65 protein-coding genes, 2 tRNA genes, 1 other RNA gene and 1 CRISPR repeat array (2 of these 69 cut by a window edge) are annotated in these 57,671 nt (G+C 33.1%); of the genes, 33 read left to right on the forward strand and 35 right to left on the reverse strand.

Annotation, left to right across the window (positions count from 1 at the left end; translation table 11 throughout):
• The 5 genes from cas1 to WDZ98_RS00580 form a co-directional block, all read left to right on the forward strand.
• Positions 1-485, forward strand: the 3' portion of a protein-coding gene (gene cas1 / locus WDZ98_RS00560) for a CRISPR-associated endonuclease Cas1 (RefSeq protein ID WP_368060880.1). The gene continues 469 nt to the left of window position 1, outside the view; the window shows 485 of its 954 coding nt (coding positions 470-954); its start codon lies off the left edge, out of view; its stop codon occupies positions 483-485.
• Positions 482-778 (forward strand): CRISPR-associated endonuclease Cas2, encoded by a 297-nt coding sequence (gene cas2, locus WDZ98_RS00565; protein WP_368060882.1) that lies wholly within the window; start codon positions 482-484, stop codon positions 776-778. The genes cas1 and cas2 overlap by 4 nt, the downstream gene beginning before the upstream one ends.
• A 2-nt stretch (positions 779-780) precedes the next feature.
• The gene (cas4, locus tag WDZ98_RS00570) at positions 781-1,365 is read left to right on the forward strand and encodes a CRISPR-associated protein Cas4 (protein WP_368060884.1); all 585 of its coding nucleotides are present in this window, start codon (positions 781-783) and stop codon (positions 1,363-1,365) included.
• Between the two features lie 83 nt (positions 1,366-1,448).
• A CRISPR array of direct repeats spans positions 1,449-4,756; the repeat unit is 37 nt; unit sequence GTCAAAAAGACAAATCCATCATAACAAGGATTGAAAC.
• Positions 4,757-5,218: 462 nt separating this feature from the next.
• Positions 5,219-5,410 (forward strand): hypothetical protein, encoded by a 192-nt coding sequence (locus tag WDZ98_RS00575; RefSeq protein WP_368060886.1) that lies wholly within the window; start codon positions 5,219-5,221, stop codon positions 5,408-5,410.
• 111 nt (positions 5,411-5,521) lie between these two features.
• Positions 5,522-6,463: a trans-sialidase gene (locus tag WDZ98_RS00580; protein ID WP_368060888.1), complete on the forward strand. Its 942-nt coding sequence runs from the start codon at positions 5,522-5,524 to the stop codon at positions 6,461-6,463.
• A 27-nt stretch (positions 6,464-6,490) separates the two neighbouring features.
• Here WDZ98_RS00580 and bcp read toward each other — a convergent pair whose 3' ends face one another.
• Positions 6,491-6,955 (reverse strand): thioredoxin-dependent thiol peroxidase, encoded by a 465-nt coding sequence (gene bcp, locus WDZ98_RS00585; RefSeq protein ID WP_368058656.1) that lies wholly within the window; start codon positions 6,953-6,955, stop codon positions 6,491-6,493.
• Positions 6,956-7,057: 102 nt separating this feature from the next.
• Here bcp and WDZ98_RS00590 point away from each other — a divergent pair, with 102 nt between their 5' ends.
• The 8 genes from WDZ98_RS00590 (at position 7,058) to WDZ98_RS00625 (ending at position 11,228) form a co-directional block, all read left to right on the forward strand.
• On the forward strand, positions 7,058-7,762 hold the full coding sequence (locus tag WDZ98_RS00590) for an MIP/aquaporin family protein (RefSeq protein WP_368058654.1): 705 nt from the start codon (positions 7,058-7,060) through the stop codon (positions 7,760-7,762).
• A 39-nt stretch (positions 7,763-7,801) separates the two neighbouring features.
• Positions 7,802-8,239, forward strand: coding sequence for a hypothetical protein (locus WDZ98_RS00595; protein WP_368058652.1), 438 nt, complete (start codon positions 7,802-7,804; stop codon positions 8,237-8,239).
• Entirely contained in the window at positions 8,232-9,053 is an 822-nt protein-coding gene (locus WDZ98_RS00600; protein ID WP_368058650.1) for a hypothetical protein, read from the forward strand. Before WDZ98_RS00595 ends, WDZ98_RS00600 begins: the two co-directional genes overlap by 8 nt.
• 38 nt (positions 9,054-9,091) lie before the next feature.
• Positions 9,092-9,169 (forward strand) — tRNA-Arg (locus tag WDZ98_RS00605).
• 38 nt (positions 9,170-9,207) lie between these two features.
• Entirely contained in the window at positions 9,208-9,570 is a 363-nt protein-coding gene (locus WDZ98_RS00610; RefSeq protein WP_368058648.1) for a hypothetical protein, read from the forward strand.
• Positions 9,571-9,615: 45 nt separating this feature from the next.
• Positions 9,616-10,143, forward strand: a complete 528-nt coding sequence (locus tag WDZ98_RS00615) for a hypothetical protein (RefSeq protein WP_368058646.1) — start codon at positions 9,616-9,618, stop codon at positions 10,141-10,143.
• Positions 10,144-10,216: 73 nt separating this feature from the next.
• Positions 10,217-10,582 (forward strand): DUF5654 family protein, encoded by a 366-nt coding sequence (locus WDZ98_RS00620; protein WP_368058644.1) that lies wholly within the window; start codon positions 10,217-10,219, stop codon positions 10,580-10,582.
• A 253-nt stretch (positions 10,583-10,835) separates the two neighbouring features.
• Positions 10,836-11,228 (forward strand): cyclic nucleotide-binding/CBS domain-containing protein, encoded by a 393-nt coding sequence (locus WDZ98_RS00625; RefSeq protein WP_368058642.1) that lies wholly within the window; start codon positions 10,836-10,838, stop codon positions 11,226-11,228.
• Here WDZ98_RS00625 and WDZ98_RS00630 read toward each other — a convergent pair whose 3' ends face one another.
• Positions 11,229-11,654: a hypothetical protein gene (locus WDZ98_RS00630; RefSeq protein ID WP_368058640.1), complete on the reverse strand. Its 426-nt coding sequence runs from the start codon at positions 11,652-11,654 to the stop codon at positions 11,229-11,231.
• Positions 11,655-11,704: 50 nt separating this feature from the next.
• On the opposite strand from WDZ98_RS00630, the gene WDZ98_RS00635 reads away from it, so the two are divergent.
• The gene (locus WDZ98_RS00635; protein WP_368058638.1) at positions 11,705-12,259 is read left to right on the forward strand and encodes a DNA-3-methyladenine glycosylase I; all 555 of its coding nucleotides are present in this window, start codon (positions 11,705-11,707) and stop codon (positions 12,257-12,259) included.
• A gap of 8 nt (positions 12,260-12,267) precedes the next feature.
• Here the strand turns inward: WDZ98_RS00635 and WDZ98_RS00640 are convergent, their stop codons facing one another.
• Complete coding sequence (locus WDZ98_RS00640; RefSeq protein WP_368058636.1) at positions 12,268-12,576, reverse strand: hypothetical protein; 309 nt, start codon at positions 12,574-12,576, stop codon at positions 12,268-12,270.
• Positions 12,577-12,681: 105 nt separating this feature from the next.
• On the opposite strand from WDZ98_RS00640, the gene WDZ98_RS00645 reads away from it, so the two are divergent.
• The 3 genes from WDZ98_RS00645 to WDZ98_RS00655 all read left to right on the forward strand — a co-directional run bounded on the left by WDZ98_RS00645 (position 12,682) and on the right by WDZ98_RS00655 (position 13,876).
• Entirely contained in the window at positions 12,682-12,807 is a 126-nt protein-coding gene (locus WDZ98_RS00645) for a hypothetical protein (protein ID WP_368058634.1), read from the forward strand.
• Between the two features lie 181 nt (positions 12,808-12,988).
• Positions 12,989-13,501, forward strand: coding sequence for a ferritin (locus WDZ98_RS00650; RefSeq protein ID WP_368058632.1), 513 nt, complete (start codon positions 12,989-12,991; stop codon positions 13,499-13,501).
• A gap of 42 nt (positions 13,502-13,543) precedes the next feature.
• The gene (locus tag WDZ98_RS00655) at positions 13,544-13,876 is read left to right on the forward strand and encodes a hypothetical protein (protein WP_368058630.1); all 333 of its coding nucleotides are present in this window, start codon (positions 13,544-13,546) and stop codon (positions 13,874-13,876) included.
• A gap of 31 nt (positions 13,877-13,907) precedes the next feature.
• Here WDZ98_RS00655 and WDZ98_RS00660 read toward each other — a convergent pair whose 3' ends face one another.
• The 11 genes from WDZ98_RS00660 to WDZ98_RS00710 all read right to left on the reverse strand — a co-directional run bounded on the left by WDZ98_RS00660 (position 13,908) and on the right by WDZ98_RS00710 (position 22,606).
• Complete coding sequence (locus WDZ98_RS00660) at positions 13,908-14,081, reverse strand: hypothetical protein (protein ID WP_368058628.1); 174 nt, start codon at positions 14,079-14,081, stop codon at positions 13,908-13,910.
• Positions 14,082-14,117: 36 nt separating this feature from the next.
• Positions 14,118-14,417, reverse strand: coding sequence for a hypothetical protein (locus WDZ98_RS00665; protein WP_368058626.1), 300 nt, complete (start codon positions 14,415-14,417; stop codon positions 14,118-14,120).
• Between the two features lie 28 nt (positions 14,418-14,445).
• Positions 14,446-14,595, reverse strand: a complete 150-nt coding sequence (locus WDZ98_RS00670; RefSeq protein ID WP_368058624.1) for a hypothetical protein — start codon at positions 14,593-14,595, stop codon at positions 14,446-14,448.
• 252 nt (positions 14,596-14,847) lie between these two features.
• A complete protein-coding gene (locus tag WDZ98_RS00675; RefSeq protein WP_368060890.1) occupies positions 14,848-15,630 on the reverse strand; it encodes a DNA repair protein in 783 nt (260 codons plus the stop codon).
• Positions 15,631-15,666: 36 nt separating this feature from the next.
• On the reverse strand, positions 15,667-15,867 hold the full coding sequence (locus WDZ98_RS00680; RefSeq protein ID WP_368058620.1) for a hypothetical protein: 201 nt from the start codon (positions 15,865-15,867) through the stop codon (positions 15,667-15,669).
• Between the two features lies 1 nt (position 15,868).
• Positions 15,869-17,458 carry a lysine--tRNA ligase gene (lysS, locus tag WDZ98_RS00685; protein WP_368058618.1) on the reverse strand — a complete coding sequence of 530 codons (1,590 nt, stop codon included), beginning with the start codon at positions 17,456-17,458 and terminating at the stop codon, positions 15,869-15,871.
• Positions 17,459-17,466: 8 nt separating this feature from the next.
• A complete protein-coding gene (locus WDZ98_RS00690) occupies positions 17,467-19,053 on the reverse strand; it encodes an elongator complex protein 3 (RefSeq protein WP_368058616.1) in 1,587 nt (528 codons plus the stop codon).
• A 70-nt stretch (positions 19,054-19,123) separates the two neighbouring features.
• Entirely contained in the window at positions 19,124-20,368 is a 1,245-nt protein-coding gene (locus WDZ98_RS00695) for a cation:proton antiporter (protein ID WP_368058614.1), read from the reverse strand.
• Between the two features lie 70 nt (positions 20,369-20,438).
• Positions 20,439-21,461 (reverse strand): phosphoribosylformylglycinamidine cyclo-ligase, encoded by a 1,023-nt coding sequence (gene purM, locus WDZ98_RS00700; RefSeq protein WP_368058612.1) that lies wholly within the window; start codon positions 21,459-21,461, stop codon positions 20,439-20,441.
• Positions 21,462-21,510: 49 nt separating this feature from the next.
• Positions 21,511-22,236 carry a proteasome assembly chaperone family protein gene (locus tag WDZ98_RS00705; protein WP_368058610.1) on the reverse strand — a complete coding sequence of 242 codons (726 nt, stop codon included), beginning with the start codon at positions 22,234-22,236 and terminating at the stop codon, positions 21,511-21,513.
• A gap of 22 nt (positions 22,237-22,258) precedes the next feature.
• The gene (locus WDZ98_RS00710) at positions 22,259-22,606 is read right to left on the reverse strand and encodes a hypothetical protein (RefSeq protein ID WP_368058608.1); all 348 of its coding nucleotides are present in this window, start codon (positions 22,604-22,606) and stop codon (positions 22,259-22,261) included.
• A 180-nt stretch (positions 22,607-22,786) separates the two neighbouring features.
• On the opposite strand from WDZ98_RS00710, the gene WDZ98_RS00715 reads away from it, so the two are divergent.
• The gene (locus WDZ98_RS00715; RefSeq protein ID WP_368058606.1) at positions 22,787-23,725 is read left to right on the forward strand and encodes a calcium/sodium antiporter; all 939 of its coding nucleotides are present in this window, start codon (positions 22,787-22,789) and stop codon (positions 23,723-23,725) included.
• 19 nt (positions 23,726-23,744) lie between these two features.
• Here WDZ98_RS00715 and WDZ98_RS00720 read toward each other — a convergent pair whose 3' ends face one another.
• From WDZ98_RS00720 to WDZ98_RS00745, 6 genes are read right to left on the reverse strand one after another with little or no spacing between them, the layout of a single operon-like run.
• The gene (locus WDZ98_RS00720; RefSeq protein WP_368058604.1) at positions 23,745-25,103 is read right to left on the reverse strand and encodes a TldD/PmbA family protein; all 1,359 of its coding nucleotides are present in this window, start codon (positions 25,101-25,103) and stop codon (positions 23,745-23,747) included.
• Between the two features lies 1 nt (position 25,104).
• On the reverse strand, positions 25,105-26,361 hold the full coding sequence (gene cofH, locus WDZ98_RS00725) for a 5-amino-6-(D-ribitylamino)uracil--L-tyrosine 4-hydroxyphenyl transferase CofH (protein WP_368058602.1): 1,257 nt from the start codon (positions 26,359-26,361) through the stop codon (positions 25,105-25,107).
• Positions 26,358-27,527 carry a 7,8-didemethyl-8-hydroxy-5-deazariboflavin synthase subunit CofG gene (cofG, locus tag WDZ98_RS00730; RefSeq protein ID WP_368058599.1) on the reverse strand — a complete coding sequence of 390 codons (1,170 nt, stop codon included), beginning with the start codon at positions 27,525-27,527 and terminating at the stop codon, positions 26,358-26,360. The genes cofH and cofG overlap by 4 nt, the downstream gene beginning before the upstream one ends.
• Before the next feature lie 42 nt (positions 27,528-27,569).
• A complete protein-coding gene (locus tag WDZ98_RS00735) occupies positions 27,570-28,709 on the reverse strand; it encodes a S1C family serine protease (RefSeq protein WP_368058597.1) in 1,140 nt (379 codons plus the stop codon).
• Between the two features lie 37 nt (positions 28,710-28,746).
• Positions 28,747-29,955: a glycosyltransferase gene (locus WDZ98_RS00740; protein WP_368058595.1), complete on the reverse strand. Its 1,209-nt coding sequence runs from the start codon at positions 29,953-29,955 to the stop codon at positions 28,747-28,749.
• Positions 29,956-29,958: 3 nt separating this feature from the next.
• Positions 29,959-30,375, reverse strand: a complete 417-nt coding sequence (locus tag WDZ98_RS00745; protein ID WP_368058593.1) for a type II toxin-antitoxin system RatA family toxin — start codon at positions 30,373-30,375, stop codon at positions 29,959-29,961.
• Positions 30,376-30,548: 173 nt separating this feature from the next.
• Between WDZ98_RS00745 and WDZ98_RS00750 the strand changes: the two genes are divergently transcribed.
• Positions 30,549-30,746 (forward strand): hypothetical protein, encoded by a 198-nt coding sequence (locus WDZ98_RS00750; RefSeq protein ID WP_368058591.1) that lies wholly within the window; start codon positions 30,549-30,551, stop codon positions 30,744-30,746.
• Between the two features lie 38 nt (positions 30,747-30,784).
• Complete coding sequence (locus tag WDZ98_RS00755) at positions 30,785-31,114, forward strand: tRNA-binding protein (RefSeq protein ID WP_368058589.1); 330 nt, start codon at positions 30,785-30,787, stop codon at positions 31,112-31,114.
• A gap of 70 nt (positions 31,115-31,184) precedes the next feature.
• Here the strand turns inward: WDZ98_RS00755 and WDZ98_RS00760 are convergent, their stop codons facing one another.
• The gene (locus WDZ98_RS00760; RefSeq protein WP_368058587.1) at positions 31,185-31,745 is read right to left on the reverse strand and encodes a TATA-box-binding protein; all 561 of its coding nucleotides are present in this window, start codon (positions 31,743-31,745) and stop codon (positions 31,185-31,187) included.
• A gap of 142 nt (positions 31,746-31,887) precedes the next feature.
• On the opposite strand from WDZ98_RS00760, the gene WDZ98_RS00765 reads away from it, so the two are divergent.
• Positions 31,888-33,003: a DUF1512 domain-containing protein gene (locus tag WDZ98_RS00765; protein WP_368058585.1), complete on the forward strand. Its 1,116-nt coding sequence runs from the start codon at positions 31,888-31,890 to the stop codon at positions 33,001-33,003.
• Positions 33,003-33,182: a hypothetical protein gene (locus WDZ98_RS00770; protein WP_368058583.1), complete on the forward strand. Its 180-nt coding sequence runs from the start codon at positions 33,003-33,005 to the stop codon at positions 33,180-33,182. Before WDZ98_RS00765 ends, WDZ98_RS00770 begins: the two co-directional genes overlap by 1 nt.
• 145 nt (positions 33,183-33,327) lie before the next feature.
• Here the strand turns inward: WDZ98_RS00770 and map are convergent, their stop codons facing one another.
• On the reverse strand, positions 33,328-34,224 hold the full coding sequence (gene map, locus WDZ98_RS00775; protein ID WP_368058581.1) for a type II methionyl aminopeptidase: 897 nt from the start codon (positions 34,222-34,224) through the stop codon (positions 33,328-33,330).
• A 72-nt stretch (positions 34,225-34,296) separates the two neighbouring features.
• Between map and WDZ98_RS00780 the strand changes: the two genes are divergently transcribed.
• The 4 genes from WDZ98_RS00780 to WDZ98_RS00795 all read left to right on the forward strand — a co-directional run bounded on the left by WDZ98_RS00780 (position 34,297) and on the right by WDZ98_RS00795 (position 38,711).
• Positions 34,297-34,373: transfer RNA gene (locus tag WDZ98_RS00780), tRNA-Pro, on the forward strand.
• 148 nt (positions 34,374-34,521) lie between these two features.
• Positions 34,522-34,767 (forward strand): hypothetical protein, encoded by a 246-nt coding sequence (locus WDZ98_RS00785; protein WP_368058579.1) that lies wholly within the window; start codon positions 34,522-34,524, stop codon positions 34,765-34,767.
• A gap of 154 nt (positions 34,768-34,921) precedes the next feature.
• Positions 34,922-38,185: a lamin tail domain-containing protein gene (locus WDZ98_RS00790; protein WP_368058577.1), complete on the forward strand. Its 3,264-nt coding sequence runs from the start codon at positions 34,922-34,924 to the stop codon at positions 38,183-38,185.
• A gap of 34 nt (positions 38,186-38,219) precedes the next feature.
• Positions 38,220-38,711, forward strand: coding sequence for a DUF367 family protein (locus tag WDZ98_RS00795; RefSeq protein ID WP_368058575.1), 492 nt, complete (start codon positions 38,220-38,222; stop codon positions 38,709-38,711).
• Here WDZ98_RS00795 and WDZ98_RS00800 read toward each other — a convergent pair.
• Positions 38,696-41,161: an ABC transporter substrate-binding protein gene (locus WDZ98_RS00800; RefSeq protein ID WP_368058573.1), complete on the reverse strand. Its 2,466-nt coding sequence runs from the start codon at positions 41,159-41,161 to the stop codon at positions 38,696-38,698. The two genes, WDZ98_RS00795 and WDZ98_RS00800, sit on opposite strands and share 16 nt — an antisense overlap.
• Before the next feature lie 81 nt (positions 41,162-41,242).
• Between WDZ98_RS00800 and WDZ98_RS00805 the strand changes: the two genes are divergently transcribed.
• Positions 41,243-41,896 carry a hypothetical protein gene (locus WDZ98_RS00805; protein WP_368058664.1) on the forward strand — a complete coding sequence of 218 codons (654 nt, stop codon included), beginning with the start codon at positions 41,243-41,245 and terminating at the stop codon, positions 41,894-41,896.
• Here the strand turns inward: WDZ98_RS00805 and WDZ98_RS00810 are convergent.
• From WDZ98_RS00810 to WDZ98_RS00825, 4 genes are all read right to left on the reverse strand, one after another.
• On the reverse strand, positions 41,880-43,622 hold the full coding sequence (locus WDZ98_RS00810) for a DUF2070 family protein (protein ID WP_368058571.1): 1,743 nt from the start codon (positions 43,620-43,622) through the stop codon (positions 41,880-41,882). The genes WDZ98_RS00805 and WDZ98_RS00810 overlap by 17 nt on opposite strands.
• Before the next feature lie 7 nt (positions 43,623-43,629).
• Positions 43,630-43,797 (reverse strand): preprotein translocase subunit Sec61beta, encoded by a 168-nt coding sequence (locus WDZ98_RS00815; RefSeq protein ID WP_368058568.1) that lies wholly within the window; start codon positions 43,795-43,797, stop codon positions 43,630-43,632.
• A gap of 293 nt (positions 43,798-44,090) precedes the next feature.
• Positions 44,091-44,216: a hypothetical protein gene (locus WDZ98_RS00820; protein ID WP_368058566.1), complete on the reverse strand. Its 126-nt coding sequence runs from the start codon at positions 44,214-44,216 to the stop codon at positions 44,091-44,093.
• A gap of 107 nt (positions 44,217-44,323) precedes the next feature.
• Complete coding sequence (locus WDZ98_RS00825; protein WP_368058564.1) at positions 44,324-44,656, reverse strand: Sjogren's syndrome/scleroderma autoantigen 1 family protein; 333 nt, start codon at positions 44,654-44,656, stop codon at positions 44,324-44,326.
• Positions 44,657-44,760: 104 nt separating this feature from the next.
• Here WDZ98_RS00825 and yciH point away from each other — a divergent pair, with 104 nt between their 5' ends.
• The 3 genes from yciH to WDZ98_RS00840 are packed head-to-tail and all read left to right on the forward strand — an operon-like array spanning position 44,761 to position 47,167.
• Entirely contained in the window at positions 44,761-45,069 is a 309-nt protein-coding gene (gene yciH / locus WDZ98_RS00830; RefSeq protein WP_368058562.1) for a stress response translation initiation inhibitor YciH, read from the forward strand.
• 6 nt (positions 45,070-45,075) lie between these two features.
• Positions 45,076-46,068, forward strand: coding sequence for a CPBP family glutamic-type intramembrane protease (locus tag WDZ98_RS00835; RefSeq protein ID WP_368058560.1), 993 nt, complete (start codon positions 45,076-45,078; stop codon positions 46,066-46,068).
• 1 nt (position 46,069) lies between these two features.
• Positions 46,070-47,167 carry a hypothetical protein gene (locus WDZ98_RS00840; protein WP_368058558.1) on the forward strand — a complete coding sequence of 366 codons (1,098 nt, stop codon included), beginning with the start codon at positions 46,070-46,072 and terminating at the stop codon, positions 47,165-47,167.
• Positions 47,168-47,169: 2 nt separating this feature from the next.
• Here the strand turns inward: WDZ98_RS00840 and WDZ98_RS00845 are convergent, their stop codons facing one another.
• The 3 genes from WDZ98_RS00845 to cofD form a co-directional block, all read right to left on the reverse strand.
• Positions 47,170-48,078, reverse strand: coding sequence for a transcription initiation factor IIB family protein (locus WDZ98_RS00845; protein ID WP_368058556.1), 909 nt, complete (start codon positions 48,076-48,078; stop codon positions 47,170-47,172).
• 115 nt (positions 48,079-48,193) lie between these two features.
• The gene (cofC, locus tag WDZ98_RS00850) at positions 48,194-48,832 is read right to left on the reverse strand and encodes a 2-phospho-L-lactate guanylyltransferase (RefSeq protein ID WP_368058554.1); all 639 of its coding nucleotides are present in this window, start codon (positions 48,830-48,832) and stop codon (positions 48,194-48,196) included.
• Between the two features lies 1 nt (position 48,833).
• Positions 48,834-49,754: a 2-phospho-L-lactate transferase gene (cofD, locus tag WDZ98_RS00855; RefSeq protein ID WP_368058552.1), complete on the reverse strand. Its 921-nt coding sequence runs from the start codon at positions 49,752-49,754 to the stop codon at positions 48,834-48,836.
• A gap of 116 nt (positions 49,755-49,870) precedes the next feature.
• On the opposite strand from cofD, the gene WDZ98_RS00860 reads away from it, so the two are divergent.
• Both WDZ98_RS00860 and WDZ98_RS00865 read left to right on the forward strand, forming a co-directional pair.
• On the forward strand, positions 49,871-51,229 hold the full coding sequence (locus tag WDZ98_RS00860) for a hypothetical protein (protein ID WP_368058550.1): 1,359 nt from the start codon (positions 49,871-49,873) through the stop codon (positions 51,227-51,229).
• 112 nt (positions 51,230-51,341) lie between these two features.
• Complete coding sequence (locus WDZ98_RS00865) at positions 51,342-51,485, forward strand: hypothetical protein (RefSeq protein WP_368058548.1); 144 nt, start codon at positions 51,342-51,344, stop codon at positions 51,483-51,485.
• A gap of 175 nt (positions 51,486-51,660) precedes the next feature.
• Here WDZ98_RS00865 and rnpB read toward each other — a convergent pair.
• Positions 51,661-51,939: RNase P RNA component (rnpB, locus tag WDZ98_RS00870), an RNA gene on the reverse strand.
• A gap of 33 nt (positions 51,940-51,972) precedes the next feature.
• Complete coding sequence (locus WDZ98_RS00875) at positions 51,973-52,602, reverse strand: class I SAM-dependent methyltransferase (RefSeq protein ID WP_368058546.1); 630 nt, start codon at positions 52,600-52,602, stop codon at positions 51,973-51,975.
• A gap of 396 nt (positions 52,603-52,998) precedes the next feature.
• Between WDZ98_RS00875 and WDZ98_RS00880 the strand changes: the two genes are divergently transcribed.
• A complete protein-coding gene (locus WDZ98_RS00880; protein WP_368058544.1) occupies positions 52,999-55,956 on the forward strand; it encodes a hypothetical protein in 2,958 nt (985 codons plus the stop codon).
• On the opposite strand, the gene WDZ98_RS00885 is transcribed toward WDZ98_RS00880, so the two are convergent.
• The 3 genes from WDZ98_RS00885 to WDZ98_RS00895 all read right to left on the reverse strand — a co-directional run.
• Positions 55,957-57,171: an NAD(P)/FAD-dependent oxidoreductase gene (locus WDZ98_RS00885; RefSeq protein ID WP_368058542.1), complete on the reverse strand. Its 1,215-nt coding sequence runs from the start codon at positions 57,169-57,171 to the stop codon at positions 55,957-55,959.
• Between the two features lie 51 nt (positions 57,172-57,222).
• Positions 57,223-57,432: a hypothetical protein gene (locus WDZ98_RS00890; protein WP_368058540.1), complete on the reverse strand. Its 210-nt coding sequence runs from the start codon at positions 57,430-57,432 to the stop codon at positions 57,223-57,225.
• A gap of 238 nt (positions 57,433-57,670) precedes the next feature.
• A protein-coding gene (locus WDZ98_RS00895; protein WP_368058538.1) for an SDR family NAD(P)-dependent oxidoreductase crosses the window boundary here: on the reverse strand, position 57,671 shows a 1-nt sliver of it. 761 nt of this gene lie beyond the right edge of the window; only 1 of the gene's 762 nt is visible here; its start codon lies off the right edge, out of view; its stop codon straddles the right edge of the window (only 1 of its three bases is visible, at position 57,671).

The raw sequence follows: 57,671 nt of genomic DNA on the forward strand, positions 1-57,671 counted from the left end.
CATTTTTGGGTCTGGAGGGTGCATGCGCTGCAAATTATTTTCAGGCAATCTTTTCAATATTGCCTAAAAAATGGTCTACTGCCAAAAGAAGTCAACATCCAGCACATGATGCGTTTAATGCGACATTAAACTATCTGTATGGAATGGCATATTCTGATGTTGAGAAAATAATAATCCTCTCGGGGCTTGATCCAAATGCTGGTTTTTATCACTCTGACTCTTATGGAAAACCCACACTTTCATTTGATATAATAGAAATCATTCGACCAGTTGTTGACAGAATTATTGTTACAGCATTTACAAAGAAGATGGTCAATGACAACTGGTTTGAAAAACAAGACGATGTCACAAATGGAATTTTTCTCTCAAAAGAAGGAAGAAAATTTCTAATTTCATCATATGTTGAAAATGGGCGCAAGACTATTGAAACCACATCATGGGATTTTTGCAAAATAATAATAGAAAAACTGGTGACACGCATATGAAAAAGAACATGTATTATGCAGTCTATGATATTACAGCGAACTCAACTCGCAGCTCAGTTATCCATGTTTTAAAAAATCATGGGTTTACAAGAATTCAAAAAAGTGTGTTTTGTGGGAGCTTGTCTGGACAAAACAAAAAGGATCTAATTGAAACAATCAAGACAATCGTTGATGAAAATGATTCATTCTATCTAATACTGACATGCAATCAATGTTTTGGTAAAATCAAAATCATTGGAAAAGGATTTGATGAAGAGTATGTATCAGATAAGAAACCAGCTGTGGTATTATGAGCATGCCACTGACAGTGACTGATGTAGTAGAATACGCCTTTTGTCCAAAATTTACATATTTCATCAACGTTTTAGGATTAGATCAATATGAACAGAAGAGGGGAACTGTTTCCGCAGGACGAAAACTGCACTTACTACATGAAAGAAACAATCTAAACTACATTCCATATGCAGATAAAGGCAAAAAACTTGTTGCCAGTAAATTTTATTCTGAAAAACTTGATTTGTCTGGAAAGATAGATGAGGCAATTGAAACTGATGATGAAATAATTTTGATAGAAAGAAAATATAGTGATACTTGCGATATATCCAAAACTCTGCTAGTGCAGTTAGGTCTGCTTTCCATTCTGATTGAGGAGAATCTTGGAAAACCTGTAAAAAAAGCAGTTGTGATTTTTAATAAAACTAAAAGAAAACAAATTCCTGTGGTGATTGATGATGTAATAAAAAATCACTCACTTGAAATACTAGAGAACACAAAAAAAGTTATTCAAATGGGAATAATGCCTGATGCTGATTTTGATAATCGTTGTCTAAACTGTTGTTTTAGAAAAATCTGTCCTGTCGGATCCTTAAATAGTGAATGATAATTATTGGAAACCGTTAAAATATGACAACTATTGACATGCAAATAATAAAAACAGGCACAACTTTGTCTGTTTTAATTACTGTCAAAAAGACAAATCCATCATAACAAGGATTGAAACAAATACATTGCACATAATCCACAACTAGACAGGTGTCAAAAAGACAAATCCATCATAACAAGGATTGAAACAGGATATTATGAAACCATTCCTGTTCTGTCTTTGATGTCAAAAAGACAAATCCATCATAACAAGGATTGAAACCCTTGTATTTGATGAATCACAGTATCATGATTTAGTCAAAAAGACAAATCCATCATAACAAGGATTGAAACGAAATGCTCCACACACTACAGTATTAGCAAACTTGTCAAAAAGACAAATCCATCATAACAAGGATTGAAACTTCCTTCCTTGCATGTTTCATTGATGCAGATTAGAGTCAAAAAGACAAATCCATCATAACAAGGATTGAAACAGGCTAGGGGTGGAGAACTTGCAAGATGAACTATGGTCAAAAAGACAAATCCATCATAACAAGGATTGAAACTAAGGGACGATGGATCTGGCAAGTCGCAATTACGTGTGTCAAAAAGACAAATCCATCATAACAAGGATTGAAACTATGCTGGCAATCATGGAATTGATGAGTTTTTTTGAAGTCAAAAAGACAAATCCATCATAACAAGGATTGAAACTTTCTAATCCAAGAGAGAGAATCGTCCAGGATCATTGGTCAAAAAGACAAATCCATCATAACAAGGATTGAAACACTCCCTCAATGGGCTATATCTTCCCCACTCATCAAAGTCAAAAAGACAAATCCATCATAACAAGGATTGAAACACATGAGAGGCTTTGAGCCAGAAACAAAACCTGTTGTCAAAAAGACAAATCCATCATAACAAGGATTGAAACTGGATGGAATAATCAACATGGCAAACAACAACATATGTCAAAAAGACAAATCCATCATAACAAGGATTGAAACAAGATGAACAAGGCAATAAATGACGGTACTATCTAGTGGTCAAAAAGACAAATCCATCATAACAAGGATTGAAACGGATCTGTAGACATGTGTCCCTCTTCTCCATGCATTGGTCAAAAAGACAAATCCATCATAACAAGGATTGAAACCGGTTCGGTAGCAATTAGCACAGAGCCTCCCGTCTGGTCAAAAAGACAAATCCATCATAACAAGGATTGAAACAATTAGACGGTGACTGGCATAGAAACTCTGCAAAGGGTCAAAAAGACAAATCCATCATAACAAGGATTGAAACCAAAATAGCAGCCATGTTTGATCCAATGGATTAAATTGTCAAAAAGACAAATCCATCATAACAAGGATTGAAACTAAAAGATCCTTCGTCATAATGATTATCCCCTACAAGTCAAAAAGACAAATCCATCATAACAAGGATTGAAACGGGAGTTTAGTTATCAGGCATGAGTAGCACAAACGTCAAAAAGACAAATCCATCATAACAAGGATTGAAACTAATTGCCAATGGAAAACTTGCTAATCCTATATCTGGTCAAAAAGACAAATCCATCATAACAAGGATTGAAACCAAGTGTCGCATCTGAGGCTATTTTCATGTCTCCCGTCAAAAAGACAAATCCATCATAACAAGGATTGAAACACAGCAATGTTTGGAACGGAACATACAACCACACAAGTCAAAAAGACAAATCCATCATAACAAGGATTGAAACCATCGTGGATTGATACCATCAAAACATGATGATAAAGTCAAAAAGACAAATCCATCATAACAAGGATTGAAACAGGAGTTCGAGACAGGAAAAATTTCAAGCAAAGAAGTCAAAAAGACAAATCCATCATAACAAGGATTGAAACAAGATACTCTCAACCCTGCTGAAATACCCATCATGTCAAAAAGACAAATCCATCATAACAAGGATTGAAACTGTAATACCAGCATCCTCGATAGCCTCAATCACCCTGTGTCAAAAAGACAAATCCATCATAACAAGGATTGAAACTACAAATAGCCTATATATGCAAATATAGAAGAATATGTCAAAAAGACAAATCCATCATAACAAGGATTGAAACTGACCTCTGGAATCTGGAGACCACAAAAAGGTGACGTCAAAAAGACAAATCCATCATAACAAGGATTGAAACACTTCTGAAGATAACAAATTTTCCCATGATGTTGTTGTCAAAAAGACAAATCCATCATAACAAGGATTGAAACAAATTGTTCTCAGGCAGATCACCGTCTGAATCAAGGTCAAAAAGACAAATCCATCATAACAAGGATTGAAACTAAAATCATGGTCATGAAAAATTATATGACGTTTGTCAAAAAGACAAATCCATCATAACAAGGATTGAAACATATTGGTTCCACAATGAAGGCATTTACCGAGAAAGTCAAAAAGACAAATCCATCATAACAAGGATTGAAACATCAAAGAGGTTTTGAACTAATGAAACGCTTTGAGTCAAAAAGACAAATCCATCATAACAAGGATTGAAACTAGATCTTAACACACAACTAACAGCACAACAAGTTGTCAAAAAGACAAATCCATCATAACAAGGATTGAAACTTGAAGATCCTACACATAAATAAATTGTATCGTGTTGGTCAAAAAGACAAATCCATCATAACAAGGATTGAAACTATGAAGGCAGTAGAATTAAGCATGGCTGAGACAGGTCAAAAAGACAAATCCATCATAACAAGGATTGAAACAAGGATTGTACGATAAAAAAGAAATTCAGAAATACGTGTCAAAAAGACAAATCCATCATAACAAGGATTGAAACGTGTAAACGGAACAGAAATAGATGTAGGTTACTCGTCAAAAAGACAAATCCATCATAACAAGGATTGAAACTGGTATTCAGAGTTTGAAATCAATGTATCTGCATTGGTCAAAAAGACAAATCCATCATAACAAGGATTGAAACCAAAAGAAGGAAGTTGGAATGGATGAAGTTAATGCAAGTCAAAAAGACAAATCCATCATAACAAGGATTGAAACTTAGGTAAATTCGACTTATAAAATACAGTGTAGCAAGTCAAAAAGACAAATCCATCATAACAAGGATTGAAACGCATAACTCAAGTCAGCAGAACTCAAGTTAGCAGAAGTCAAAAAGACAAATCCATCATAACAAGGATTGAAACTTCATCCAATGCCAACATACAAAATCTAGTCTACGGGTCAAAAAGACAAATCCATCATAACAAGGATTGAAACTTGGTAAACTTGAACTAGGTGAGGGCTTACCAATAGGTCAAAAAGACAAATCCATCATAACAAGGATTGAAACAGATAAGAGCCTTCAACTAATTTTCGTCCACATAGGTCAAAAAGACAAATCCATCATAACAAGGATTGAAACTTGACACAATGATACATCAGTATAACTTTAACAACAAATGTCCCAACTAAATTTTGTTAAACAAATAACAGGTAAGATAATGCTGTATTTTGAACACAATAGTTTAACACTTTTTGTGACACTTTTTGTGACAATTAACAGTATGCCTTTTTTTACAGTGTTGTCAGGCGTGACAATGCAGTTGTTAATGTATTGTGTCATGCGTAAAAATACAGTTGTCATAAAGTGTCACAAAGTGTCACACATGACAATCTGTTAACAGTTCTTACACATACAAAGTGTACAGTGTTAGTAAATTGTTAGAACTGTCACGTATGACATCACTATTTGTTAATGCATGAATGTTAGAAATTAATAATCTGACACATTACTTTACACTTTTTGTAAAGGTACAGGCACAAAAACGACCGAAACTCTTATTTTTAAAAGTAATATTCATCATTGATCATATTCTATGTTGTAATGGCTCCAAAAATCCAATGTCCTAATTGTCAGCAAAATGAATGGCTTGAAAATAATGAATTGAGTTATCTTCCAACTGTTATGAAAATGGAAGATGGATCATATGCTGCAGATACCAATAACGGAATCCATGTACGATTATGGCGATGCAATAATTGCATGTATGTGATGCCCTTTTGGGAACCTGATTAATAGAAAAGCAATCAAATTTTTACAAAATATTGTTTATTTTTACTAATTAATTTGAATAATATTTTTGGATGATCAAAATGTAAATAAACAATGCACTATTTACTGTAAGGAATGGCAGCAAAAAAAGCAAGTACAAAAAAAGATCTCGAATCTAAAATTGCTGAATTAGAGGCAAAATTAACAAAATTAGCAACACAGCTAGCATCAAAACCTGCTCCAAAACCCGCAGAAACAAAACTTGCCGAAGTAAAACCAGCAGAATCTAAACCAGCTGAAACAAAACCATCTGAAAGTTCTACAACAACTACCAAACCTAAAGGTGTTCTACCTAAAGGAATGGAAACAAAACCCGCAGAAGCACCAAAACCTGCAGATGCACCAAAACCAGCTGAAACAACATCGCAACTCCCAGCAACCATACAAGCAGCATTAGAGAATGCATACACGAATGCTCGAATGACATCATTCCATGATTACCGAGCAAAAGTAACAGGCTATTCTCCAGCTCCTAACAGATACTATGTAAGACGAACTGCTCCTGTAGGAAAAGTTCCAACCAAAAATTGGAATGATCAAAAAGCAAAAGTAACTGGTTACACCGCAATGTCAAACCAATACTATGCAACACGAGCAAGACTAGCATATCATCCTGCTGATAAAACATTTGGAAGTTTTAGTGGAATCAATATGTCAGTTGAAGGCGTTGCTGCACAAGCACAACAAACTCCAACACCAGAACCACCAAAGCCAGCAAAAGGAACTTTGCCAAAAGGCACGGGACAAGCACAGCAAGCTCCACCACAACAACAGTCAACATATGTTGCTAATGATGGAAAGTCTAGACAAGAAAAACTTGCAGACTATGAGGCAGATTATTTGCAAAGAATAGAACAACAAAGAGTATCTGACGAAAAAGCATTTGACGAATTACTTGTAGCTGAAGCAAAAGCTAGGTCTACAGCAAGCAGAGGTACTTTGCCAAAAGGGTTTGAACCAAAACAAAAACCAGAAGCTCCAAAATCGTCTAGAGGTACGCTACCAAAAGGCTTCTAATCTTTCAACCATCTTTTCTTTTACTTTTTATTTTAAATTTAGAAATTCTTCCAATACTTCTTTAGAATGGCCCGCAGGTTTTACTTTTGGATATATTTTAAAAATTTTTCCTTTTTCATTTACAAGAAAAGTACTTCTCATAACTCCCATATATTCTCGACCCATGAAATTTTTCTTACCCCAAACTCCAAACAAGTTTGAGATTTTTTTATCAACATCGGCTAGCAATGTATATTTGATTCCCATTTTATCACAGAATTTTTTATGAGAATCTATGTCATCTGGACTGACTCCAATTATTTCAATTCCTTCTTTCTGGAATTTTTTATAATCTTTAGAAAATTCATCTGCTTCTGTAGTGCATCCTGGAGTGAAATCTTTTGGGTAAAAATAGATGGCATGTTTTTTACCTTTAAAATCACTTGATTTTACTTTATTACCATTTGCATCATTGGCCTCAAATTTTGGAACAGAATCGCCTTCAGAAACCATGATTTCTGAAGAATTGTTCAGTAATTAATTACTTTTTGAGATCTATTGTTTTGAAGAATGTGGTCGAATGTTTTATATGGATATTCGCGGGTTTTTTAGTTTATGGCTAATCCTAGAGCATATCTTGCAGAAGCAATTGCAACTTATGCACTAGTATTCTTTGGCCCACTCTCAGTAATCCTTGCAATCTCTGCATTTGGTGAACAACTGACAACTGAATCTGTGTTGTTCATTTCTCTGGGACATGGTGGTGCCATTGCTTTGATGGTCTATGCATTTGGACATGTATCTGGCGCTCACATTAATCCTGCAGTTACAATTCCCATGATGATAACAAAAAAAATTGGAATCGTCGATGGAATTGCATATATTATTTCACAATTAATTGGTGCTGTTGCAGCTGCTGCAACACTTATGGCGATATTGCCTGAACTTGGTGCTAAAGTCCACTTTGGAACTCAAGGTGGCCCAAGTGACTTGATCAACAACAGTATTGGTTCTGGATTTGCAATTGAGGCAATCTTGACATTCTTCTTGGTAACTGTGATCTTTATGACTGCAGTTCACAAAAAGGCATCTCCTGGATGGCACGGATTTACAATCGGTGGCATGGTATTTCTAATTCACTTAATTGCAGTGCCCCTAACTGGTGCATCCGTCAATCCTGCAAGAACCTTTGGTCCTGCATTAATCTCTGGCTTTTGGGAATTCCACTGGCTATATTGGGCAGCACCAATTTTGGGCGGAATCATTGCAGGTTTGATAATGAATTATGTCTACACCAAACCTGCAGAAAAAGAAGCATAATCCTAACATTTTTAAAAATTTGATCTTTTAATTTTCTATATGTCTTCTCCAGATGATGTTTTTTCCATGTTTGTTTCTGAATCTCAAAAACTTCAAAATCTAATTGATATTGCAAATAACAAAACTGATATGAATATTCACGAAATTGTCGAAACATACTATCAAGTCATGAATGTCTCTTCTATGGTCACGATGCTCAAACAGCAGGCTGGTTTTGAGCCTAAAGAGTTATTGGAAAAAATTCACGAATCTGAAAATCTAATCTCTGAAAAATTTGATTCTACCATCCATCCTAAAATTCTGCAAAAATTATCTGTAACCATTCAGGAATTGACAAAGAATTTACAATCTGGAAATTTTGGCGAAAAATCAAAAGAACAGATAGAGTCAGACGCTAGATTATTTGAAGAATTACGTCAAAATATGAGTACTAAAGAATTTGTTGAACAATATGAATTTGGTATTACTCATGATTAAAGAAATTGCAAAAAATTTGGTTGAACTAAAAAAAGAATTTGTTAATGTATATGTCGGAAATAGCCAAATTCAAGAATTAATTCCAAAATCAAAATCTGAATTATTTCCAATTGAAGAAGATCATTTAGATTTGTTACATAGATTTGCAATCAAAAATCCCATTTACTACAATTCATTTGAGAAAAAAATTGGTTCAGTTGATTGTATTGTATATGAAGGAGATATCAACAAATATTGGCTAAATAGTATTCAACATAATTCAAGCAAAGCACCTTTTTCTCCAACCTGGATAATGTCTGGATATGTTGGAGTCTTACTTGCAAAAGAAATGGGATATTCTGAAGTAATTGATATTGGTTCAGGTGATGGTAGAATTGCATATTGTGCTAAAATTTTGGACATGACTTCATACAGCATTGAAATTGATAACATGCTTGTAGATTTACAAAATCAATTGACCTCAATACTGAATTTTAATCCCCATTGTTCTGATGCTGTCACATTTGATTATACTTTGTTGAATCTTTCACAACCTGTATTTTTCATTGGTGGATTAGCACAAATGGGTGGAACCTTTCTTGCAACTGGCGTTTTAGATAAAATAACTTTAATGTCAAATCTAAAACAAAAAATCGGTTGGGTGTTTGCTGGAACTTTATCTCAAAAATATGTTCCAGATCCTAAAAATGCAGCTGGATGGGGTACATTGATTGAAAATAATAATCTAAAATCTGTTCAATCTATTTCTTTACCTGCCGCCTGGACTTTTCATGAATCAGATGAAGTAATGTATATTTTTGCAGAATCCAACTAATCGCAATCCAAATTAAGCGTAAATCCCCCAAACTTTTCGGACTCGTTGCACAGCATGGATAGTGCGAACGCTTGCGGAGCGTTAGGTCGTCGGTTCGAATCCGACCGAGCCCGCCATTTAAAACTCTAATAATTCCTGTTATCTCATACTATCAATGGATTATGGAAAATTCTGCTCACAAATTTTAGATTCCGATCCAAAGATTAGATTTGCTACCGTTTTTGACGAGTGGTCAGTTAAAGTTGGAGGTGGAATGAGAAATGGAGTAGAAAGTTTGCTCTCAGAGCGTGCATCAAAAGAACTTGTCACCCTTGCCACTCTTGATTGGAAATCCAGAAAAGAGATGGCCAAATGGCTTGGTAAAACAAAATACACTTTGGCAGAATATGATACGATTAAACGCTTTTCATTTTATCTTGGTGATGATTACTTGTTACTTGTGAGTACCGAAAAAGATTGTGATACTAATGTGATCGTTGACAAAGTAATCAAACTCTATTACGAAAATCAAAATTAATTTTTAATTTTGAATCTTTTTAAGAGTATACATTGAATTAAAACCATGGAATTAAAATCAGAAAAATCAATCAAAGAATATCTTCAAACATTACCTGATGACACTATCATCAAATATTATCTTGATGTCGAGTACAGCCCATTTCCTGTATTGGTAATTGAAGAATATACAAGACGATTTAAACGTAAAACAAAAAGTGAAATTATAAAAGATTTAAAATTACAGACACGCTTAGTTCACAAAAAAACTCGTGAATTGGGCCAAATGGCAAAAAATCACAAATTGATTGATGATGTTACAAGGCAAAAATCTGAGGAGATAATCAAAGAAGCAAAGAAAAAAGGATATGCCATTAGTAAAAAAATATCTATCAAGGGTAACATCTTGGGCTCTAGATTAAAAAAGAAAACAAAATCTGGAATCAAAGCAGGACTTGAGGCCGGAAAAAATATCAAAACCTCTAAACATAAAAATTTAGATCTGTTGAAAAAACTTGGAGATTTACAAAAAGCAGGAATTATCACAAATAAAGAATTTCAAGAAAAAAAGAAAAAAATTCTCTCTAAAATTTAGATTATTGATATTTCCGTTGTCTTGACAACTCAAACTTTTAATATCTCTGAGCAAAAACTGGTGTGGATCTATTTTGAGTGAAAACGAACAATCTAATTCAATCAAACAAGAAATCCTTGATAAAATTGCTGCATTAATTACTGCTGCATTTGGTCTTGTTGCTGCACTTGCATGGAATGATGCTATCAAATTATTATTCAAAGAACTATTTGGAACTCAAGATCAGGTAGGTCCTATGATTGTTTATGCTATCTTCATTACAATTATTGCAGTTATCTTGACAATTATTGTAGCTCGTGCTGCATCCAAAGCAAAAACCATTATTGTGAAGACATATTCTTGTAAATTATGTGACTTTACAACTAAAGTTGAATCTGTATTAATAGAACATAATGTAAAAGATCATGCAGCAAGCCAAGACAAATTTCTTTCTAAATAGTTTTAAAAAATTGATGTTTTGTCATATAATAGAAAAACTAGTATTCCTGTAAAAATCACAAATGATGCCATGAAATAGATTACTACGTGTGTAATGCCTATTTTTTTACTGAAATAATTTCCAACAAATATCATCGTAATTCCTAACAGGATTATGCTTATCCCTGTAATGATATTTATGATGTCCATTCTTGACTGGATTCTTTTCTTATATCTAAAAGATCCTTTAAATTCTGTTTTGATGTGAATTAGTTATGAGTCGTGATGATTTTTCCTCCATTCGTGTCCAAGATATTATGACTAGGACATTAATCACTGTAAATACATCTACGACCGTATTACAAATTGCCAAGATGATGGAACAAGGAGGAATTGGTGCAATTATTGTCAAAGAAAATGACAATCCTGTTGGTATTGTAACTGATAGAGATTTTGCAACAAAAATTGCTGCAAATAACTTACCTTTTGACACTCCTGCTAAAAAAATAATGTCATCGCCTCTAATCACCATTAATCATAATGAATCCATTTCCGCAGCAGCTGAAAGAATGACGAGTAAAAAAATTCGAAAACTTACTGTTACTGAAAATGGTAATATTGTTGGAATAATAACCTCTACTGATTTAGTTACGCAACTAGTAAAATAACTAAAAAGTTTTTGTTCTTCTAAGAAATATTGTAACTGATATCATATAACATGCGGTTGCAATAATTTCTGAAATTAACGATGCCAAGTATGGTTCTATTCCAATTTCAAGAAAATAATACAATGTGGGCCATCTTATGACAAGATACACTATCTCACCTAAACCAAATGATGATATCAAAGACAGTAATTCTTTTCTGATCAATTTTGATTTCATCGATTTGTAACGTTCTTTGTTGTCTAGATAAAACAATCCCGAAAAAATTGTAAAATACACAATGTATCCAATAATTATAGTAATTGTTGTGTTGAAATAATTTTCATAATCTCCAAGTAGTTGAGCAGCTATTGCTGATAGTGACGCTGAAATGACAAAACAAATGAGAAAGTTTCTATTAATTTGCAATAATTGTGGATTTAACTTCATGTCCCGTCTCTTTGGTAACTGTTATTTTGAATCATTTCATAAACCAAACTATGAAAAAGAGGTGTCAATGGGCTAAAGATGAACCTAATATCACATATCATGATGAAGAATGGGGTGTTCCTCAACATGATGATCAAAAATTGTTTGAATTTTTGATATTGGAAGGTGCCCAAGCTGGCTTGTCATGGACTACTATTCTCAAACGTAGGGCTGGTTATAGAAAGGCATTTTCAAATTTTGATGCCAAAAAAGTTTCAAAATATACTCAAAAACAAGTAGAAAAATTACTTCAAAATGAATCGATTATTCGAAACACTCTCAAAGTGAATTCAACAATAAATAATGCAAAACAGTTTCTCAAGGTTCAAAAAGAATTTGGGACTTTTGACAAGTATCTATGGGGGTTTGTTAATTATACCCCCATTCTAAATAAATTTAAAAATCAATCTCAATTACCTGTATCTACCGAAATTTCTGAAAAACTAAGCAAAGATCTAAAAAAACGTGGATTTAATTTTGTTGGACCGACCATTTGCTATGCTTTAATGCAAGCTATTGGTATGGTAAATGATCATACATCTGAATGCTTTTTACATCAAAAATAATCTAAATCTTATTTTTCTGCTTCAAACTTTTTGAGCGTGTCATCATATAGATTCATTGGAACTATTTTGACAGTACTTAGAGATGAAATCCCTACATCGATGCAGAGCTTTTCTATGTCATGTGCATGAGTTGCATCAATCACTATGATCCATTCATGTTCTAGAACTGACATGTAAAATTCCACAATTTTATTGATGCTGTATTTTTTCATTTCATGTTCCATGTTGGTTCTAAGTTTCATGAATATTTTTTTACTTTTTTCATTGTTTATTGGACATGATTCTGGACTATGTGATGCAAAAACTCCGAACAACATTATAAAAACTAAATATTTTAACTTATTAAACTTAATCTTAAAATTGACTTTGTATTTATTTTAGGTTATATTCTACAATTTAATATAATATTTGATAAAACTGAGTTGAGATTTTCCACATTTTCTAAAACCGCGGGGCCTGGAATTTTGTTTGCAAGTACTGCAATTGGAGTGTCTCATCTGGTACAATCTACTAGGACTGGTGCCGTTATTCAGACTTGGGATTTTTAAAAATGTGAAATAACTGGATATGGGACATATCTTCATGATGTCCAATTTATTTATTCATATTCAGGTCTATACGGCAACGAAATTCATGATAGAACCAATTTTTCATGTGTATGTGTCTCTCTTAAAACTTCATAATTTCCGTAAGTTTTTTAATACAAAAAATCTATTCAATACTACAAGTATGAAATTATCTCCTAAAATGAAAAAGGCATTAAACGATCAAGTGATTCTCGAGGCATCTGCATCAAACAGCTATCTTGCAATGGCATCATGGTGTGAGGTAACGGGGTATCAGGGCGCCGCAAATTACTTTTATGCACAATCTGATGAAGAACGAACTCATATGCTAAAAATAGTTCATTTTCTAAACGCGTTAGGTGCAGTTGCCACAGTTCCTGCAATTAAAGCACCAACTAGTTCATACACTTCACTTGAAGGACTAATTAAAACTGCATTGAAAAATGAACAATCTGTAACTAAAGCAGTTCACAACATGGTTGAGATTGCACAGAAAGAAAAAGATCATTCAACATATGCATTTCTAGAATGGTTTGTAAATGAACAAGTACAGGAAGAAACAAAGTTTGAAACAATTTTACAAAAGTTTGATCTTCTTGGAAGAGACAAGCTAGGAATAAACGAGATTGACAAGTTTCTTGCATCAGAGGCAACATCACCTGATACTACAGCGTAATTTTTCTAAAATAATTAATACCTCATTATTTTCAATTGTTTTATGACAGTCACTGTAACTAGAAAACCAGGTGGTATTACTCAATTATTCAATACAGAAACTGGGAGAGTTACCTACAAGTGTAAGGCAGAATCAGCATATATGCTCATTGAAGCGTTTGGAGGGATTGTAAAATTTAACCAAAAAGGAGCAACGGCTATTGTCACTGGACATATCATCTCACTTGAATCATGTGATATCTTAAAGAAAGGTCATATGGAATACAAGGATGCATTGATTGTAATTATTTCCGCACATAAAGAATTTGCACAGAATATTTCTGATTCATATCAGAAAGAAATTCAAGACTTGGAAAACAAGTTATCTTCTCTTTAATCTTTATAATTTTGAATTTTTTTGTATCTCTTTAACCATATATCATACAGTGTTCGCATTCACAAACTTCTTGTTGTTTTGATTTTTTTAGACATTTTTTATGTTGGCCAGCTTGGCATTGTACGCAAATCTCGTCTAGATTTTCTACACTAGTATATTTTTTTGACTGATCAAATCCAAACCCTCCATCTTTTGGTCCTACCATACACTTTCATGCAGTTGGTGTACTATTTTTACTTCACTAATTGATTGCAGACTTTATTGTATTTTGTAAATCTCTCTTATGGGTTTCAATTATTCCTCTTATTTCAAAAGTATCTACATATCCGCCCGCTGATGCTCGAGTTGCTTTTAATAAGTAATGAAGTGCACCTTCCTCAATTTTTCCAACATAATATCCATAAAGAAAATCTAATTCGTTTTCACATTTCCAAATTTGTTTAATTGCTGGAAATGTCTGCTTAATTTCAGTTGGGATTTCTTGAATTCTTCTTTGAATGTATTGATCTAATGATCTTCTAATTGATGAATCTTGTAACAATTTAGTTTTATTAATTGAAACTTACTTTTTAGTCCTTATTTTTTTCATTTGATTTTTCATTTCCTGGTTTGTCCCACATGTGCATTGTTCCTCTAATCATAAATGAGCCTACTATTATAGCGACTAACCCTCCGACTATAAATAAAAAGAATTTTCCAATATCTTTGATATTTGCCATTGCTGTTAGTTGTTTTCTGTCTAATTATAGATGTCTGAGGATTCAATTAGATTCAATAATACGCTGAAAAATAATGTTTACATGTCTAAAATCAAACAAATTGCTGCATGGATTGCAATTATTGGTGGTGGAATTGCATTTTTCTTCTTTTCAATAGAAATGGCTGAATTTATGCGATGATTATGAAAATTAACTCTGTTTTATTTCAAAACAATACCTGTTGTTCTTTTTGAAATTCTAGATTTTTAAAAATTATACTTCACTTACAGACCCAACAGATGCTTTGAGTTTTTCAAATTCTTTTTTTGTTTTTTCATGTGCTTCTCTTTCTTTTTCTAATAATGATTGAACAGCATCTAATTCTTTTTGTGTCATGTTAAGTTTTGATTTTAGTGAGCCTACCACTACACTTGCAGCTTCAATTATTCCTGCATTGTTATTCTGATTTTTATTTTCTCCAGATATGAATTCTTTTTCAGATGGAGTTAGAATACTTGTATCCTGAAATTGATCTTTTTTCTCTAATTCTTCTTTTGCATTATACAGTCTTGAATTTGCTTCATCTAATTCTTTTTCAACCTCCACTTGTTGTTTTCTAATTCTATGAAGTGTAGCCTGTTCTTGTGTTATTTGCTCTTTTACCTCTTCATGTTTTTTTGTAAATTCCTCTAACTCTTGTTTTATTTTTGAATATTTTTCCTCTGTCTTGTTAAATTCATCTATTATTTTTGTGTCTTTGATCGTTTCTGCTTTTTTACTTCTTTCTCTTGTTTCTTTGTATTCTCGTTGAATTATGTCCAATTCCATCTTTTTTTGATTAAGCTCTTTTTTCACAATCATTATGTTGCTAATTGTAATATCATATTCTTCTTTTACAGTATTAACGCGCTGTGTGATGTTGTCTAGCTCTTCTTGTTTCTCTTTGATGTTGATTTGCAGTTTTTCTATTTCTGATACTAGTTCAGACTCTAGATTATTTTCATCATTTTTTTCTATTTTTGGCTCTTCTATTTTCTTTTTACCGAAAAATCCCATGCCTACATCAATTTTCTCCAAAAGATGAATCTTTCTCTAATCCTGTTTTCTTCGCCATTTGAAGAATTTTAGATAAAACCCGATACCTCCAATGGCAATTCCGCCAATCCATGCAACTATGTTTAATCCTGATGAAACTGTACTTTCTTGTGGTGCAAGAAATAGTAATAATGCACCTAAAATAATTAATGCAAAACCTCCACTATTTTTTGATTTATTGTGCTCTCCGTGAACCATATTATACATACTCAGAAAGTGTTTTTGCTACTTGCTTTCGTCCAATATCTGAAATAAATGGCCCTATTTTTGGACCTCTTGATGTTCCAAGTATAATTTGATATAATATCTTAAAGAAATCTTTTGGTTCTACTCCATTTGTTTTTGCAATTTGATATATTGTATTTTGAATATCTTCTAGTTCTTCATCTCCTGATAATGCATTTACAAGTATCTTTAATGCATTTTTTGAAGTTTCATCTAAATCCACTTGTGTTCTTTCTTGCTCATCAAATTCATTCGAATAATTTCCTGCTAGTTCTATGAGTTTTTCTATTTCTGGTTCTGGATTTTTGATTACTCCGTAATCCAACAGTTTCTTCATTACACGTTCATTTCTATTTTCTTTGAAGATTCTTGCTAGTTCTACTACTAGTCTATAGTTTACATGTGTGCTTGGTTGTTTTGGCGGTGTTAGTAGATTTACATATTCATACAATCCCTTCGATTTTATCAATTTTGCTTGATTGTCTACTTTGATTCTTCCAAAATAGATATCTTCTAGCTCGTTGTATTCACTCATCAATCCTGGAATGTCGTCAAATCCTAATTCTCTTGCACCTGTTATTCTTTTGTATAGTAATAACAGGATTGATTTTGAATTACCAAACTCTAACCATTTTTGTGCGGTGATAACATTACCTAATGATTTTGAAATCTTTTTTCCTCCTTTATCTAAAAACATCTCATATTTCACATGATGTGGGTGTGGAAATCCTAAAATTTCATCTGCTACCCAATCATTTACTTTAACTGAATCCATGATATCCTTACCATATGCTTCAAATCTAATGTCAAATGCTGCCCACCTGGCTGCAAATTCTACTTTCCATGCTAGTTTGCCAAGGTCTTTTGCAATGTTTGCTTCTCCTATGTGCCCACAGCCTTTGACCTTTTTTGAGCCAATTTCTGTATCGTGACAAGTATACTTTACTTTCTTTTCATCTGTAATGTATTCCGAAGCTTCTGCAGTGTAGAGACGATTACAATTTGCACACACTGGAAAATATGGTAAATATTTTTGATATTTTTCTTGTCCTACAAGTTCTGAAATCTTTTCTCCAATCTTTGCACTATTTTGTAATATTGTGTGGATTTGTTCTTTTAGTAATCCTTGTTTGTAAGTATCTATTGCCCTTCTAAATTCATATTTTATTCCAACTCTGTCTAATCCTTCTAGTAGAATACTGCTCATATGCATTCCGTATGAGTCATGACATCCATAAGGATCTGGAATTAATGAAACTGGTTTTGCAATGTGTTCTTCTAACCCAAACTCCTGCATCCCTTCTGGAATTTTTCTTAATCCATCTAAATCATCTGAATATGCAATTAATTCTGATTTGTATCCTAAATTTTCTAATGCAAGTTTTACCCCGTATGCTCTCACTGCATCCCCTAGACTTCCAATATGTGGAATCCCTGATGCGCCCAGACCGCTCTCTACTCTTAAAAGATTTGTATTTCGTCCAAGAGATTCTTCTCGTTCAAGTAATTCTGAAGCTAACTTGTCAATCCAAATTCCTTTCCCGATAATTTCTTGCTCTGTCATTTTTTTCACTAGTTTAATGTCTTGGACATGTATGGCCCATATAACGAATACCCTAATTTTTGATAATATTCTCTTGTACCTACTGCACTAATCACTAACAATTTTTTAGCATCTAACTCTTCTTTAGATATTTTTTCAGCTTCTCGCATCAAATTTTTTCCTAATCCTGAATGTTGGATTTCATCTTCCTCTTTTTCTCCAAGTTTCAATGATTTTCCGTATACATGAATTTCTCGTACTATACATGTATCTTGATTAATTTCATCTCTGTGTGCTTTATTGCTTGGTTTTCTTAATCTCAAAAATCCATAAATTGATTCATCACCGTCTTCATAAGACAAGAAAACTTCTCTTCCTCCTGATGAATCATAATTAATTCTGTTTAATTTTATATCTCTACTATCAAATTTCTTATCTGTTAACCCTGCCTCTCTACATCTAATACATTTGCATGAGAATCCCTGTTTTGCTAGATTCTGATGAACGATCTGTCTTAAATTTCCTGATTTTGGTCCTGCTATGATTTCATTAGGTGTTATTTCCCTTTGAACTCTCATAATCCTGACCCATTTTGGAATCTCTTTTTTTGCTTCTGTTAAAACATTGATCATATCTTTATCTGAATATGGGGTGTATTTTCCTTGTTTGTATTCTTCATACAATGGTGTATTCTCAATAACCAGTGATGGGTAAATTTTCAACATGTCTGGACGTAATTGAGGATCTGAAAATAATTTTTTAAAATCTCCGATGTCTTCTTCTGGTTTCATTGTGGGTAATCCTGGCATCATATGTGCAACTAATTTGTATCCTGCATCTTTTGAAATTTGAAATGATTCAATCACATCATTGTAGTTATGACCTCTGTTCACTATTTTATAGACTCGTTCTTGTAATGATTGCACTCCTATCTCTATTCTTGTAATTCCATAACTTAACATCAAATCTATATGTTCTTTTTTACAATAATCTGGTTTTGTTTCTATTGTAAATCCTACATTTCTTATTGACGCACGTTCATTATTGGATTTTGCTTCTTCCAAATCTTTTGAATCTGTACCATTTAGTGCATCATAACATGATTTAATGAAATCTTTTTGATAGTCTCTTGGCATAAATAGAAATGTTCCTCCTACAATTACAATTTCCATTTTTGATGGATCGTGTCCAAATGCAATTAATTTTTCAATCTTCGATGTGATTTGTAATTTTGGATCAAATTTATTTTCAATTGCATTTAGAGATGATGGTTCTTTTCCTGTGTAGCTGTTCGGAGAATTAAATTCAATTCCTCCAGGACAATATGTGCATCTGCCATGTGGACATGCATATGGTTTTGGCATTAATGCTATTACTGCTACACCTGATGCTGTTTTGGCTGGTTTTCTTACGAGTACTTTTCTTAATTTATCAAAATCGGCTTCTTTTGCCATTGATAGAATCTCATAATTTTTAGGAATTCTTTCTAATGCATATTTTGTACAAATTTTTATGATTTCTTCTTTTACTTGTTTTTTACTAGGTTCATGAATTGTTAGAATATTCTGAGTGATCTCACTACATGCTTTGGATAAAACAGAATTTAATTTATTCATGAGTATTCACCTTGATTTAGACATAAATTCGTTAAATAATTTGGGGAGTTTTTGTGCTTGTTTTTGTTTATTATTTAGTTACAGTCTTACTAGCATTTGCTGCATCGTTACTTCTCTGTTCTTTTCGGTATTCCATTTTTAGCCATATTGGTGTGATGATAGTTGTTACTGCTACCATGATTACAATTGTAGAGTATACCTCTGATGTGAGAATTCCAGCTGTTACTCCAACTCCTGCAACAATTAATCCTACCTCTCCTCTTGAAATCATTCCAATACCTACACGCAGTCCTTGTTGTTTATTTTTCAAAAATAACATTGCAGGTAATCCACACCCAAATAGTTTTGTTACAATCGCAATTACAATTACCACCCCACTTAACATCAAAATATTCAAATCTACTGCTCTAAGATCCACCTGTGCTCCGATAATTGCAAAAAATAATGGTGCAAAAATCAAACCCACCTTCCCAATGTAATTCTCTATTTTCTCAAACACTTTGGTAGTTGATAATGCCATTCCTACTGCAAACGCACCCACAATCGGTGATAATCCAATTGATCCTGCAAGTGCCGCTGCACCAAAAAACGACGCTGTTGCTATGCCTTCTACACTGCCTTTAGCTTTCCATAATCTTGGTGTGATTATTTTTGGAATTACTACTACTGCAACTATGAGCATTATTGCAAAGAATGCCAAAACTTGTAAAATCGTGATTGTGACTTTTGTAATGTCAATATCACTAACTCCTCCATCTGAACCTGCAATAGATGACACTACTGATAGTACTGCAATTGCCAAAATATCGTCTACCACTGCTGCGCCTATAATTAATCTGGCTTCTGGAGTTTTTATTTTACCAAATTCGCTTAGAACTTGAATTGAAATTGCAATACTTGTGGCAGTTAGTGCAGTTGCAATCAACATTGATTGTAATGCGTCAAATCCAAACATTTGGAAAACTACAAGACCTGCAAAAAATGGAATTACTACTCCCAATGTCCCAACAGTAAATGATGCTTTTCCTCCTTTGAGAAATTCTTTTGGAGTCATTTCTAATCCTGCCATAAACAGAATTACAATTGCTCCCATTTCTCCAAGAATTTTAATTTCATCGCTTATGTGTACTAGTTGTTTTCCGTCAACTACTAAAAATCCTCCTAACGCAAATGGTCCTACAATCATTCCTGCCAAAAGTTCTCCTAGTACGATTGGCAGCTTTAATCTTAGGAAAACCTCTGCCATTAATTTGGCAGCAAAAAGAAGAATGCCTACTCCGATAATTGTTTCAATAAAATGTGCTTCTGCTGCCATCTCTTACAGAACTTAAAAAATCAGTCATATAAGGTGATATTAGGTTAAAAATTATTTTGTTGTTGTTAAATTAAGCAATTTTTTTTGAATTTACAAAAACCCCTTTCTTGGAAATAATCTGTCCTATCTCTTGACTTGAAATTTTGTGTTTTTTGAAAATGGATTTTATCCTTGTCGCCTGATCTTTTGGCGCAATCACACAGAATCCAACTCCCATGTTAAACGTCTTGTACATTTCTTCTGGAGTTACTCCTTGTTCTTCTACCAATCCCATGATTGGTGGAATTTTTGGCAGTGAATCTATATCATACCCTATGTTTTTGAGACGCAGTAATTTGGTAAATGAGCCTCCTGTTATATGTGCAAACCCGTTGACTATACATTTTTGATTGATCTCAAGAACTGGTTTTGTATAAATTTCAGTTGGTTTTAGTAGTGCTTCTCCTATCATTCCTACTCCTTTGACTTTGTCTTTGATAGAATATTTTGTCAATAGTGCTTTTCTCGCAAGCGAGTATCCGTTTGAATGAATGCCTGAACTGTTTATGCCTATGATGATATCTCCTGCCTTTATTTTATTTCCAAGAACCACCTCTTTTTTCTCTAACAGTCCTACCACCATTCCTGCTAAATCAAATGCAAATCCTTTCCCTTCTATCACATCTGGCATTATTGCTGTCTCTCCTCCCACAATTGGCATCGCTGATTTCTTTGCACCTGTTACTAATCCTTCTACAATTTTTTTGAATATTGTTATATCATTTTTGTTTGCTGCAATATAATCTACAAATGAAATTGGTGTTGCTCCAATACAGATTATGTCATTAACATTCATTGCTATGCAATCGATTCCTATTGTGTTGTATTTTTTCATCATATTTGCAATTACAACTTTAGTTCCAACTCCATCGGTATGTGTGGCTAAGAGTTTTCCTCCTGGAATTTCTACTATCCCTGCATAGTGACCAAATCCATGCATCATCTTTGCTTTTTTCTGTAGTTTGTGTGTTGACGCAATTAATTTTCCAATTTCTTTTTGGCTTTGTTTAATTTTAGAAATATCTACACCTGCTTTTTTGTAGGTTAGAGCCATAGTTTGATGCGCATATGCTGTGAATAAAAGAATTTGCTTACTGTTTCGATCACATGTACATTCCGGATATCTCTTCTCTATGCTCTGCATATTTTTGAGATAACTCGCTGAATTCTGAACTAATCCTATCTTTGTCTTTTTGAAGTTCTGATGTATCTATTTTCATATGGTAAAATCTGTTTAATGCTTCAATTAACGTGGCTGCTGCTGCTGAATCTGGTATTGTTTTGTTTGCTTTTGCTAATAGTGCTATGCCTTGAATCTCTCTAACTAGGCACTCATTTAGTATGCCTCCTGGGATTCCGGTAATGAATCCTTGTGGAATCATACTGATGTCTTTATCTGCCATTGTTCTTACCAAATCTTCTTCTGCTGCACAGTATGCTTTACCGTCATGTTCTGTGCTTGCAACTCCATCTAAAATTACAATTTCTTTAGATCCTTTTTGTGCTGCCCAATCTAAAATCGATGATACTAGCGAATACAGTCCATCCATTCTTAATGTTATTTCACAAATTATTGTACAAATTGTACCTTCTTTATTTGCATAAAATCGAAATGGGTGACGTAATCTGCCCCGCATGAATACAGTTGATGGTGGCATGTATTTTGATCTCATAACTGCAATCTCTTCCATTTCCAATTCTGTGATGATATGGTTAATTGCAACAGGACCTACTAAACCTGCACCTACAAATCCTGCAAAAACTATTGGATTCTTTAATTCAATCTTTTTAATTTCAAAAACTTCAGCTTCTGGAAATTCTTTTTGCACTGTTTACGTCGATTTGTTCTGTCTAATTACCTTTATTGATAAAGAGATTCAACATGATTCTTCCCTTGTCTGTTATGGTATAGATCATGTTTGCTCCAGATGCTTCTTTTCTAATAAAGTTGTAATCTACACACAGATGTAAATAATTTAGAAATGATTTTTTCATTCGAATCTTTGATTTTGAATATAGATCTGAAAATGTCATTGGATTTCCTCTAAGCTGATACAATAATTTTAACAGTGATAGTGTACTGTAATCTCTTGTTCTTGCTTTTACTGCTCCTAGAATTTCTTCATCTCTTTTTATGATAAAATCTTCAAACTGGTCTGCCACTTCAAGTGGCACATATGTTAGTCTTGCTCGCATCATACCGTATTGTACGGTACATTACCTTATTAGTCTTTAACTTGAGCTTTGTTGATCTTTTCAGCTGGTTTTTTTACACCTGTTTGTGCCTAAATTGTGCTTTTTAGCATTAACGTGAATTATTTGAATTGTGAAATTATAGTGTGTCTTTTAGTTTAAACAACCCCTCACTAAAATCAGTTAGTGGAAATTACGATAAATGTAATCTTGACAATAGTTGGTTTGGTTATGTTGTGTTTTGGTGGTAACTGGTTAGTTAGCGGTGGTGTTGCAATTGCAAGAAAATTTCGTATCAGTAATCTTGTAATTGGTATGACTATTGTGGCATATGGTACTTCTACTCCTGAACTTGCAGCTAGTATGGCAGCAGCTGGCGAACACAGTGCAATTATTCTTGGAAATATTGTTGGAAGTAATATTGCAAACATTGGAATGGTGATTGGTATTGCTGCTATACTTGTTCCTGTTGCCGTAAGTAAATCTTCATTGAGAAAAGAAATTCCGATTATGTTGGGGGTTTCTTTATTATTGATTATACTGTCTATTGATGGTGAAATTTCTTCATATGATGGTATACTATTACTTTCTGGATTTGGAGTCTTTGGATACTATACATACAAAGATGTAGTTAAACAACGAGCAGAAAATAAAGAAGAGGTTCAAGAAAACTCTCCAAAAAACCTGTATCTTAAATCTACAGGATTAATCGGTATAGGCGTTCTTCTTCTATATGTTGGTGCTATTCTCACAGTTGACAATGCTGTAATCTTGGCTAAAGAATTTGGATTATCTGAAAAGATAATTGGTTTGACTGTGATAGCAATTGGAACTTCCCTTCCGGAATTAATTACATCTATTATAGCAATTAGAAAAGGCCATACTGATATCGGTGTTGGAAATATTATAGGAAGTAATATCTACAATATTTTAATGATCATGGGAGTTGGTGCTGCTCTTGGTGGTGTAATGGTTGGAGTTGATGTTTATGTTGATTATGCAGTTATGCTGGTTTTTAGTGCTTCACTACTCATTGCTTTGAAAACTGGAATACTCAGTAGGACTATGGGGATTTGTCTGGGTGTTGGTTATGTTGCTTATCTTATAATCGCTTTTTTTAAGTAATTTGTGCCTGTTTTTGGGTTCATATTGTATTTACTGAAATATTTTCAGCCTTTATTGACGGAGTAATTGATGGAAGAGATGCCCACTGAATGACCTTTCTTTGATTATTACCAATCGCTGAAATATTTTTCATCATTGTTGGCAGGTTGTGGATTATTCTTACTGATTTTCCTGGACATATAATTTCACCATTTTTGATAATTCTAATGCCACTTCGTGCAGTACATGAAAAATCTCCTTTAATTGGATTTACTGCGTATGTGTACCATAATCTTCCTACTAGTAATCCTTGCTTTGTTTCTTTAATCATCTCGTCTTGAGATTGATCTCCTGAACTTATTTTGAGATTATGTGGAGATGACATTGGAATTGGCTCTGAACTTTTCCCAATGGGCGAACCCTGTCGTAATGCATTACCTGTAGATTGCCTTCCTTCTTTGTAACTATCAAAAAGATTTGAAAAGGTATTTTTAAAAATACCCTTTTCGATCAGATTATTTTTTCTAGTTTCAATTCCTTCATCGTCAACTGATTTTGTTCCAATTCCTTCCGGAATGTGTGGGTCATCAATCAAGTTTAATTCTTTAACAGCTATTTCTTTTTCTAAATTATTTGAAAAACAACTTTTTCTCTCTGAATATGTTTTAAAATTAAAATTAGATGCAACAACAAATGCTAATAATTCTCCCACTGAATACGGTTCAAAAATTATAGAATATGAATCGGAATCAATTTTTTGTGGATTTATTGATTCAATACACATCGTTTTTGCATCTTCTCCTATCTGTTCTGGAGTAAAATTTGTTAATGTTCTTCCACAGTTATGTCCAATTCCTGACACTGAAAGTATTCCGTATTCTGATTCCGAATTAATTATTCCTGAAATGTATGTGGCTTTTTCTTTAAAATTTAATCCGTTTGAATTCACTAATTCAAAGTCTTCAGATACTATATTCAGTGATCCTGTAATCGCTGTTACTTTACTATTACTTGCTGAATTAATCATAGTTTGAGCGATATCCATTGTTTCTGAACCTGATATTTGCTCAAGATTTTTATCAAATGTTCCATTTAGCATTTTTTGTGATGTTTTGTATGGTAACCCTTTCCAAAATTCCCCTGACTTCAACTTTGTTAATGTTTGAAATGTGTTGTTAATTATTTTCTCTAATCTCTGTTCATTTGTTGTTTGAATCGATGATATTTTTTTATCATGAATTAATCTGATTCCGTAACTTTTATCATAATTTTGTTTGACTTCTGCAATATTTGAATCTGTGATTCTAACTGTTGTGATTTTCTTTTTAATTTCAACGATTTCACATTCATCGATTCCACTTTTTTTTGAATGATTTAATGCCTTGTCTAAGGCTGTCAATCTACTGCTTCCTTGGATTTTTATAATTGAATTTATTTATTTTTATTAATTCAGCATAAGATCCAAATTGTCTATCTGAAACCATATCTAGTTTATCCTCTATTTCATTTTCCTCATCAAACTTTTTTAGAATTTCATATTCCGTATTTCTCTCAGCTGGAATTCTTCCAATTTCTTTTACCATTCTTTTAATTTCTTTTGGTCTTAGTAATTGACCATGTTCCGAACCTGCAGATGTTGAAATGCTTTCATTTATCAATGTCCCTCCAAAATCATTTGCTCCCCACATTAATAGCAGCTGAGACATTTTTTGGCCTTCTTTTACCCATGACATTTGTATGTTGTTGATGTAATTATTTAACATGATTCTAGCAATTGCATGTGTGAGTAATACATCATTTCCATTACCTCCATGTCTTATTCCTTCATGTAATTGATGTTTGAACATTGGAGCTTCAGTATGAATGAAATTTAATGGAACAAATTCCGTAAATCCTTTGGTCTCTTTTTGAATTTCTCTTAGTTTTACAATGTGCTTTACTCTGTCTTCTAATGTCTCTACATGTCCGAACATCATAGTTGATGTTGTACGAATTCCAATTTTATGAGCACTTTTGATGACTCTTTCCCAATCTTTTACACTTATTCTGCCTGGTGAAATCTTGTCTCTTAGATTTTGATCAAGAATTTCAGCTGAAGTTCCTGGAAGAGTGTTCACACCTGCCTCTTTCATTCTACTCAAAAATTCTTCTATTGAAACATTTGATCTTAAAGAACCGTATAGAATTTCTTCAGGTGAGAATCCATGAATATGGATATCCGGAATCTCTTTTTTAATCTCTCTGCAAATACTCTCATACAAATCCCCCCTCATATCTGGCGGAAGTCCTGCTTGAATGCATACTTCGGTTGCTCCCAAATAATATGCTTCTTTTGCTCTTCGGACGATTTCTTCTGTTGGTAAAAAGTATCCTTCTTCTTCTCTGAAATCTCTACTGAATGCACAAAAACCACATTGTTTTATGCATACATTTGTAAAATTGATATTTCTATTCACTACATATGATACGATATTCCCAACTCTTCTTTTTCTTAATTCATCTGCAACTAGTCCTACCAGATGAAAATTCACTCCAATTGCATTAAACAGTTCTAATCCGTCATTTACAGATATCTCTTTTTCTGATAATGCATTGTTTAGTATATCTGATATTATTGGATCAGCATTTCTAAAAATAGAATCTATGTTAGTTGTCATCTCCAATATTCCTCTTTTACGTATCCATCCTCGTCTTCAATCACTGCCATCTTATCTCTTAACTCTTTACTAATAAAAGAAAAGAATTCTGGATATATTGGAAATCTGCATTTTAAATTAAATCCTGCTTTTTTTGAATTTTCATCCACATTATTAATTTCAGGCCAAGCAAATTCTGGATTTACAAAGTCTGGAGTTAATGGTGAGATTCCACCCCAATCATTTATTCCAACTGTTAAGAAGCTTTGATATGATTTGGGTGATAAATTTGGTGGAATCTGTATGTTCATCTTAGGCATGATGATTCTAGACAATGCCACTACTGTTTTGAAATATTGTTCATCTGTTGATGGTTCATTTTTCATAAATGTATCTGGTTTTGGTTGAAAGTTTTGTAAAATTATCTCTTGAATGTTTCCATATTTTTGATTTAGTTGTTTTATTGCAAATAATGAATCTATGACCTCTTCAATTGTTTCTCCAATTCCTACAAGAATACCTGTTGTCATTGGAATTCCTAGTTTTCCAGAGTTCTCTAAAATTTCTAATCTTGCTTTTGGTCTCTTGCTTGCTGCTAAATAATGTGGCATTCCCTTCTCTGATAATCGTTCACTAACATTTTCAAGCATAACTCCCATTGAAACATTAGTTTTCTTTAATTCCTTCATCTCATCAAAATTCAGGTTCCCTGCATTTGTGTGCGGAAACAATCCTTGCTCTAATGCAAGTTCTGATGCATGTACTAGATATTCTACGGTTGATTTGAATCCATTATTTTTTAGCCATTCTCTTGCTTCTTCATATTTTTTTTCTGGTTGTTCTCCTGTAACAAAAAGTGCTTCAACACATCTGTATTTCTTTGCAAGTTGCAATAGATCTGTTGTCTGTTGTTTTGACATCAAAGAAAGTTTTGCTTCGCCTGGCTCTGCCTTGTATGTGCAATACGAACATGTATCTTTACAGAGATTAATGATATTGAAAAATGCTTTTTTTGAAAATGTTACAGAGTTTTTTTTAAATTTTTTCCTCAAATTTTGAGCAACTAATAAAATGTCATTGGGATTCTTTATGGATTTTTGATATATTTCAATAACTTCATGACGTGTTATTGGTTTGTTTTCTAAAACATTGTTTAAACTCTCAGAGTCTAAGACAAGATTGTTCAATAGAAAGATTTCTTGATTGGGAGTATTTATGCTTGTATTGGATTAATTCGTATTTGGTCTTTCTTGTAGTGTGATTGTGATGTCTGTAGTTCTACCATCTCGCAAAACTTCTAAAATCATTTCATCTCCTATTGATTTTGCCCTTTGCAGATGAATCAATATGTCATCAATCTTTCTTACATCAATTCCGTCTACTGATAAAATGATATCTCCTCCGATTGGATATTTAACTCCGTCAACTTCTGTAGTTTTCTCACTTCCAATTAGTCCTGCATTAAATGCAGGACTGTCCTCAACAACTGTAATCACTAAAAATCCTACGGCTTCGTTTAAATTCAAAACTTTTGCTAAATCTGGATCTATGTCTCTTCCGGAAATTCCAATCCATGGATGTTTGTATTCCCCTTTTTCAATCAGTGTTGGAACAATCTTTGCAATCGTTTGTGATGGTACTGAAAATCCAACACCGGTAAACTCTCCTGTGGCTGATTGTATTGCTGTGTTTATGCCAACAATTTCTCCTCGCATGTTAAGTAATGGACCTCCGGAATTGCCTGGATTGATTGCAGCATCTGTCTGAATCACATCTGGGATTGAATATCCTGAACCTGATGGAAGCAATCTTCCCAGTTGACTAATAATCCCTGAAGTCATAGAACCTGATAATCCAAATGGATTTCCAATTGCGGCTATCTGTTCACCTACTTTTAGATTTGATGAATCTCCGATGAATAATGGGTGTAAAAGCGCTAAATCTGCACTAACTTTGATTACTGCAATGTCTGTATATTCATCTGCCCCTATGATTTCTGCATTGTATGATCTTCCGTCAAGAAATGTCACTACAACTTTGATTGCGTCATTTACGACATGAGCATTTGTAATAATGTGTCCTTTTTTATCAAAAACAAATCCTGAACCTACTCCTCCAACTACTTCGGCGGTTTCACTTCTTTGTACATTTACTCTTACTACACCTGGTTCTGATTTTTCAAAAATCTCAATTAATGATAACTTTTTTGAATAAAGTGAAGATGCTTCAACTGTATTGATTACTTGTTCGTTAATTTCTACTGTATCTGATTTTAATGATTCTGGAGGTGAGATAAATAATACTGCGACAATTACCATTGTTATTGCGGCTCCAATAACCCCGCCCACAAATACTCCTGACTTGTCCATGGGTTTTTTATTCTTTATTTTCTATCTAAAAGGATTGCTATACTCTGATTGAATTCTGGGTATGATCTTTCATAGAATAGCTTCTCCCCCTCCATGAAATTGATGATGATTTTTTTGCCTGAAGTAACCCGTCAAAAAATCCTAAAACCACTATCAATCCTCCCAATGGTGCAAATAATGCATAAATTAATCGTAATCTCAGCATAATTTTAGTTTCTATTATTGCGCCAACATAAATCAGAAATGATGCAAGTGCAGCTGTTACACAAAGTATTTTTGCAGATGTAGTTTCAACAGATAAAAAAACTGATGTTGCAAATATTGGAAAAGGTACAAACAACAAAAATAATGTTGCCAAGAAACTTCCTATTGCAATTTTTTCACTTTGTAAATACAATGGAATCATTAATCTCTTAAGTGCATTCCATAATGTGATCTTATCTCGTGCCCACACTGCATCTATTAGATGCTCTCCTCTTACTATTCTCATTTTGTAACCTGATTCTTTTACTTTTTTACCTAGTGCTCCATCTTCGATGATTTCTTGTTTTACTCCTTCATGCATTCCTACTTCTTCGTATGTCTTTTTTTTCATGATGAAAAAACTCCCAAAGAAATATGCTGTTTTCTTTGAAGGGTTGTTTACATTTAATGCTGAAAATCTAGTGTGTAAAAATGTGGATATCATTGGAAGTGATATATTTGTCCAGAAATCAAACGTCAACATTTTTGGAATTACAGATAACGCATCTAAATTCAACGAAATTAAATGTGCGACTGCTAATGATATTACATTTTTAGAATGTCTTGTATCTGCATCTGTAAATAACAAAAGATCTCCTGTTGCTTTTCTATACCCTTCCATACATGCCCAGTTTTTACCCATCCATCCATCAGGTTTTGGTTTTGCAGATACATGGATGATCTTAGAATTTTTTTTAGCAAATTCTGAAATTATCTTTCCAGTTGAATCCTCAGATGAATCATCTATTACTATGACTTCATAATTCTCATAGTCTTGGTCTAGTAATGATTCTAAACATTTTCCAAGAAACTCTTCTTCATTTCTTGCTGGAAGAATAATTGAAACTTTGGGAGTTAATTTGGAAATATTTTTAAATTTATCTAGATGTGGTGAAAATCTGAACGAGTCCGTCATTGATTTAATGAGAAATACCCACGCTCCTGAAACTCCGATTAAAATTGCTATTAACACATAGTTAAAAAAATCAAAAATTATCTCCATGTATTATCGCTCTATCTCTTCTTTGATACTTTGCATAGCTTGCTCTGTACCACTTTTGATATGATTTTTTATCACTCCTGTAAATACTCCCATCATACCTGTCAGTTTAATATCCCAATATGTTGAGAGTATGGTTTTTTCATCCTTAGCCGTAATGGATACTATTTTTTGACCCTCGATAATACCTTTGGTGAACTTGGCCTCGATTTTTTCTTTAGGATGAATTTTTACTTGCTGTAAACATTTTTGGTCTCTAAAGGCAATTGTTATTTCTCTGTTTATTGTATTTCCTTCCTTTGAAATATTTCTGACTTCTTTTGTACCCTTCCAAAATTTTGGTTCATTATCTATGTCTGAAATAACCTCCCATACTTTGTCAATTGACGCATTGATCTCTATTTCTACCTGAATTACAGCCATATGTTGTAATCATTTATTCCGCATTAAATATATTAGATTCCTGTTTTACTTCAAATAGACTGTGATGGGTAACATGCCTAAAATCCGGAACATTAACTCCAGTTCCAATGGCGTTTACCAATCTTCCGTCACAGTCACTTAAAATTTAAAAGAAAATGAAATCCACAAAATACATGCCAAAAATTGAAACTTTGGATGGGGCTAGTTTTTGGAAAAATGCATATGCTCATCAGCGAGGTAAATTATTAAAAAAAGTTAATGTGCCTGAAGATCAAATAATTGAGTTAGTTAATAAAAAATACATGGAAATTCCTGCTGCCCTAAGATATGAAATTGAAACTAGTGGAATAAATAAAAAAGAATTACAGTGATTCGAAATTCATTTTAACTGGGTAAATTAGTGTCTGTTATGTCAAATGTATCCTATGACGATTTTGCAAAGTTAGATATTCGAGTTGCAAAAATTATTGGAACTGAATCCATCGAAGGTAAATCTAAAATTATCAAAGGTAGGATTGATTTAGGAAATGATGATCAACGTGATGTCATAATTGGCGGTGCGCAGTATTATCAACCTGAAGATATTGTTGGAAAAATTGTTATTGTGATTGCAAATCTTGAACCTAAAAAAATGGCTGGTGTTGAATCAAATGCAATGTTGTTAGCTGTAGATGTTGATGATAAACCATACTGGTTAACTGTAACTGAAGATGTGCCATTAGGTAGTCCAATAAAATAATTAATTTTTAAAATTATTTTTAGCCTCTAAATTTTTGTAGATAAAAATGAATGAAAATAGATTTATGATTTCAATCATAAATCATTAATTTTTTTTCTTCAAGTAATGCATGTAGGTTGTTTACAGATCTATATACATCTGGTTCGTGTTTTGCTCCTGTACACACGAGTTTTCCTGATGAGAATAGTAAAATCACTGTTTTTGGATCTAACATTCTGTGAATAAGTCCAGGAAATTGTTCTGGCTCGTACATACTCCGTGGCAATGTTCTTGCTGCTTGTTCCAAATGAATTTTTCCACCTAGATTGATGGACGCAACGATATTTTGAACTGTTACTACTGCATCTTTTTTTACCTTGATTCCACCCTTTCGAAGTTTTTGTACTACTGTTTTTACAGCCTTTCTAGCCATCTCTTCAGATTTGGAACCGGTACATACCATTTTACCTGAAGTGAAAATCAATGTTGCAGTTTTTGGAGTCTTTAATCTAAAAACTAATCCTGGAAATTGATCCGGATGATATTCTACATCTGGAAACGTTCTAGTGATTTCATTCAAATCCATCTTCTGCATTACATCTGCAGAAGCTACAACATTTTCTACACTCACGATTGGTTTTGTTTGTGGCATATTTGGCTTTTTTTGTATTTTAACTATAATAAAAGCACTCGCCATCATTTAGCCATCAAATACTCATTTTTTGCAATCTGAACTCACTATCCTTGGTTTTGGAACGAATGTTTTAATTTGGTTTGAATAAATGCTGATCCTAGTGAATTTCACATCTTTTGATCAATTATTTTCAATGAGCGATGACTCAAACCCCATTATGATGCTAGTTTGGATTCTTCCAATAGTACTTTTTGTATTTTACGGACAACGTATCCAATTATTTGTCACTTCAAGTGAAATCAAAAAAGCCATCAAAAAACTAGACAGTTTTAGAGATACCTCAAGAACTGAATTAATTAATTACATCAAAAATACTTTGAAAGCAAAGGATGACTCTGTAAAAAAAATTGATCGATTTTTAGATTATTTTACAATCATGCCAGTTGACATGGACCCTCATGGAATTGTTGACAAAGTTCATCATATAGTAAGATCAAGAGAAGATTTTACAAGATTACAAGTAAAATCATTATCTCCTGAAATGACTGATATTGAATTAACCAAAGCCCAGACCTTGCTAGAAATTGCATCATCTCTACAAATGATTCACAAAATTGTCAATCACATGTTTTTGACTGCAAAAAAACAAAACAACTATCCTTTAATTTTGCCTTTACAGATGATTCTTCCTTTCATAATGGAGCAAGCAGAAGCGATGAAGGAAGCAATTTCTGCATTTAAAGCAGGACAACCAGTAGGCGATGGAATAGGTCCTATGATTGTTGGCAAAATGATGTTAAATAATCCAAAGAATCCAATTGCATTTCAAACTGTTTCTTCAGAAATTGGTTTTGAAGGCAGAAAACTGTTTCTTCTAAAAGCAGAAGGTCCAGGTTCTACCGTTGGTAGACCTGCAGATGCATTAGAAATTATTATTTCAAAAGAAAAACCTGATACAATAATTATGATTGACGCTGCATTGAAGATGGAGGGTGAAAACTCTGCATCAACTGCATATGGTTTTGGTGCTGCTATTGGTGGCATTGGTACTGAGAGATTTCAAATTGAATCAATTGCCACAAATAATAACATCCCTATATTTTCAATTGTAATTAAACAATCTGTCAAGGAGGCAATTACTTTGATGACAAAAGAAATTGCTGATACTGCAGATGATGTTTGTTTACAAGTTTATGATATGATTAGAGAGAACACCAAACAAGGTCAATCTGTGGTGGTAATTGGAGTTGGAAATACATCAGGAGTTCCACAATAATGTTTTCCAAGAAAAAAATCACTATGGCATATACTGTTGAACAATGTACAAAATGTGGAATGCAGGTAAAACGCAAGTTCGAGGAAGGTGATATTCTGTTTGTAAATACGACAAAATGTGTATCCTGTGACGGATTGTCAATGATTGAGAAGATCTTTGGCGAATCTGTTGATCAATAGATTCTATATTATTTAGTTCTAAATTTTACATTACATCCTGGGCAAAACCATGATGTTCCCTCACCTTGTTCTTTGAACATTAATCCTCCGCATTTAGGACATGGTCTTATTTCTTCACTCATGATTTTTCCCTAATTTTGTATTTTTACTGTACTCTAGTTGTGATTGTTACTCCGTCTTCTTTTGGAATGAATGTATGTTCTGCTTGAGCTACTCTCTGACCATTTATCTCAATTAAAATTGGATATGCTTGTATTGCCTTTTTCTTGATTAAAATGTCTAGTAATTCTTTTCCTTTCTTTTCATCCCATTCTTTTACAATCCATCTTAGAGCAAATGGTAACATGTTGAAGTTTTCCCAAATGAAATCTAGTAATTTATCTGCCTCTTCATTTTTTGTTTTCTTTCGTGAGTTTAGTGCAAAAATATTTTTTATTTGTCCATTTCTTACAAACCCTCCCCCGTGTTCTGTTGTTACAAATGGTTCACATGCATAAGCTGAATTCTCTGATAGTGAAAATCCTCCTATTGACCAAATATTTGGAATTGATTTACCTGCGTGTATTGTATATTGATCAAGTGAATGTCCACTGAGATTTGCAATTGGTTTGAACCCCATTTTTTTAATTGTTGTTTCAATAGCCCGTCCAATATCACTTGCTTTGACTCCTACTTTTATCATAGACATTGCATTTCCCAATGCCTCTTCTGCAGCTTGAACTAGACCATCAAATTGTGCATCATAACAAACAGTAACTGCAGTGTCTGCAATGTACCCATCAATCTGTGCACCCAAGTCAATTTTTACTAAATCTGTATCTTTGATTGTAATTGGATCATTTGGTTCTGCTGTATAATGGGCTGCAATTTCATTAATGCTTGCGTTTACTGGAAATGCACATTTTGCCCCTCTTTTTTTAATCTCGTTTTCTACCTCCTCGCAAATTTCATAGACTGTTTTTCCTACCCAGTCTTTCACTCTGACCATTTCTCTTACTTCAGATGCAATTTTTCCTGCTTTGATGTATGCTTCAATTTGCACGTTTTTGCTCTTTTAACTGCCTTTAAAATGATTATCTGTGAAGCTTAAATTGGGCAATTTGTTTGGCATACTGGGATCGTGGTCTAGCTTGGTATGATTCTGCGTTTGGGACGCAGAGGTCGAGTGTTCAAATCTCTCCGATCCCACCATACCATTATCTTATTATCAAATCGAATTCCTATTGTAGTTGCCGAGCAATGAGGAAGAGTTAGAGTAATGATTGTAAATGATGTAATATTTTGTCTCACGATCTGAGCTCAGGCACGTTTTTATGAATTAGATTATTCTTTGGTTTTATTGAATTTTGTAAGACGAGATATTATTCTGATTGTTGGACTCTTTCTTTTTATGATTGGATTATTGCCCTTCATGGCTCCAATCTATGCTGTTTTGATTGTATTGGGTATGTATTTTGGAATCAAAGTGTATGTTGGGAAAAGGAGACAACTAATTGAGAATGACGTTGGTGAAGGAATCTGCATGGAATGTGGTTCTAAAATCCTTAATAAAAAATGTCCAAAGTGTGATTATATTCAAGAATGATTCCTACGTATCTTCTAAATACAAAAATGTTGTAAACTACACATGAAATTCACTACAGACGTCATAAATTTGAGGTCAACTTTAACAACAAGCTCAACTTTTCCTCAATTCCATTCTAAAATGAGTCTTCTAGTAAATCAATTTAGGAATACATATGAATCGTAATCTGTTTATCTTACTGTCTGTGATCCTTTTCGCAGGAGTAATAGTTCCTGCATATGCTCAAACTGCTGATCATGTGGTGATTAATGAAGTAGATATCAATCCTACAGGTGATGATTCTACATCTATTTCTGAATGGGTTGAGCTCTATAATCCCACCAATTCTGATGTGGATTTAGGTGGATGGGAAGTTGCATCTACAACAGTTCTTAAAAAAACAATGACAATTCCTTCTGGTACTGTTATTAAATCTGGACAATTTTTAACATATTCCTATCAAAATCTTTGGTTTACTGATTCAAGTGAATCTGTAGAACTTAGAGATGCAAATGGCATTGTAATTGATAAAACTCCAACTCTGTCTGATATTAAAAATGATTTTACATCATGGCAACGAATCTATGATGGCTATGATCTTGACAATGTCGATGATTGGAAATTTGTAAAATCTACTGCAGGCTCTTCAAATGGAAAATTAATTGAAACTAAAACAACTCCAGGTGTTAATGTTACAGTATCTTCAGAAAAGTCATTTTATCTATTTGGAGATGTGGCAGTTATCTCTGGAAGTGTTTCTGAAGAAGTCTATGTTGTAAAACCTTTCTTTCAACCTCAACAAATCATACTTACTATTACTGGTCCTAATTTTCATAAAATAATTACGTTATATCCAGATCTAAACTTGAATTATAAAACCACTCTTAGTTTGCATCAAGTTCTTGGGATCAACAAAGGAACTTATGATGTATCTGTAAATTATGCTGGTGCAACTGCTAATACTAATTTTTCAGTAGGAATAGAACAAACCCAACAAAAAATAGAACAAGATGAAGAATTTAGTGTACTTACTGATAAATCACAATACATTCCAGGACAACTCGCCTCAATTAGTGGATTTACTTCTGAAATAATTCCTTTCCAAGGTATGAAGTTTACAGTAAAAGATTCTACTGGTAAAATTATCTATAATGGAAATCTATTTCCTAAAAATGGTGCCTTTCAAACAAGTATCTTTCTTACAACTGTGAATCCTGTCTATGGACTATATACAATAGATGCTGAGTATTTTGATAAATCTGCATCTGCTTCCTTTGAGGTGGTAAAAGATATCAAAGAAAATGTTCCGATATCCCTTTGGGCTGATAGTCAAGCCTACGGTTTGGGTGATAAGGTGAATATTAGTGGCAGATTAAATCAAGTTTTTGTTAACACACTTGATTTGGAAATCCTACAAACAAAGCAAACTTCACTCAAAAGCGCTTCTGGTAGTGATTCTGGATTTAAAATCAAAGATGGAGTAACAATCATGGGTGATGGTTCGTTTACATATTCTTTTACCATTCCAAACAATTCTAATCGTTTAGGTGATTACAAAGTTACTGTTTCTAAGGCAATTGGTACTGCCACCATTATTATTCCTGTTGTAGATGATCCTGAAAACTTTGTTAAATCCGATGATCCAATAACCCTTCAAACTGATACTGATGTCTATGACTTTGGTGATACTATTACTATTCATGGATTTGTAAAAGATCCTTACTCCAATTCAAGTTATGGCACTGGCTCCTCAGTAAAAGTCTCAATTTTACATGAAGATGGCACTCCTCTTCAAATTGACTCTTTATCAAAAAATAACAATATAGTTGTTGGATATAGTTTTTCAGCCATCCCAGAAACCTCTGGAAAATATTCAGTTAAAGTTGATGTGACAAAAAATATCTTCACTCCTGGAAATTATATTGTTAAATCTCAATATTTGGCAAATACTGCAACAAGCACTTTTTCAATAGTTGATTCTCTTGATTTGAAAGACGGTGCAATCATTTCCACTGATAAAGAAGTATATGGCTTGGGTGAAACCGTTCATTTGACTGGAATTCTTCCTCCAACTGGTGATCATTCAGTATCTATCACTATAACTAGACCTGATGGTACTAGTGCCGATTCAGGTGCAACTGTTCAAAATCAGCGATTTTCATGGGATTGGAATGTGCCTGTATCTGAAAAACCTGCTAATTTAAAAGAAGATGATGGCCGAAGTACTAAAATTTCAAATTATGGTATTTACAAAATTAAGGTAGCCATTGCATCAAAAAGCATGGATTTTTTCTTTAAAGTTTCCGCAGATCCTCAAAATGACTCTTTATCTCTAAATCCACTGTTTGTATCAACTGAAAAGTCATTATACAAAGCTGGTGAGAAATTAAATGTAGTAGGTAATGTAATTCCACGTGTACAAGGCAGTGAGGGATTAGTAATTGCCGAAAGAGTAATCATAAAAATTCATGATGGCACATTTCCATTCAAACAAATTCATCAAGCAATGGTCTATCCAACTCTAGGTGGTGGGTTCTCAAGTCTATTTGAATTGCCTGCTACTATATTCAAAGAAGGTGAATACATTGTACGTGCAAATTATTTGAACAAGCAAACTGAATCTAGATTTAGTGTTGCTAATGATTTTACATTTGGAAGCAATGTTGACTTGTCTTTGCTATTAAACACTGACAAATCTGAATATTATCCTGGTGATATTGTGGTAGTTACAGGAAAACCTAGCAAGCTAGTATATTTGGAAAAATTTGATGTAAGTGTAATTCAGAAAACAGAAAATGGAATTACATGTGGTTCATTTTATTGTGGAAAACACACTGGACCTGTAACCACCATTAGACCAAGTCCTTCTGGTTCCTTTTCACACGAATTTGTAATCCCTGCATCTGTTTCATCTGTTGGTGCATACGAAGTTACAGTAGATGCTGATTTTGAAACTGCACACATTAAATTTGATGTGATAGAAAAACCACTACCTTTGAAACTAAACACTGTAATTGAAAAAGAAAGCAGAATTGCTGAGAAAACGATTTCACTTATCACTGAAGGAAAAACCACCGTTGATGGTAATCTTGCACCACGAGTTATTTCTGGTTCATTACTAACTCCTACCCGAGGCGAAGAATCTAACGTTAATCTCAAAGTGAGCACTATTACCGGTGCATGTATTATTGGTCCTGATGATGATTGTCTAGTTAGAGAATCTACACGAAAACAAGGTCAAATTTACGATGTTGTTGAAGTTGATGGAACTAATCTTAATGTCAGATATAGTGGTCCTGATGTACGTCTAGAAAAATTTAGTATTTTACCAGAGTCTTCAACTGAATTTTTATCTGATACAATTTGGAATGTTGAGATTATGAAAGATGATCAAGTGTCTAGATTTTATTACACCATAACCTACAAGGCATTAGAGTAAATTCCAAATACTCTAAATGTAATTTGTGATTAAAGTGAAATTACAAGTTTTAATGTTTTATCAGGACGATCCTAAAAAATGCACAGCTGCTAAAATGGTAAAATTTGGATTAGCACAAAACATCAAAAAAATCAGCGCAAAAGGTTTGGTATTAGATCCATTCTCTGAAAAAACACTATTGCCTAAGGATAAGTCAATAATTCACTCTATAATTGGCATTGATTGCTCTTGGAATCTTGCAGATCAAGCATTTTCTAAAAAATTTGATGGAATTAAAAGAAAACTACCTCCATTACTTGCAGGTAATCCAATAAACTATTCCAAATTAAACAAATTGACTACAGTTGAGGCATTGTCTGCGTCACTATACATTTTAGGTTTTAAGGAACAAAGTTTGGAATTGCTTGACAAATTCAAATGGGGGCACACGTTCTACGAATTAAACCAAAATCTTTTGGATGAATACTCAAAACTTGAAAATGAATCTCAAATAGAACTGATTTTAAAAGATTACGGATTACTTTGATTTCGTTTCTTTAGATATGCTATGATTCCAATGATCAATATTATTGGAATGATCCAAATCCAATACTCATGTTTTTTATTAGAAAATTCAGTATTTTCATATGTGTCTACGGGTAGCTCTATTTTATCGCTAGTCAAAACAAAGCTCATCTCATGAAAATCCGGTTTTAGTACTGAATTTGAAATTGCGAATATTTTGATATTGTTTGCGCCTACTTCAAAATCTTTCATATATTCTGATGGTATGTTGATTGTCGTCTTTGTTCCTTGAATCTCAATTTTGTCTGTAATTATTTTTTCATTTAGATTATTTGTTATGAAATATAATAATGAATCTGAATTTTGAGTTTCTATTATCAAAATCAGCTCATCTCCTTTCTGTATTGTTTTTTCCATATCTATCTTTTTGATCAACGGAAAATCTATTCTTTCAAATTTCTCCCATTCTCCTTTCTTAAATGGATATGAATCATCATCAAATGCTTTTACTTTGATTGTTCTTGATTCTGGAGAATATGATTCAAGATAAAATGGACCGTTACTTATTACTGCGTGATTATTATCTTCAATCCATTTTATTGAAGAATCATATCTGTTATTGTAATGATCTATTTTTTCATTATTTTCTTTTAATGCTTGTGGGATGTAATTACTGTCTTTGAATTTTTGTAAATAATTTTTTATTGTATTTGCATCATTTGGAATGATCAATGATAACCAGTTTACATTTTTACTTGTTGCCCCTGATCTAGAAAATGACATTTTTCCATCGATTACGGCTTCCTCCATTGCTGCAGTGATTTCCCACGGTGTGGTGCTCCATATTGATGCCCATTCAGCTATTTCACCTTCATCAAAATGCCAATAATCTACGTATACTTCAATAGTATCTTCATCTATCACATTCACTCCTTTGATTGTCTGAATACTTTGCGCAGCTCTTGGGGTAAATTCAGTGTCAAATGTTTTATCATTCTTATCTAGTTGTGTTCCCCATTCTATTGTGAAATACAATGAATACAAAATATCATTCATGTCTATTTTTTCACCATTATGCCAATTGCTAAATTTAAAATCAAATATCGCTTTACTTGTTGCAAAAGAATTTTCCTCTACATGACTCCATTTTTGTAATGACGGATTCCATGTCTTTGCTTCTTGCGGTAATGCTATTTTTCCCTCTGGCCCTTTGGTTTCAACTTGCCAATTTGCTCTAACTGGAAATGTTTCACCTGTAAATGGGTGCTTAAATGTTGCAGGATCTGAAATAATTCCCCAAATATGTCTACTGTACGTATCAGTTAACCCCATCACTGGATTCCATGCTCCTTGATAGATTTGTTTAACACCGATTACAAATTCGTCATGATCACTTTTTGCATTAATTGGAGTAAATCTACTTGGAACCCCTGCCCCAAAATCGTTTACTACGCCATGCACTTTTTCATTTACAACATACTGGTCAATCTTGCTTGCCAGAAAAATTCTAACTGATTCATTAATGCCTTCCATTACTGCTTCTTGAACTAATTCTGTTCTTTGTTTTGATGTTTCAAAATCTCCAGTGTAAATTTTCTGGGTTAATTCATCTAATTTATCATTTCTATAATTCCAATATGTTGGGTCATTAAATCCAGGCATATATGAAAACCATGGAGAATACATTTGTCCTAATGCTGTGGAATCATATTTGACAAATGCGGAACTATTCCACCCTTCTGTGTATATGCTCCATTTCAAATCTGCAGGATTTGAACCATATATCACAACAAATGCTTTGTTGAGGTCTCCAAAATCTTTTTTGACTGTGAATCCAATTTTTTCTAATTCTGTTGATAGGATCTCCCCTATTGATTTTCTAACTGGATCATCACTTCTGATAAAAACTATGATCTCTATTGGCATGTTGTTCATTTCCCATTTGCCATTTGTTTTTATGGCTCCTTTTTCTTTTAATGTGTCTGTGATGATTTTCTCTGCAAGGCTAGGATTGTATTTGAAATTAAATGTCTCTAGCTGTTCAATGATTGTAAGATATTCTGGGTTTGTTGGACTATAGTATGAGATGCTTGGAATTCCGTACCCTCCCATCAATTCATTGACTATCAATTTTCTGTCTACTAAATAATTTAGAGCAAATCTGATGTCTTTATCTGAGAATGGGTTGAATTTTTCTGATTCGGCAGGGTTTACTAAAATACTGTAACTTCCTCCTGTGGAATCAAACACTTGTAATCCTTTTTTGGCTTGATTGTTATCTAGTCTATCTGGAGAAATTGTATAATAATATGCATCAAGATTTCCATTTCTTACTTCTTCTAATGCTGTGTTCTCATCCAAATATTGAATAAATTTAACTGAGTCAAAGAATGTATTTTTTTCTGCAAATGATTCATCGTATATTATAGATACTATTGAAAGAGCTAGTATCACAACTAGCATTTTTCTCATAATCTTGTTTTTTAAAACATGTAATAAAACCTATATCATAATGACCTGATGTTATTGTCTCCTAAAACCTATATTTCTAACATGACTCAAAAATTACAATTGAAAATTCATCCTAAAATGATAATTGGCTTACAAGGAATTATTTCTGGTGGTGTGTCTGTTCAAGATTTTTCTGCTGTCACAAAAATGAATTTAGATGACTCTCAAATAATTTTAGATGAATTTATTAAAAATGACATTGGGAAAAAAGAAAATGGCTGGTATTATTTTGAAAATGGTGATAAATTAAAAATCACAATAACTTTACTTGAAAAAGGATTTCCAATCGACGAAATTGCAATTGCTTTAGATTGGAGAGATTTTGAGGGATTGACTGCTGAAATTTTATCATCAAAAAACTTTGCAGTAATTAAAAATATGATTTTGACTAAACCTAGAATGGAAATTGATGTCATTGGCATCCGATTAGGTGTTGCCATTTTAATTGATTGCAAACATTGGAAGCGATATAGTGCCTCTGCATTATCCACTGTTGTTAAAAAACAGATTGAGAGAACTAAAAAATATGTTTTAAAAACTCCTGGGGCGCTTGCTGTTCCTGTTATTGTTACTTTGTATCATGATAAAATTAATTTTATTGATAACGTTCCAATCGTGCCTATTTTTCAGTTTTCTTCATTTATTGATGAGTTTTATGGTAATCTAGATCAAATGAAAACTATAGAAAAAGACTAGTTGAAAATAATATTACGCATCCTATTACGAATGTTTTTGTAATTCGCAATGAATTGTCTAGTGCTTTTGAATAATCTTCGTATATGCTTTGACCCATAACTTTGACTTTTGTTTTATTTTCTAAAATTTCAAATTTTGCTGATGTAATGTCTGCCTCTGCGTTTTTTGCAATCTCGAAAAACCACTTTGATAGTTTTTCTGCACTTGTAATTAGTCCTAATTGATAGTACCCGTTTCTATTTCTGGCTTTAACTGGGGCAAAATGGGTATCTGATGTACAGATCTCAAGCAATTGGTAATCTTTCTTTGTAAATATGTCTATGATTTTCTCCCTTACTCCATTTTCCATGTTATTTGCATCTGCCCATCCTAGAAAGTATTTCTTTCCATTAATCTTAAGACACACAATTCCTAATCCTCCCATCCCCAAATCTTCTGTCCATACATCCATTCCATCGGTATTGGCGTATCCTAATTCTATTGGGAAACTATTTTTTGTGATTAATGTGTCTAAGCAGGATTTTGCAGCCTTTAACATGTCTTCTCCATCTTCATTAGAAATTTCTTCACCCATTGCATTGTGGCAATCCACTATCATTGGTTTCATATAATTTCGATTTTTGGCATACTGCTCAATTTCTGTTTTTATGTAGTTGGGAATATCTTCCATTCCGTGTGGAGACAACGACAAAAATAACAATGGATTATTCCCAAACAGCAAGCCTATGACTCTTGATTTATTTATCTGAACTATTACTGGCTCGGTACATTGTATTCCATGATCTCTTATTTCACTACTTTCCAAATTTTTTAAATATTTTTCAACTTCATTTCTTGATGGTAGATTTAACGCATGATTTGATATGCTGTGCATTACCATTGCTGATGATGATAAATTCTTGTAAATTAGATATGGTATATTGCTTCCTCCAACTGGATGATATGGTCCTGGATGTATCTCTGGTAAGACCATTCTGAACTCTTTTCCATTTTGTGTTGAGAATCTAATTTGAGATGTGGCCACATTGGATTCATTTGAACGTTTTTCCATAATTTCTTCTGCATCTGTGAAATCATTTCCCTGTGATGCCAAATATGCTTGAATTGTTTTATGTGTGCTTTCCATACCTGGTCTGCCTGCTCTATCTGTTAGAACTGACCATACACTTGCAATTATCATAAATGATATGCCGTATCCTAAAGACAAAGGATCACTTAGCATTGAAACCCATAATTCTTGTGGAACTAACACCAGAAACATTGCTATAGGTTGAACAAAACATATCATCCAAGCTTTCTTCAAATTTACTCCCAACGTTGTTGTGTAAATTCCTATTCTGAAACTTGCAAAAAGGAACATTCCAAAAGTTACAAAAAATAATGATGTTTCTTTAACTAGAACCACACTTGCCAATAATCCCATCAAGAGTGTAACTATCCATAACATGTTTGCAAACAATGATGAATGAAGTGATTTTGAATACTCTTTTTTCTTTGAAAATCTCACATCAATAATCTGTGTTAGTGCTAACACTCCTACAATTATTGGAATTCTATACCAAAACTCTTCAAGTGATTCGTTCAAATACCCAAAATGAACTGTAAGTGCAATCACTGCTGCTATTATGAGAGATGCAACTAATGAGAAATAATATGATGCTGGATTAAGTAACGTAAGGGAAAATCTCTTGTGTATGTTTGAAACATCGTCTAAGTCTTTTTCCATTGTTTCTTCACGGAGCTAGAAATATGTCAATTGCCCATGAAATTACAATTAAACTGATTGGAATGGATACTACAATTCTTGGGTCTATTTTGAATCCTTTTGTCTCATCTTCAAAAAATCTCATGAGGCCTCCACTTGATGCTGGAAGTGGTGCTGATTTCTTATTGCTACTCATTACAGTTCATCGTCACGGATTTTAACATAAAAACTTTATTCTTATGAGAAAATTCACCCCTCTTTCTAAAAATAGATCGTTTTAGGTATTCTCTTCAGGCTTGTAATTACCGTCTTTTTGTTATCTTTTAGACAATCTTTTTCTTTACATGTTGTTTTACTGATTCATCTGAATACATTTGCTGTTTAAATTGTCATAAACACTATGATGAATGCAGTTATTACTACTCCGATAGATACTTTCATGAATGTTGACATGAGTTTAATTTCTACATGTCTTATTTGTTTTATAAATTAGAGTTTAGGTAAATTTCCTGTTTTATCTAGATTTGATTTGCATACTTTACAATAAAGTCTAATTTCTGTTGATGGGAATTCTGCTCCACAATTTTTACATGTGTAAAACTTTGCTTTATTCACAAATTTTGTATGATCGTTTACGACTTAAGCATTTGGTATTTACTGATTTGTTTTATGTTTGTATGTGACCATGATTTGTATATCCTGGATTTTTCTCTAAAATATCGTTATTTTTCATCTTTGATCTTTCCCATTGTTTCTAGCAGCGAATTAATTGTTTTTAGAATCTCTTGTTGCTTTTCATGATTTGTCTCATTTTCTAATTCTGTTGAAAGAGTCTTCATCTTTTTTTCTATTGTTTTTTTAATTGTTGATGATGTGCTATCTGGTGTCTCTATTACTGGTACCTCTTTTTTTCCAGGTTCACGTCCACAATTAATGCATAATGCATATCCTTCTTTCATCACTCTGACTCCTGTACAATATGGGCAAGGTTCTCTAAGCAATGTTGCTCCATTTAGAAGCATATCTGCAGCTTTTTTGGTAAGTTCTTCTGTCACTGTTTATCTTTAATTTCCCATCTAAAAAATACGATTGTTTCTGATTTTTTAGTTATATTCAAACAAGGCTTAATAGTGTGAATAATTGAATTTATTTCGAACGAATGGCGGTAATTTGTAATACTTGTGGTCTTCCGGAAGATCTATGTGCTTGTGGCGAACTTGCCAAAGATAGCACAAAAATTATCATTCGATTAGAAACTAGACGATTTAAGAAAAAAGGCACTATGATAGAAGGATTGGATCCTAAATTAAACAACTTAGAAACTGTAGCAAAAGATCTCAAAAACAAATATGCTTGCGGAGGAACTGCAAAAGAAGGTTACATCTTTTTACAAGGAGATCATCGAGACACAATTAAAGAGACTTTGATTAATTTAGGATTTGCGGCAGATACAATAGAATTACACTAGACCGAATTGCAAAATTCAAATAAATTACTCCAATCAATTGGAATTCCTTTTACTGCATTACTTACTGTAATTTTTGGGCTTCTTCTCGTTTCTTTCCCAATTGGCATCTTTGTTATTTTTGAAAGTGATTTAGGTGGTGATATCAATTATGAATACCCTCTCACACATCTAGATATTTTCAATGGAACTTGGTTGTATCTGAATCCTGTTGATGTAAGCATTGGTGATGCTTTTGTTGTTTTATGGACTTTTTATCTTGTACTTTTTGTCATTGCAATACTTGGTCCATCTCGTGGGTTTTTAAAAACACTTTCACTGATTATCTCTTTTGGAAAATATGATGCTAGACTCAATTACATGTTAGGAGTTACAAAATGGTTTTCAATTTTAATATTAATTTCTGTACTGATTAATTTTGTACAGGAAGGTTTTGATGTTACTATTGTTCCTCCTTTAGTTGATAACGATTTAATCCAATTTTTTTATGTTAGTCTTGCTCCTATAATTGAAGAATTTGGATTTCGGTTTGTATTGATTGGTATTCCTCTCTTTACTCTTTATTCGGATAAATTCTCTGCACGTTACTTCATACGTTGTTTGTGGAATCCTACTTTTTTAGACATTCATAATGTAAAAAAAGCTATATTTTTGATTGTTTTTGTAGGAATTCTTTTCGGATTTGCACATGTAGCTTTTGGAGATTCTTGGAGTAATGGTAAATTTGCGCAAGCTTCAGCTAGTGGAATTATTTTGGGATGGGTTTATCTGAGATATGGTTTTGTGTCTGCGCTTTTGATTCACTGGGCCACCAACTATTTTGTGTTTTCATATGTTAATTTTATTGCTCAAATTAATGTGATTTCAATTGAAGAAGCGTTTTCTCATTCTCTGATGTCCTCCTTGGAGATTCTATTCTTGGTTTCCGGTGCTTTTGCTATCTGTATGTTGTTAGTTGACAGATTTTATATGACAAACAAGCATGTGCAATTGAGTAATTGATATGAAGATATTGTTATTATTTTTTACAGTGCTATTTTGTTTAGGCGGTACATTGACCATTTACGCTGAAGAATCAATCCCATTTTGGGTTAAAAATAATGCTATGTGGTGGTCTGCAGATAAAATCAGTGATGATAACTTTGCTCATGGTGTAGATTGGCTGATATTTGATGGTTTACTGAACACTCCTTCTTCTATATCTGAAAATAAAATTCCTTTTTGGTTTAAGAATACTGCATATTATTGGGTACATGGTTTAATTTCTGAAGTCGAGTTTCTTAACTCTCTTGAATATCTACTTGAACAAAACCTTCTCACAGTGGCAAACTCTGTTTCTTTGCCTGATTACACGAAACATCGTTTTTCAGGAAATAACGAATTTTTTATAATGTATGCATATGAGAAAGATTTCTATTTTGAAAATAATATTCCGATCCCTAAAGACATCCATTTTCTATTAAAATCAGACATTGAACACATTGAAGATATTTTGTATGATGCTGAAAACCAAAACTCTGTGGTTATAGTGCCTATTTTTACTTCTAGTGCTTATTGGGAACCTGGGTTTTACACTTTTTTCAGAAATGAATGCTCTACAGAATGTCTGACTACAAAAATTGAATATTCTAAACATTTAGGCTATTCTGCTTCCTCTAATGCTGTAAAGATTTTATCTCTCCTTGGCTATCCTCTGCTCACTGATATTGATATTGATAAAGATCCTAGTCTATTAGATAAATTTGATTCCGTAATATTACTTCATAATGAATATGTCACTCAAAAAGAATTTGAATCCATTACTCACCATCCCAATGTTTTACATCTGTATCCTAACTCTCTTTATGGAAATATTTCCGTGAATTACATTGATGATACAATCACTTTGATTAGAGGACATGGTTATCCCGATGAAAAAATAAAAAATGGGTTTGATTGGAAATATGATAATACACATCCATATGAGTTTGATACGGAATGCTTGGACTGGAATTTTTATTCAATCCCAAACGGTCATATGCTTAATTGTTACCCTGAAAACTTAATTACGTCTGATTTTGAACTCTTAAAAGAAATTAAAAATTTTACTTTGAAAAAATAATTTTAAAGATTTAGAGCTAATTTCAAACCTTTGTATCTATTTCTAATTGTAACTTCAGTTACTCCTGCAGCTTCTGCTACGTCTCTCTGCGTTTTATTTTCTCCATTTGTCACACATGCTACATAAAGCGCAGCAGCAGCTAATCCCATAGGATCTTTACCTGCTGAGATTTTTTGCTCTTCTGCAGTTTGTAAAATCTTTGTTGCTTTTCTTTTTGTTTTTTCAGACAATCCTGCTTTACTTGCAATCCTTGAAATACATTTTACTGGATCCACAACTGGCATTTTCAGATTCAATTCTCTTAACAATAAACGATAACATCTCGCAATATCTTTTCGTTTAATGTTGCTTGCCAATCCAATATCTTTTAATGTTCTTGGAGTTTCTGTATCTCTACACGCTGCATAAAGTGCAGATGCAATTAAAGCTGAAATAGAACGACCTCTGACAAGACCCTTTTCAAGAGCTTTTCTGTAAATATAAGCTGCTTTCTCAATTACTGAATCACCTACTGCAAGTTTGTCTTTTAATCTGTCTAGTTCACTAAATGCTTGTCTAAAGTTTCTATCTACTGGCTCGTGTACTTGACTTCTACTATCCCATGTTCTTAATCTCTCAATCGTACTTTTCATTGCAGATGTAAGTGGTTTTCCAGTTGCATCTCTATTTTGTGGATTGATTACAGTGGCCAAACCCATATCGTGCATAGCAAGTGATGTTGGAACTCCTGCTCTACTTTTGTTCTCACCTTCATTTGAGAATGACCTCCATTCTGGTCCTGATTCTTCTACTTTGTCTGTAATCACAAATCCACATTTGCCACAAAAATTCTCACCTGTATTGGCATCTGTAACTAGTGTCCCTTTTCCACATCTTGGGCATCTGTCTTTTGGATTTACTGTTTTAACCATTTTATCTCTCAAAACCTTTTATGATAATATTTAAAATTTTCTAATTAATTGTTTATAAGTTTGTTGTCGATCTTGTACCTAAAATGATGTTTTTATTTTTTACAATTTTCATCTTCTAGTTTGTTTCTAGTATTTTTCTGATTTTTTCACTAATCTCTGGCTTTTCATTTTGTTCTAGTAAAAACTTGAGATCATCTATGTTATCTATATCCCACATTATTCTTTTTACAAAAACCATTGCAACATTGAGTGTGTGCTCTTTTGCAGTATTCATGTGAATTTTGTAACTGTCTTCATCATAATGCGTCTCCATCAAATTCACTGGCATTCTTACTAATGCATTTGTCCCATCAAATCGTCTAGATGGAATAATAATTGCAAAATTTGGATGAGTTTTATAGTTTAACATAAAATCAATGTCTTGAGTTTTGATAAATGGAATGTCTTGAGGAAATACAATTGATGCATGAAAATCATTTTCTAAAAGGTATTTGTCCGCTAATGCTACTGCATTGTTGACACTCTCTTCTTTTTCATCAATGATTGTAATTGTGTTGTATTTTTTACCAATCTCGATTGCTTTTTTTTCTTTAGTGACCATGATTATTTTTTCAATATGTGGAGATATTGATAATGTGTGCAAAATTTCTTCTAACATCACTTTGCATAACTCTTCTACTTGTTGAACTGATAAATCTAAACGTGTTTTTGCTTTAGAGAAAGTCTTTACTGGGATTATTGCTGCAATTTTCAAATTATACGTGTACTTGCTTTAGAATAAAATTTGCTAATGCATCTTCTGCTAATTTATTTTTCATAGTGATTTTTGTTTCAAAAACTTTCATGTCCAAACTTTGAATTTTTTTTGTTAGCAATCTATCTTTAGTATCTATAATCATATTTGAACACACATCTGAATACATTTTTGCCAGCCCATAAGCATTTGATTCTATTCCTGCAGCCTGCATGTATTTTGCTGTAGGTCCACTTATTGCATCATCTCCAATTAATGGACTAATTGCAACTACTTTTTTCTTTATCTTGGATAATTCTTTTCTAATCCCTTTAATTTGCAACATTGGACCAATTGATGTAAGTGGATTTCCTGGTGCCAAAATTACCATGTCTGCATCATGAATTGCGTTAATTGCTTCTGGATTTGGTCGAGCTTTGTCTGCTCCAATATATTGAATTCCTTCTACTGGATCTTTTCCTCTATGTTTTACCCAATATTCTTGTAAATGTAAGTCTCCTTTATCTGTAGTAATTCTTGTTTCAATACTATTGTCTGTAACTGGAATAACGTTTGCAGTTACTGCAAATTTCTCACACATCCATTTTGTAATGTCGCTTAGATTTTTTCCATTTTTTAACATGTTTGTTCTAATCAAATGTGTTGCAGCATCTCTATCTCCAACTCTGAACCACGTTTCTTCTCCAAAAACCTCCATTTGACGCAAAAAATTGAATGTGTCTTTTTGCATTCCCCATCCTCTTTCTTGGTCAAGTAAATCTGCTAATCCGTAAACAATGGTATCTATATCTGGACAAACATAAAGTCCGTAAAGCCAATAATTGTCTCCTACATTACTAATTACATTTACTTTGGATTCTTGAGCAACTAGTCCTCTTACTAATTTGACCGATCCTGTTCCACCTGCTAAGACTGTAATCATATCATATTCCTCTAAAACTAAAAATAGTATTTTTGATACTCCATATTACTTTTTCAAAAAATGCCGATCTAGATAATTGGGATAAGTTTATTACGGTAATTTTACGGATTTTACTCGTGTCTAGAGCTGTAATTATGACAGTTTTACTTGCAACCATTATCGTAGTTGGTACAAGTGTACCTGCTTGGGCTGCTCAATTAGATGCTCAAATTAATCCTAATAGTAACTTTTCTCCATTTAAAGTGAATTACCAAAAAACCATCTTTATTGAATATCCAAACGGAGGCCAACTCTTTGATGAATTACATACAAAATCATGGACCCTTAGTGGAACTGCTGATTCATCAAATATAGGGGTTCAAAATTTGATGAAGAAATTAAATGAAAATATTGCAGATTCTGGTAGTCAAGCAAGGATCTCAGATCTTAATGTGTTATATGATATTCATCTTAAAGGAAGAAACATCAATTCTTCAGTTGATTACAAAGTTATTCTGAGTGGTACTTTGAGCGAATATGTAATCACAAAGGATCAAGTTAGAACTCTCGTTGATTTAGGATGGAGAGGTCTATCTACAAATCAAGAAATTCAAATTGATGGTATAGATATCAATCATCCGATCAGTTTATTCAAAGTTGAAGAGCCTTTACTTTACAGTATAGTTGTTGGTACTGAAGCTGAAGAAATTCTTAGTAAAAATATGATTAACGCTGATTTTATTGCTGAACAACCATTGACCAACTGGCACTTTTTATTTGATCCTACTGGCGTTACTTCTGACGCTGCAACATTTGGACTAGACAAATCTATTTCCGGATTTGTTATCTCTAGTTGGACTATGGGTGAGAGTAGCATTAGAGAAGGAAGACAAGTTGAACGAGTGTTTGAAGCTGAAATTAATTCTGATCAAAAATATGTTATACGAACTGTGCAATCTGCAGATCAAGCTAATTTGTCTGCAATCGGATTTGGCGCTTTAGATATTTTAGATGGTGTTGAGATTATTGGTGTCACTCCAACTCCTCCAGAAGGTTACGCAACAACGTCTACTGGCGATTTTCCAATTTTCATAGTTTATGGTATGGCTGGAATGGCGGCTGTGGCAGGAATTGCGTTTTTCTTTATTAGTAGCAGATCTCTTAAAAATGAGAAACAAGGCCAACAAGGAATTGATCCAAGTAGATTGGTTGGTTATCAGACTAGTGCATCTTCTGGCGGCTATCAAACCAACAGAGGAGAGGCTCAATTAAAAGATGATACTAACTATCAACAGACACGTAATGTTTACGACGAACACAATCCACAGAATTCTCCGCCTGCTCCTTCTACTCAAGAAGAAGCTGCATGTGGTTGTGCAGCATCTGCTGAAATGCATTCTGAATGTGACTGTGCAATGCAAGGAGCATGTCTTTGTGATGGAACATGTAGATGCAATGCTGAAATTTGTAAAGAACAAGTTAGTTCTATGAGTTAATCTAATTTTTGAATATATCATTTCCATAAATGGAAATATTCTATTATGTTTGATTCTTTAGTAAATAATTGATTTTTTATCATTGAAAATAGTAGTAAACAAAATCTTTGTAATGGCAGAACGACTTACTATAATGTTGAATAGTGACATTGCAAAAAAACTACGTTTACTACAAGCAAAACGAATTAAAGAATCTGCTTCCACTGTTAGCTTTTCACGAATAGTAAATGAAGTCTTGGAAAAAGGACTAAAATAGTTTCATTGTTTTAATGACTTATTTTTATGAATAGTTCTGATATGTCTTTTTAAATGTCCTCCTGCAAGATGTTTCTTACAATATGGGCATTGAATTCGTTTTATCATACTAACTTCATATTTTTTATGAAAATATTATATTAATCAATGTTTTTTGAAAAATTTTAAAAAATTATGTGTGCTGGGAGTAACCCTCCTTCTGTTTTCACGATATTTCGCTTTGCAGCCTACCTGAACTTAGTACAGGATCCTTTAGTTCTGTTTGGCTTTGCTCCATGTGGGTCGTCTTTTTCATTCCTTTTATGGAAATCTCAGGTTTTGCCATCATTGTGCGCCATATTGGATTTTTTTCTGTTCCGTTGCCAACCATCTCTGATTATCTATCTCCAGATCACATTTCCTGTATGGAGGGAGGAGTTTCCTCTGCCGTAGCAGCGTGTCGTGCTCCAGCTCACATGATTATTGTATTTCGTTATTAGATTTGAGTATTACTTTTTTGGTTTCGTGCCTATTATGAATAAAGTTCCGTATTCTCGTTTCCATCTCTTCTTATTTTTCAAATCTTTAATGTGTCTTGTTTTTACTGTGAATCCTGTTTTTTTGAAAAACTGTCTCCATTCTTTTTTTGAATGAAGATGCATCTGTATTTTCATTATCTTTGCCCATCTAGATGTTGCTTTGTTTTCTGTGTAAAAATCAGTACCGCAAAAGAATTTTCCTCCTGGTTTTAGCATTTTGTATATCTTTTCTAATGCCACTTCAATCGAATCTACATAATACAATGACTCCATAGAAAATACAAAATTAAATTTTTTCTTATATTTCATTGATTCTATGTCTGTATGAATATATGCTTCTTTTTTACTATTTTTCTTTTTGTTAGCATGAATGATCATTTTTTTACTTTTATCAATCCCTATTGCTTTTTCACACTTTTTTTCTTTTACAATTTTTCTTATCACCCATCCATTTCCACATCCTACATCCAAAAATGTAAATGGCTCATCAAAGTGGATTGTTTTCAAAAATTTTAAAACATTTTTCTCATGTTCTGCCTCCATTAATTCGGCTCTACCGTTTTGAGCCCACTGATCAAAAGTCTTCCTAATCTTATCCATACTATGTCGTTTTCCTGTTTTAATTATAATCTTCTTCTTACTGATCATTGATATGAACGAATTATCCGTGTATCTTATATCTAATTTTTTTTAATCAAATTTGAATAGAATTGCCTGATGAATCATGTAGAAACTGTGGTGGAAAATTATACTCTAATACAAAGTGCTTACAATGTATGAAACCAAATAGCATGATTTGCAAAGATTGTGCAACATGCACTCCGGTCCAATTCCATTCAACTTGTATGTTTTACCAGATCCCTCATACCAATATTGTACCCAAAATATCAAATCTGGTAGCTACATCATGTTAACTGCCATGGCTTGATATTTCTGATGCCTTGCTAATCATAGCTACTCAAGTTTTAAGTAGTATGAGCCTCATTTTTGATCCTTATGGGACGGATTTTAGTGGTTTTGAGCCTATTTGCCCTTCTTCTGATGCCTGTATATGCCTCTGCACAAAGTCCTGACAGAATTACTATTCTTGAAAATTTTGGAAATTATAACAGTGGGGAGCCATTATTTGTTTATGGCCAAATTGCAAATTTATTAGATGACTCTTTCCTGATAATGCAAATTTTTAATCCACAAGGTGATTTGTGCCAGATCCAACAACTAATGCCCTTACCCAACGGTGTTTTCATAACCGATGTGATTCCACTAAAAGGTAGAATTTGTGGGATTTCTGGTGAATATGAAATAAAATTATTCTATGGGGATTATGCAAAATCAACAACATTCACTGTATCATCTGACTCTTTTTCTGAACTTGGAAATGAAGAAAAAATTTCTTTAGCTCAAAATTTAATCTTTGACCAAGCAACATTAATCGGTAAATTATTTGATATTCCTCCACCTGTATCTGTTCAAACGTCAAATAATATCTCTGAACTAGAATCTACTTATGTTGGTTTATGGAATGAATTTTTTGTAGACGAACTAGTATTTGAAATTAATCCTTTAATACGACCTGCAGTATCTTCATCATTGAATTCTGTACAAACACTATTGAATGAAAATGAAATTTCTTTTGATATTGCAAAATCCATTGATGAATTAATTTTTACTGCAATATTTTATTATGAAATTGGTGATAAAACTAAAGCAATTGATTTGTTAACTGATGCATTTGTTGATATAACTAATGTAAATCCTGAAAAAGTAGTTCCACAAAGAACTCCGACATTTGATGAGTTAGAAGATACTTTGTTAAATTTAATGAAAAAATCGGATACAATCATGAGTAAATCCGTAAAAAATGAAATTGGATTTATTTTTGCCAGGGGAACTGCTCCTGTTTATTCTGATGAACTCACTGAGCTTATTGACATTTTATCCAAATCTAGGTATCTTGACGTTATATCTAGGAAAGATAGTGATCTTTACAGATTAATTCAAAGTGATTGGGAATCTCTTAAACCTTCATTGTATGAAAAGGAATCTGTAGAAGAATTACTTGCTTCATCAGAACGTGTTTCAAAATTACATCAAGCAGCTATCCTTTTACGAGAACTTGACAATGTTGATAGGTTCATTTTGTCTGATTCTGACGAAAATAGTGATCTTGCAAATCTGATCATGCCTGATTGGAACAAATTGGAGCGTGATTTGGCTTTGGCTACCTCTGTTGATGATATTTTAGAATCAGAATCTAAAGTACATCAAATGGCTCAGATTATTGACATTTCTTCCAGAATTAACAAAAGTGTTGAAATTTCACAAGCCGCAGGTGTGGATTCTGAAATTGTAGTCGATTGGAAATTACTTTTAGAACGAGTTGAAAATGCTTCCTCTGTTGATGATATTTTAAAAATTGTTACCGAATTTGATCAATCCATGACAGAATTGAGAGAGAAAAGAAATCCTCTAACTGTTTTAGAATTCCAGTATAATAGCATGAAAGAAAAAGCTGAACTCCAAGCTGATTATTCAAATCTTTTCTTAATTGATAATGCTCTCAAAATTTTGGACACTGCCAAACAAATGGAATCTGGTAACCCTTCTATCACTCGTATTGACCGAATTGAAGTTTTATTAACTTGGGTTAGTGACATCTATCCTAAAATAAAATCTGATTTGGACTCTTACAACAAAGATGCATACAAAGTTCGTGCAAGCGATATTTTACAGCGTGCTAAATCTCTTGAAAATTTGGTTGAACTTAGTCTAACAAAAAATAGATTTTTACCAAATTATATTGAATTCACTGAAACCTTTAATGAAAAAATTGATAACGTACGAGATCTTGTGATTAAAAATGATCTTGATCAAGCAGATGCATTAGTGCGAGATTTATTTAATGAATGGACTATGGTCTCACAGGCATATGCTGATGATCCACGCGGTTCTCCAAATGGGTATACTGTAGATGAAATCAAACGTATTGAGTTTCGTAAAAAATTAGATGCTTTTTCTAATATGGTTTCAAAATTCTATAATTCTGAATTTTCAGAATATGTTGATGAATATAATAAAAAGATGAATGATGCTGATAAGTTAATTCAAATTGCAAATTTTGTAGATGCTGAATCAAAGATATCTGAAATTGGAACTTATCTTAGTGATCATTTGGTGTTAAATAATGCTCACATCATTTATGATATTTCTTTTGATGCTGAAAAAGATATTTGGATAATTAATGGGGCAACTGAAAAATCTATTTTTGATAGACGTGAAAATCTCTATGTTACAGTATACAATATGGATGGCACAACACACAGTAGTCTGGAATTTACTGATACTAAACAAGGGAACTTCTTTACTCAGTGGATTGCCCCAACTGACCCTGGACTTTACGTTGTAATGTTACAGTACAAGGATTCAAAAGCCACACAAATTGTTCACATTAAAGAAAAATTTGATTACAAATACAGCGAATCTGATTTGAATATGGTTGATCTTGCTCGTGAATTTGACGAATTAGAGTCGTTTGCCAAAAAGTTTGGCGGTGATAATTTTACTGAAAATCCTAGATTCGCATCTATCATCAATGAAATCGAATTTGCATTTGTGGATAAAGATATTGGTGTCATTAATGACAATCTACATGAATTAAAAACACTCATTGAAAGATATCTACCCGTAAGGTCACGTATTGCCGTAGTTGAGGCAGTTTATGATGATGATAAATTATTTGTCTCAGGAGCTGTTCAGAAAACTCTCGCATTTAGAGAAGATCTTTTTGTTGATGTTTATGATCAAAAAGGTAACTTGATCGATGAGATTGCTCTAAAGGATAATTCTTCAGGCTTGTTCACTGAAGTTATCTCTCGTCCCTTTGATTCTGGTGTTTATGTTACACAATTACAATACCATGATGTAGTGGTGACTGATTTCTTTAATGTGCCTTGATTAGTTTTTTCTTTTTACTAAACTAAATAACTGCCTTACTACTAATTTTGGATGATGTGTTGCTAATTTTATCATACTTGCTAATCCAAAATCCGCTTTTATAAAATCAATAAATTCTTCAGATTTAAGTTCTTTAATTGTGTCTAGTTCTTTATCCCATTCTTCATCTGTTAAACCAATCCATCTATTCTGAACTTTACTTGCAGAATTAATTTTTGTTTCAATCTCTTTTCTCCAATTTTCTTCATATGGATACAGCGAATCTCTATCTGTTTTTCCTGATTTTATTGCATCTGCTGCAATCTTACCTGCCACTCTGCCAAATTTTATCGCATATCTTATTCCTTCTAACACAAGAGGATTTGCTTGTCCTGCTGAATCTCCTACTAATATTAAATTATTAAAAACTGTTTTTCTTGACAACCCATCATTTGGAATCAATCCATAATGGAATTCTATTGGTGTTATTTCACCTAACTTTCTTATTGGGCCAACTTTATTTTCAATTAATTCTTTGAGTCTTTGTGTAGGATCCACATTCGATTCTGGTTTTCCTACTCCTACACCAATTCTTGCCATGTTGTTTCCTAAAGGAAAAATCCACGCATATCCTGCAGGTGAATATTTTTGTCCTACCATTAGCCACCATGTTTCGGAATCTACATGTTCTGCTTTCACTTCGTATTCTGCACCTGCTCCAAATCGTTTCCATTGAGTTACATGCCCCATTGCTTTACAAACAGTCGATGTGAATCCACTTGCATCTATCACTATTTTTGAATGAAAAACTGCCCTCCCATTAGGTCCTGTGGCGTTTACTCCTACAATGTCCCCTTTTTCATTTTTCAGTACGCCGTTAACATTCATCTTAACAAAAATATCTGCTCCTGTTTGTTTAGCTTCGTTTGCTAACCACCGATATGTTTTTCTTACATCTAAAACTGCGGCTCTTGGAATTGAATCACTTATAGTTACTTCGTTGTTTGGAGAACAAAAAGAGAAATTCTTTATTGGGTTAAAACAATCATCTGGAATTCCAAACTCTTTAATATTTTGAATCCATGTGACTCCGCTTGTCCTAACTGTTTCTGCAATTGTATTTTCTTTTTCAAGCAATGCCACTTTGACCCCTTTCTTTGCAGCTGTAAAAGCAGCAGATGATCCTGCTGGTCCTCCCCCCACTATTACTAAATCATAATGATATTCTTCTGACAATGATTTGCATCATAATTTCCTAGGATATAATTTTGAGGTATTCTAGACGAATTATTTTTTTAATATTGGAGTACCTGTTGAATCGTTTTCCCTCTCTGAATCAAAAGTTTGCATATGTGATGGATCTCTATGCATGAAACTATGAGTTTCTCCTTCTGTCTTTCTACAGAATTTTGAATGAATTGTCTCTTCTATCTTCAATGTGATCTCATTTTCATGAAATAGGCGTTTTCCACAGTCTTGACAAATGATTTCAGGCATAAATTCCGTTTGCATTAAATCTATTTAGATGTTTCAGATATCTATGTGATTATTATTGATCCCAAACTTTAGATGTTCTTTGATTAATAATTAAACATGGATGAATCCGAATTGGTTTCGTTTCTTTTGTGGTCTGGTATAACTGGAATTATTATGTTGATTGCTGGATTTAGCTATAATGCATATTCAAAAACACACACTTAAGATACTTTGTTAGTCTGAGTTTAAAATCAAAACAT

Source organism: Candidatus Nitrosopumilus sp., assembly GCF_040878665.1.
In the GTDB taxonomy this organism is placed as follows: domain Archaea; phylum Thermoproteota; class Nitrososphaeria; order Nitrososphaerales; family Nitrosopumilaceae; genus Nitrosopumilus.

Excerpts from the sequence above, each read along its gene's own strand:
- WDZ98_RS00675 (WP_368060890.1), bottom strand. The coding sequence starts at position 15,630 with ATGGGATTTTTCGGTAAAAAGAAAATAGAAGAGCCAAAAATAGAAAAA.
- cas2 (WP_368060882.1), top strand. The coding sequence starts at position 482 with ATGAAAAAGAACATGTATTATGCAGTCTATGATATTACAGCGAACTCA.
- WDZ98_RS00595 (WP_368058652.1), top strand. The coding sequence starts at position 7,802 with ATGTCTTCTCCAGATGATGTTTTTTCCATGTTTGTTTCTGAATCTCAA.
- WDZ98_RS00625 (WP_368058642.1), top strand. The coding sequence starts at position 10,836 with ATGAGTCGTGATGATTTTTCCTCCATTCGTGTCCAAGATATTATGACT.
- WDZ98_RS00650 (WP_368058632.1), top strand. The coding sequence starts at position 12,989 with ATGAAATTATCTCCTAAAATGAAAAAGGCATTAAACGATCAAGTGATT.
- WDZ98_RS00815 (WP_368058568.1), bottom strand. The coding sequence starts at position 43,797 with ATGAGTAGCAATAAGAAATCAGCACCACTTCCAGCATCAAGTGGAGGC.
- WDZ98_RS00680 (WP_368058620.1), bottom strand. The coding sequence starts at position 15,867 with ATGGTTCACGGAGAGCACAATAAATCAAAAAATAGTGGAGGTTTTGCA.
- WDZ98_RS00575 (WP_368060886.1), top strand. The coding sequence starts at position 5,219 with ATGGCTCCAAAAATCCAATGTCCTAATTGTCAGCAAAATGAATGGCTT.
- WDZ98_RS00810 (WP_368058571.1), bottom strand. The coding sequence starts at position 43,622 with ATGGAAAAAGACTTAGACGATGTTTCAAACATACACAAGAGATTTTCC.
- WDZ98_RS00750 (WP_368058591.1), top strand. The coding sequence starts at position 30,549 with ATGCCAAAAATTGAAACTTTGGATGGGGCTAGTTTTTGGAAAAATGCA.
- cofH (WP_368058602.1), bottom strand. The coding sequence starts at position 26,361 with ATGACAACTAACATAGATTCTATTTTTAGAAATGCTGATCCAATAATA.
- lysS (WP_368058618.1), bottom strand. The coding sequence starts at position 17,458 with ATGACAGAGCAAGAAATTATCGGGAAAGGAATTTGGATTGACAAGTTA.
- WDZ98_RS00600 (WP_368058650.1), top strand. The coding sequence starts at position 8,232 with ATGATTAAAGAAATTGCAAAAAATTTGGTTGAACTAAAAAAAGAATTT.
- WDZ98_RS00660 (WP_368058628.1), bottom strand. The coding sequence starts at position 14,081 with ATGGTAGGACCAAAAGATGGAGGGTTTGGATTTGATCAGTCAAAAAAA.
- WDZ98_RS00745 (WP_368058593.1), bottom strand. The coding sequence starts at position 30,375 with ATGGCTGTAATTCAGGTAGAAATAGAGATCAATGCGTCAATTGACAAA.
- WDZ98_RS00690 (WP_368058616.1), bottom strand. The coding sequence starts at position 19,053 with ATGAATAAATTAAATTCTGTTTTATCCAAAGCATGTAGTGAGATCACT.
- WDZ98_RS00580 (WP_368060888.1), top strand. The coding sequence starts at position 5,522 with ATGGCAGCAAAAAAAGCAAGTACAAAAAAAGATCTCGAATCTAAAATT.
- WDZ98_RS00880 (WP_368058544.1), top strand. The coding sequence starts at position 52,999 with ATGGGACGGATTTTAGTGGTTTTGAGCCTATTTGCCCTTCTTCTGATG.
- WDZ98_RS00655 (WP_368058630.1), top strand. The coding sequence starts at position 13,544 with ATGACAGTCACTGTAACTAGAAAACCAGGTGGTATTACTCAATTATTC.
- yciH (WP_368058562.1), top strand. The coding sequence starts at position 44,761 with ATGGCGGTAATTTGTAATACTTGTGGTCTTCCGGAAGATCTATGTGCT.
- WDZ98_RS00630 (WP_368058640.1), bottom strand. The coding sequence starts at position 11,654 with ATGAAGTTAAATCCACAATTATTGCAAATTAATAGAAACTTTCTCATT.
- WDZ98_RS00740 (WP_368058595.1), bottom strand. The coding sequence starts at position 29,955 with ATGGAGATAATTTTTGATTTTTTTAACTATGTGTTAATAGCAATTTTA.
- WDZ98_RS00790 (WP_368058577.1), top strand. The coding sequence starts at position 34,922 with ATGAATCGTAATCTGTTTATCTTACTGTCTGTGATCCTTTTCGCAGGA.
- WDZ98_RS00735 (WP_368058597.1), bottom strand. The coding sequence starts at position 28,709 with ATGGACAAGTCAGGAGTATTTGTGGGCGGGGTTATTGGAGCCGCAATA.
- WDZ98_RS00805 (WP_368058664.1), top strand. The coding sequence starts at position 41,243 with ATGACTCAAAAATTACAATTGAAAATTCATCCTAAAATGATAATTGGC.
- cas4 (WP_368060884.1), top strand. The coding sequence starts at position 781 with ATGCCACTGACAGTGACTGATGTAGTAGAATACGCCTTTTGTCCAAAA.
- WDZ98_RS00615 (WP_368058646.1), top strand. The coding sequence starts at position 9,616 with ATGGAATTAAAATCAGAAAAATCAATCAAAGAATATCTTCAAACATTA.
- WDZ98_RS00840 (WP_368058558.1), top strand. The coding sequence starts at position 46,070 with ATGAAGATATTGTTATTATTTTTTACAGTGCTATTTTGTTTAGGCGGT.
- WDZ98_RS00710 (WP_368058608.1), bottom strand. The coding sequence starts at position 22,606 with ATGATGCGAGCAAGACTAACATATGTGCCACTTGAAGTGGCAGACCAG.
- WDZ98_RS00890 (WP_368058540.1), bottom strand. The coding sequence starts at position 57,432 with ATGCCTGAAATCATTTGTCAAGACTGTGGAAAACGCCTATTTCATGAA.
- WDZ98_RS00670 (WP_368058624.1), bottom strand. The coding sequence starts at position 14,595 with ATGGCAAATATCAAAGATATTGGAAAATTCTTTTTATTTATAGTCGGA.
- WDZ98_RS00755 (WP_368058589.1), top strand. The coding sequence starts at position 30,785 with ATGTCAAATGTATCCTATGACGATTTTGCAAAGTTAGATATTCGAGTT.
- WDZ98_RS00695 (WP_368058614.1), bottom strand. The coding sequence starts at position 20,368 with ATGGCAGCAGAAGCACATTTTATTGAAACAATTATCGGAGTAGGCATT.
- purM (WP_368058612.1), bottom strand. The coding sequence starts at position 21,461 with ATGGCTCTAACCTACAAAAAAGCAGGTGTAGATATTTCTAAAATTAAA.
- WDZ98_RS00770 (WP_368058583.1), top strand. The coding sequence starts at position 33,003 with ATGTTTTCCAAGAAAAAAATCACTATGGCATATACTGTTGAACAATGT.
- WDZ98_RS00875 (WP_368058546.1), bottom strand. The coding sequence starts at position 52,602 with ATGGATAAGATTAGGAAGACTTTTGATCAGTGGGCTCAAAACGGTAGA.
- cofD (WP_368058552.1), bottom strand. The coding sequence starts at position 49,754 with ATGATTACAGTCTTAGCAGGTGGAACAGGATCGGTCAAATTAGTAAGA.
- WDZ98_RS00640 (WP_368058636.1), bottom strand. The coding sequence starts at position 12,576 with ATGTTGTTCGGAGTTTTTGCATCACATAGTCCAGAATCATGTCCAATA.
- bcp (WP_368058656.1), bottom strand. The coding sequence starts at position 6,955 with ATGGTTTCTGAAGGCGATTCTGTTCCAAAATTTGAGGCCAATGATGCA.
- WDZ98_RS00845 (WP_368058556.1), bottom strand. The coding sequence starts at position 48,078 with ATGGTTAAAACAGTAAATCCAAAAGACAGATGCCCAAGATGTGGAAAA.
- WDZ98_RS00760 (WP_368058587.1), bottom strand. The coding sequence starts at position 31,745 with ATGCCACAAACAAAACCAATCGTGAGTGTAGAAAATGTTGTAGCTTCT.
- WDZ98_RS00610 (WP_368058648.1), top strand. The coding sequence starts at position 9,208 with ATGGATTATGGAAAATTCTGCTCACAAATTTTAGATTCCGATCCAAAG.
- WDZ98_RS00800 (WP_368058573.1), bottom strand. The coding sequence starts at position 41,161 with ATGAGAAAAATGCTAGTTGTGATACTAGCTCTTTCAATAGTATCTATA.
- WDZ98_RS00635 (WP_368058638.1), top strand. The coding sequence starts at position 11,705 with ATGAAAAAGAGGTGTCAATGGGCTAAAGATGAACCTAATATCACATAT.
- WDZ98_RS00865 (WP_368058548.1), top strand. The coding sequence starts at position 51,342 with ATGGCAGAACGACTTACTATAATGTTGAATAGTGACATTGCAAAAAAA.
- WDZ98_RS00590 (WP_368058654.1), top strand. The coding sequence starts at position 7,058 with ATGGCTAATCCTAGAGCATATCTTGCAGAAGCAATTGCAACTTATGCA.